Genomic DNA, 54,665 nt, shown 5'->3' with positions numbered 1-54,665 from the left:
ACCGCGGCGCGGTGCTGGTGTGGAACCCGGAGTTCCTGCGCGAGGGATGGGCCGTCCAGGACACCGTCGACCCCGACCGTCTCGTCGCGGGCGTCCCCTCCGAAGACGGCAAGCCCACCGCCGAGGGCGAGCGCACCGCCGAGGTTCTGCGCGAGGTGTACCACCCGTCGGTTGCGAAGGGCACGCCCTTCATCGTCACCGACTACGCCACCGCCGAACTCGTCAAGGTCTCCGCGAACGCGTTCCTCGCGACGAAGATCAGCTTCATCAACGCCATCGCCGAGATCGCCGAGGTCACCGGAGCCGACGTCACCACCCTCGCCGACGCGATCGGACACGACGCACGCATCGGCCGCCGCTTCCTCGGCGCCGGCATCGGCTTCGGGGGCGGGTGCCTCCCGAAGGACATCCGCGCCTTCTCCGCTCGCGCCGAGGAGCTGGGCCGGGGCGAGTCGGTCGCCTTCCTGCGCGAGATCGACGCGATCAACCTGCGCCGCCGCGACCGCGCCGTGGAGCTCACGACCGACGCCCTCGGCGGCAGCGTCTTCGAGAAGAAGGTCGCCGTCCTGGGCGCCGCCTTCAAGCCCCACAGCGACGACATCCGCGACTCCCCCGCCCTGGACGTCGCCGTGCGTCTGCACGGTCTCGGTGCGCACGTCACGCTCACCGACCCCGCCGCGATCGAGAACGCGCGCCGCATCCACCCCCAGCTCTCGTACGAGGCCGACCTCGACGAGACGCTCCGCGACGCCGACGCCGTCATCGTCGTGACGGAGTGGGACGAGTACCGCCGCGAACTGTCGCCCGAGCACGCGGCCTCGCTGGCCCGGGGACGCGTCGTCGTCGACGGACGCAACTGCCTCGACCCCGTCGCGTGGCGCGCCGCCGGCTGGTCGTACTTCGGCATGGGCCGCCCCTGACCGCACCCGCCCGCTCACGAACGCCCCGGCCCCACGGCCGGGGCGTTCGTCGCATGAAGGGGTGAGCGGCGTCAACGGTCGCGACGAACCGCGTTCGAACGACGTACACCGGGGTGACCTCCCCCGAGTGAAAGGCCCGCTATGTCTTCCCCCGCCACCGAACCGGACTCCCCCACCGACCTCCACACCCGCTCGTGGAAGTACGTGCTGCGCAAGAGCATCCGGGAGTTCGGCGCCGACCAGTGCACCGACATCGCGGCGAGCCTCGTCTACTACGGGGTGCTCGCCCTCTTCCCCGGTCTGATCGCGGTGTTCTCCCTCCTCGGCGTCGTCGGCCAGAGCGACGCCGCGGCCGACACGGTCCTCGACATCCTCGGCCGGGTGGCCCCCGGAGGAACCACCGATCTTCTCGCCGAGCCCATCCGCGGCCTCGCATCCTCGCCGGCGGCCGGCTTCGCGCTGGTCTCCGGGCTCGTGCTGGCCATCTGGTCGGCATCGGGGTACGTCCGCGCATTCAGCCGCGGGATGAACCGCATCTACGAGATCGACGAAGGCCGCCCTTTCCTGAAGCTCCTCCCCGCGCAGCTGCTGCTGACGATCGTCACGGTTGTCCTGGTGGCGTTCTCGGTGCTGCTGCTGGTGGTGTCGGGGCCCGTCGCCGACGCCATCGGCTCGGCCCTCGGTCTCGGCGATGCCGTGGTGACGACGTGGAACATCGTGAAGTGGCCCGTTCTCTTGGCCGTGGTGGTCCTCATCCTCGCCGTGCTCTACTACGGCGCCCCGAACGTCAAGCAGCCGAAGTTCCGCTGGATCAGCGTGGGAGCGATCGTCGCGATCGTGGTCCTCGGAGTCGCGACGCTGGGCTTCGGTCTCTACGTCACCAATTTCTCGTCGTACGACCGCACCTACGGCTCCCTCGCCGGAGTGATCGTGTTCCTGCTCTGGCTCTGGATCGCCAACATCGCCATCCTCTTCGGTGCCGAGGTGGACGCCGAACTCGAACGCGGGCGGGAGCTGCAGGCCGGCATCCCCGCGGAGCGTCGCGTGCAGCTGCCCCCGCGGGGCACGGCCAAGATCGAGAAGGCCCGGGAGAAGAAGGAGAAGGACATCGCCGAAGGCCGCCGCATCCGGCAGACCCACGGAGAAGGGCAGGAGTGACGCCGCACGAGCGCGAGCCGGGGATTCTGCCGCCGTCGGCGTGACGAATCACCCTCCCCACGCGTCTGCATGATGACGGTCCGGCGCGAACCGGCGCCGGACCCGTGCAGAAGGAGGATGCCATGCGCAACAAGATCATCCTGATCGGCGCCGTCGCGCTCATCGCTTACGCCGTGGGGGCCCGCACCCCGCGCGTGCAGGTGAAGAAGCGCGAATCCGTCGGGCACCAGATCGTCCGGCTGTGGGACAACCCCCGTGCCCGCCGCCGTCGGCACAAGGCGGCGAAGAAGGCCGCCCGCGCCGCGCGCAAGCGTGCCCGCAGGACGCTGCACGGCCTGCGCTCCTGAATCGCGCGGGACACCGTCCGAGCTGAGAAGGGATCCGAGATGTCGTCCGCCTCTTCGAGCGGGCTTCACATCCGCTCTCGACGCAGCGCAGCCGCCGCACTGACCGGCGGAGGCGTGATCGCGCTCATCGTGCTCCTGGGCTTCCTCCCTCTCGCGGGCGCGACGGCGACCACCGCGGGTCTGGTGCCGTTCCCGGCCGTGAGCGTCTCGGCGGTCACGCTCCTCGGTCTCTTGGTGATCGTCGCCCTGCTCGCGGCGTCGGCGACCCGCCGCCGTGCCGTCGTCGCGTGGACCCTCGCGGCGACGGCCGTCGTTGTCGCGATCGTGGCCACCGCGTTCCCCCTGATCGCCGTCGTCGCGGGCTCGGCCGACCGGGTGGGCGACCTCGGAAGCGTCATCGAGCATCTTTTGCAGCGATTCGGCGGTGCCAGTTGACGCGGCACCTGTGGATGACGCCCCCACAACCCGGCATGCGCATGCAAGAATGCTGCCCGCAAGGAGCAGCCATGATCCCATTCCTCTCGGACGAGTCGCCCGACGCGGGTCCCTTCGACGACGACCTCCTGTTCGGTTTCGCCCCGAAGTGCCCCGCCTGCGCGGCCACGATGCAACCGCATGCCTCCGACCGGCGGGCGTGGTGGCGCTGCCAGAAGTGCGCTCTTCCGCTGATCGGCTGACCGGGCGGCTACGCTGACCCCGTGGGAGCCACCATCCTGATCTCGATCTCCGCCGTCGTCTCGGCGGTGCTGGTCGGGTTCGTGTCCCGGCGGATCCTCGGCACCGCCGTCGGGTGGCCGCGCAGCATCGTCGTCGGTCTGCTCGTGTTCTTTCTGGGCGTCCCGTCCGCACAGTGGACGCTTCGCCAGACGGGCCTCGGCGACACCGCCGCACCCGTCCCCGCGAGTGACGTATGGCTGTGGATCGGGCTCATCGCTCTCTCGTTGGCGTGGGTCTTCGCGCTCGGCGTGGCGGCGCTGGTCGCGAGCGAGGCCATCTTCCCCACGCGCCCGCTCCCGAACCCCATCGATCTCGTCCGCGCCGCCCTCCGCCAGCGCAAGCGCACCCGCCGCTATTTCGAGATCCTGGCGATCGCTTCACGACACGGCGTCGGCTGGCTGTTCCATGGTGGCCGATCGCGGGTCGAGGAGCAGCTGAGCACGACGGAGGAGCGCGCGAACGCCATCGTCGCGACCATCAACGACGCCGGAGTGAGCTTCGTCAAGCTGGGCCAGGTCCTCTCCACCCGACGCGATCTCATTCCCGAGCCCTACCTCACGGCCCTGTCCTCCCTGCAGACCAACGCCACCACGCTAGCCTGGGAAACCGTTCGCGCCGTGATCGAGGACGATCTGGGCGTCCCCATCGACGACGTGTACGCGCAGGTCGACCCGGTTCCCCTCGCCGCCGCCTCCGTGGCGCAGGTGCACCGCGCCGTCCTGCGCGACGGGACACCCGTCGTGGTGAAGGTGCAGCGGCCGGCCGCCCGCGCGCAGGTCGAAGCGGATGCCGACATCATCGACCGCCTCGCCCACCGGGCCGAGATGCGCACCCGGGTGGGCCGCGACCTGAGGATCGAGTCGGTCGCCCGGGGCTTCACGAGCACGCTCGTGGAGGAACTCGACTACCGGATCGAGGCCCGCAACACGCGCATGATCCACTCCACGCTCGATCTCATCGATCGTGCCGAGCCCGATCGCCGCGGCGTCGTGACCGTCCCCCGGGTCTTCCCGGCCGCCTCGGGGCAACGCGTGCTGACGATGGACCTGATCGACGGCGCGGCGCTGAGCGACAGCGCCGACCGCCTCGCCACTTTCTCCCCCGAGGACCGGGACCGACTGGCCCAGACGCTGATGTCGACGGTCATCGAGCAGATCCTCGTCTACGGGGTCTTCCACGCCGACCTCCACCCCGGCAACGTGATCCTCAAAGAAGACGGCACTCTCGGATTGATCGACTTCGGCGCCGTCGGCATCATCGAACGCAGCCGTCGGCAGCACATGACCGCGCTGCTGCTTGCCGCCCTCAGCGAGAACGATGTCGCCGCAACCGACGCACTGCTGCTCATCGTCGACCCTCCCGACGATCTCGACATGGACGCATTCCGCCACGACGTGGGGATCGTCCTCACGACCGAACACCTGCGCACCGACGGCCAGGGGTCGATCTTCACCCGGATGGTCGACGTCATCCGTCAGCATCGCATCGCGCTACCGGGTGAGCTCGCCTCGGCTTTCCGCAGCTTTGCCACGCTCGAGGGCTGCCTCCGCGTCCTCGTCGACGACTTCGACATGGTCGGTCGTGCTCTGCCCCTGATGCCGATGCTGCTCCGCCGCACGCTGTCGATGAAGCGCGTGGCGACGGACTTGCAGGCGCAGGCCGTCATCTCGTTCGCACGTCTTGAACGAATGCCGCAGCGCCTCGACGCCCTGATCTCCGGCGTGGAGAAGGGATCGATCGGCGTCACTCTCCGCAGCGACGACGGGAACGACGTCAGCGGGATCCTCGGGCGGGTGACGGCCGAGGTGGCATCCACCCTCGTCTCGATCGCCGCCGTCGTCATCGCCGTCGTGCTCGTCATCGCGGGCGGGGGGCCGGTGCTCGGCGGGTCTGTGACCTTATTCGCCGTCCTGGGGGCCGTCATCGGCCTGTTCGGCTTCCTCGGGCTGCTCCGCATCGTGCGCAGGACCTTCTCCCGTCCTCGCTGAGGACACGGCGCGTCGTGCGTGTCGCCGATCGCTTCCCCGCAGTACCGTGAGCGCACCACCGAACGGTGGACGGACTCCAAAGGAGAAGTCCCATGATCGCTCTCGCCGTCGTCGTCATCATCGCCGCGTCCATTTGGGTGATCGCCGCCGTCGCCACCGGCATCGGGCTCGGCCGGGTTATCGCACGGGCCGATTCCGAGGAAGGCCTGGCCGAGCGGTCTGCTCGCCGGCCCCTTCCTGACCCCGTACGCGCATGAGCCCCGCGCCCCCGCTCCGGCCGTAGGAGGCTCGCCCTCCGCCGCGCCACCGTCCCGGCGTCAGGGCCCGTCCGGGGCCGGACCGCCGCGGGGCCCGCTCGCGCCGTTGGATGAGGCGGCATCCACCACGTTCGACGACGATCCGACGCCGGGCTCGCCCGCCGCTTGAGGCGAGGCGCCGATCGCCGCCTCCGGATCGGCCGCGTCGGCGGTCTCCCGGTGCGCCCAACCCCCTCCCGCGCCCTCCCGCATCCGCTCGTCCGCCGGCGCTGGCAGGGCGTCGGGGCTCTCCTCCGCCGCGCCAGGCAGATCTCCCGCTTCACCCGGTTCACCGCCCGATCTCATCTGGCCCGCCGATGTCGTCGACGACGCAGTGGCCGCCGCGTTGAGGTCCTGGAGGATCCGACGCGGATGCAATTGACGGGGGTCGTACTCGCGCCAATCCGGGGCGAGCTCGTTCAATTCGTCGACCACTTGCGCGCGACCTTGCAGGTAGAGCGCATGGATGCGCCCGACGTGGCGCGGAAGAGCACGGCGGAGCTCGCGCAGCCGCTCCGGCCCCATGATCAGACCGACCAGCACGGCGACCACGATGATCTTGTCGATCCCGAAATCGAACACGTCAGCTCCTCCGCGTCGAACGGCGGTCCGGCAGCGCGGCTTCCCGCGCGCGGCGATACTCGCGCCGACTCGCGGGCGACGTGGCGGGTCGCACCACCGGCGGCGGAGGGGGAAGAGCGGCGAGCGCCCCCAGGATCGCCGATACCGCCTGGGTGGACTGGCGTTCGAAGGCGAGCCATGCCGCGTCGGGTCCGCCGATCGGATCGAACAGGTCGTCATCGTCCGTCGTCGCGGGCGCTGCGAGCCGGGTCTGCGAGGCGACCCTCACGAGATCCGCCCAGCTCGTCGGGCGGCCGTGGGCCGCCTCGGCCAGGCGGGAGAACTCGCGAATGGTGAAGACGGAGGAAATGAGGTCCGGGCGCAGATCCAGCACCGCGCGCCGGTGCGCCCGTTCGGCGCAGAGCACGGTGTCGCCGGCGCGCAGGACACCGTCGTCGAGCCGCCGCGATCGGTGCGCATCGAGGTCGAGCCCGTAGGTGCGACCGAGGGAGACCACCCTTTCCTCAGCGGGAGTCGCCGGCCGCGCCGCCGTTCCCGCACTCTCGATACGCAGCTTCTCCGCGTGACTCGCCGGCAGACGCGACGACAGCAACGCGGCGACGAACGGCGATCTGACCACGTTCGCCGTACACACGATCACGATGCGGTCACCGCTCACGGTCACGCCTCACTGCCACGTCATCTCCTCGCACCGGGCCCCTCCAACAGCGCGCGGGATCGCGCGGGCCGAATCCCCAGTAAAACCCTGCGGCACGGATTCGCGGCGCAGATGGCCGATCAAGCGAGCCTCGGGCGCGGCTGGTGAAGTCTCGACAAAGACGGGGCGATTGTCGGCACTCGTCGCGGTGGGGCGCCACGGTCACCCCGAGCATGAGAAGAACGGTCCTCATTCGAAAGGTCATCTCATGGGCATCTTCGGCAACGCGTTCTCGGGGTGGCATCTTCTGCTGATCCTCGCCGTCGTCCTCCTCCTGTTCGGGGCGTCGAAGCTCCCGGGGCTGGCGAAGAGCGTGGGCGAATCCGTCCGCATCCTCCGCTCCGAGAGCACGGACGCCGCGGCAGCCGGCGGTGACGCCGCGTCTTCCGCTGCCCCGAGTCCGATCTCGGACCGTACCGAGAGCGGGCGCCCGGGCCCCTCAGCCTCGGCGTGACCCGCCCGGTTCGGCGACGCTTCAGGCCCGAGCGGGCCCCCGCAGATGGGAGGGGAGGGGCGATGTCCCTCCCCTCCCATCTGTCGGAGCTCCGGCGCCGGCTTGTCATCGCCGCCGTCGCCGTCCTGGTGGGCGGGGTGGCCGGGTTCCTGCTGTCGGATTCCGTGATCACCGCCGCTGCAGCGCCTCTCCTGGACCTCAGCGGCCCCTCCGCAGCCACTCTGAACTTCACGCGGCTGGGCGAAGCATTCGATCTCAGGTTCAAGATCGCGCTGACGTTGGGGATCGTCATCGCTGCGCCGGTATGGATCTGGCAGGTCTGGGCCTTCTTGGTGCCCGGCCTCACGTCGAGGGAACGCCGCATCGGGATCGGCTTCGTCTGCACGGCCGTTCCGCTGTTCCTCAGCGGCGTGGCTTTCGCATGGATCATCGTCCCCCAGGTGGTCAGTCTGCTCGCGGGCTTCGCGCCGGCGGCCTCGACCACGATGTTGACCGCGAGTCAGTACTTCGATTTCCTCCTGAAACTGCTCGTGGGGATCGGTGTCGCTTTCGTCTCCCCCCTGGCGCTGGTGGCTCTCAACGCCGCCGGAGTAGTGAGTGCCCGCTCGATCATCCGAGGGTGGCGGATCGCGCTGGTGACGATCGTGATCTTCTCGGCGGTCGTGACGCCGGCCTCCGACGTCATGAGCATGCTCTTCATCAGCCTGCCCCTCTGCCTGCTCTACCTGGGCGCGGCGGCCTGGACGTGGGCGCACGACCGACGAATCGCTCGCCGGACGCCGTCACCGGGCTGAGCCGCTCCCCCGCAGGAACGCCATCAGGTCGCGATCCGCACTCACGGCCTCGAGGAGGACCTTCGTGGCGTCGTGGGAGAGCGCGACGGCGGCGCCGTCCCCTGTCTCGACGACGAGCCACGTCTCCGCGTCGGTCGAACGGCGGAGTAGTCCGATCTCCCACTCTTCGAGGCGCCCCGAGCCGTGGTCGAAGCCTGCTCGTACTCTCACCGTGACACCGGTGCCCGCGCTACGGTGGTCTTCGTCGCTCGGATGCACAGTCCGACCATGCTCGGTCATACACCAGGCGTAGCCGCACCCCAGGGGGTCGGAATCGAAGACGTTCTCTCGGTTCATGCCACACACCTCTCTCGACGGTCCGCCCGACTGCGCGGACCCAACGTGGATGGGCACGAACCAAGTGAATCGCGAACCTCCGACACTGCCCTCAGCGGCCCGGAGCGATACCCTCCGGCGGTGTCGGGACGAGATCGCGCAGAGGGATCTCCAGGACCTCCGCGAGGAGAACCAGCGTGCGCAGCCGCGGGTTCGCCGCCGTTCCGGGGTTCGACTCGCCCTTCTCGAGCTTGCGATACGTGAAGGTGGCGAGTCCGGCCGCATGCGCCACCTGCTCCTGCGACAGCGCTTTGTCCGCCCGCGCGCGCAGGAGGCGCACTCCGAGCTCTCGCGCGAATTCGGTCCACGGGTCGGGCGCTTCGCTCATGCTTCCAGCTTGATCGGCGACCAACTCTCACATGAACATGTCAACATGCTGTACTGAGACCCGCGTCCCCGCGAGTACCGCCGTCCGACGGTGGTGAACCCCGCCCGGCCGAGGGTGATCGACGGAGCGATCAGCGCGGGACGAGCCCGGGCGGGGCCTACCTCCCGCCGAGCGGACCGAGTCGCTGTCGGCGCCCCGTGGCGCGCCGCCGACCGCGCATCACCCGTCTGGTGTCGCACCTGCGGCGGCGGCGGGAGCCCGCCGCGGGTGGGACAGTTCCCGCGCCCACCGTCGTAGCCACACCCGGGCGACGGTTTCCACCCGACCTCCGGGCGCGGTCCACGGAGCACAGATGAACCCTCCCTCCTCACTTGTCGACTCACCTCATGCACCGTCCATCGTCCCCCCCTCCGAGCCCTCGCGACGCGTGCCGTGGCAGCGCCGGTATGCACGCCTCGTTCTCACGACCGACATGCTGGTCGTCCTGCTCGCGGTCTTCGGCTCGCAGGTCTTCTGGCTCGGTCCGCATTCCGTCGATGTCGCATCGTCGCCGCTGGACTACACCACGCTTTCCCTCGTCCTGTCGGCCACCTGGCTCGGGGCGCTGACGGTCTGGGGCACCCGGCATCCCCGAGCGATCGGGTACGGGGTCACCGAGTACCGGCTCACCCTCGCCGCATCGTTCCAGGTCTTCGGCGCCCTGGCGATCGTGGCCTACCTGACCGGCGCCGACGTCTCGCGGGGATACTTCCTGCTCAGCCTCCCGGGCGGGACCATTGCCCTCCTCGGGGGCCGAGCCGCCTGTCGGTTCTGGCTGCGCAGACGACGCCGCCACGGCACGATGTGCGCCCGGGTGGTCCTGGTGGGGTCCGCCGACGAGAACGCGCGCGTCGCCGCCGAACTGGAACGACAGCCTGCTGCCGGGCTGCAGGTGGTCGGCATCCACGAGCTGTCCGCCGACGCGGCAACGGCGTGGGATGACGCTCAGACGGCGATCCTGCACCGCCGGATGGCCGACCGGCGCGCCGACAGCGTGCTCATCTCGGGCGGCGCCCTGCTCGAGGCGCGGGACATACGGCGGATCGGCTGGAGTCTCGACCCCGGACGACAGCACCTCATCGTCGCCGTGAACCTCACCGATGTCGCAGGCCCGCGCCTGCACACCCGACCCGTCGCGGGTCTCCCGCTCGTCCACATCGAGACTCCCCAGTTCTCGGCGACGCAGCGCATCCTTAAGCGGGCCTTCGACATCCTCGGGGCGGGGATACTCATCGTCGGGCTCGCACCCGTGCTGCTCGCCCTCGCCCTCCTGGTCCTCGGCTCCGGGCCCGGCCCGATCTTCTACCGGCAGGAACGCGTCGGCCAAGGCGGCAAGAGGTTCGGCATGCTGAAGTTCCGCTCGATGATCGACGGAGCCGACACGAAGCTGCACGACCTGCTGGCGGCGCAGGGGCGGGGCGATACCCCGTTGTTCAAAGTGGTCAACGACCCGCGCGTGACCCCCGTCGGTCGGTGGTTGCGGAAGTACTCGCTGGACGAACTGCCGCAGCTCTTCAACGTGCTGATGGGCCAGATGAGCCTCGTGGGGCCTCGACCGCAGCGCGACGCCGAGGTGGAGTTCTACGACGACGACGCTCACCGCCGCCTCATGGTGCGGCCCGGGATGAGCGGCCTCTGGCAGGTGAGCGGCCGGTCTGCTCTCGCGTGGGACGACGCGATCCGTCTCGATCTGTTCTACGTCGAGAACTGGTCGCTCGTGGGTGATCTGACGATCCTGGCCCGCACCTTCAAGGCGGTCCTCCTCCCAGGCGACACCGCCCACTGACCCCCGCGGACACGGAGAGGCGCCGGCCATCGGGCCGGCGCCTCTCCGTGTCCGCGGGGTCAGGACTATCGCTGCCGCCGACGGCCCACCGGGCTCGGCGCGGTGGTCACGGACGCGACGTTTTCACCCGACGAGTCATCTTGGTTCGACGCCGACGTCCTTCCATGTGACAGGGTGCGCAAACCTCTGACGTTCTCCGGCGGCGGGTCCGCGGACTGTCGGCGGGGACCGGTGTCCGTCGTGTTCTCGGAGTCCGCGGTCCGCGGTCGACGTCCGAATCGCCACCACGACCGCGTCGTACCCCGCGGCGCGCCGTAGCCGTAATAGCCGCCATAGCGACCGCCGTAGTACGTCGAGTCCACGCCGCGCAACGGCGCGCGGTTGAGGACGACGCCAAGAAGATGGCCGCGGGTCTTGCTGATGTTCTCGGTCGCGCGCGAGAGCATGTCGTCGGTCGTCCTCCCGGCGGTCACGACCAGGACTGCTCCGTCCGCCCAGCTCGCGATGACGGCGGCGTCGGCGACCGCGAGGGTCGGTGGGGAATCGATGATCACGACGAGCTCCTCGGCCAGCTTGCGTGTCAGCGCCTGCATGCGCTGAGAGCCGACCATCTCGCTCGGGTTGGGCGGCGTCCGCCCGGCGGCCACGACGAAGAGGCGGCCGTTCTCGTCCACCTGGTGCGCGACCTGCTCGATCTGGGCACGACCGGCGAGTACGTCGGACAGCCCCACGTCGTCGGAGAAGCCGAAGACGCCGCCCAGCACCGGTCGCCGGAGATCGGCGTCGATGAGGACCACGGCCTGGCCCGTCGCGGCGATGCTCACGGCGAGGTTCGCCGCCGTCGTGGATTTCCCGTCCCCGGGGAGAGGGCTCGTGATGACCATCACCCGCGCCGGCCTGTCGACATCGACGTACTGCAGGTTGGTCCGCAGCTCGCGCATCGCTTCCTTGTGCGCGAAGGAGCCTCTTCCGTCCCGGATGTCGTCGAAGGAGAAGACCGCACGGCCGGACGCCAGCTCCTTGTCGACGGGGAGAATGCCCACCACGGACGCCGCGATGGTGTCCGTGATGTCGGCCGCAGAGCGGATCCGGCGGTCGAAGGCCCGTCGGACCAGGGCGAACACGGTTCCCGCCATCGCTCCGACGAGCGCCCCGATCGCGATGTCGAGTCGGACGTTGGGCGACGACGGCGACGTGGGGAGGCGGGCGGAGTCCCCCGCGATCAGCCGGACGGCGCTCTCGCCGTTTCCTCCCGACTGAAGCTGATCGACCTCTGTGGTCATCCCGCGGATCCACGCCTCGGCGAGGTCGCGAGCGGACTCCGGCGTCGGACCGGTGGCATCCACTCGCACGTTCACGGTGTCTATGGGATTGGACACGTGCACCCGCTGGACCAGCGCTTCGGGACTGTCCGTGATGCCGAGCTCGGTCCGGGCGGTCTCGGCGACGCTGCGCCAGTACCCCATGTCGATGAAGGACTTCACTTTCGACAGCGCGAGCTGGTCTCCCGCGAGCGCCGCGCCCGTGGACCCGTCGGAGGCGACCGCGGCGACGTAACCGCTGGCATCCGCCGTGTACACGCGCGGTTGCACCGCGCTCCACGCCAGGCCGACGAGGCCGCCCGCGATGGTCAGGGCGACGATCGCCTTCCAATAGGCGCGCAGGATGCGCACCACTCGCTGCATGTCCACTCGAGTCCGCCTTTCACGACGCGACGGTGCCTCCCGTCGGCCGCCCGAAGCTTAGGCATGCCGACGCCTCTCTCCTGACCGGGCCGTCGGCCGCGCGCGGTGGGCGAGGCTGACGCCGGGTGCAGGGGGACCGACGGAAAGGGTGACGCCGCCGGGGTGAGAAGGGGATGACGAAGAGGATGAAAGAGCCCCATTCCGACCGCGTCCGCCGCCGCCTCACCCAGAAGATCATTCCTACGCGGACGGCATCTCGCCGCGTGGCCGAGCCGCCTCCCCGGCGGAGACGGTCGGTTCCCGAATTGGAGGTAACGATGCTCATCGATGTGGAAGCCACGCCCACGAATGCGCGCTCCGCCCGTCGCACGAGCCGCTTCTGGGCGCCGCGAGACGCCGCTCTCGCTCGCATGGAGGAGGCGCTCAGCGGCGACGTGGTGCTGGTGCGCGGCCCCGCCGGCGTCGGGAAGACCTCGTTGCTGCGTCAATTCGCAGCCTCGCTCGAGGACGATCACGCGCGCGGGGTACAGCTTCTCGACGGGGCGTCAGCCTCCGCCACCTCGCTCCCGCGCGTTCTCGAAGCCTTCGCCGAAGGACCGTCGGCGCACATCCTCCTCGTCGACAACTTCGCGGACGACACCGGCCTGTCGACGGAGAACCTGCTCGATATGCTGCGCAGCGATCCCTATCTGCGCATCATCGTCGCCACCCGCCTGTCGACGGGGCTGGAGAGTCCCCTCGTGGCGCTCGAGTTCGACGTGCAGGTGATCGCGGCCGAGAACCTCCGGATGACGAGGGAAGAGCTCGCGACCGTCCTCGCCCTGAACGGCGTCGAGTCGTCGGACGTCGCCATCGACGTCCTCGCCGAACACACCTACGGCTGGGCCGCTCTCGGCCAGCTCGCGAGCACCCGCCTTCGTCTGGAGGGGATGGCCCTGCGGACGCAGGATGACGCGGTGGCCGCCGCCCGGTACGCGGTAGCCGCCCTGACGAACGACATGGAGCAGCGGCTCGCTCTCCCCGTGACCGACGAGATGCGACTCCTCGCGGTGGCCCCCTACATCACCGCCCCGCTGGCCGAGGCGATCGGGATGGACACGACCGCCGTCCTCACCCGCGACCTCCTCGTCCGCATGCAGGCGGCGGGGCTCGTTTGGCCCGGGTCGTCGCGCGTCACCCTGGCCGAACCGATCCGTGATCAATGGCTCGCCGAGATCACCGCTCGCAGCCCCCAGCTCGTCTCCACGGCGCGCTTGAAACTGCTCGACCATCTCGTCGAAGGGGGCGAGCCGCTCCTGGCTGCGCAGCTCTCGGCGGATTCCGGTCAGTGGGACACCCTGGCGGGGGTCCTGCGTTCAGCGGGACCCGAGATCTGGGCGCGCGACCGCGAGGCGTTCGGTCGTCTCGTCGCCTCGTTGAGGAACGGAGCACCGGCGGAGGCCCGGGTCGTGGACGCCCTGCTGACCCTCGATGTCGAGACCGCCTCGTCGCCCGAGACGCCCACGCAGGTCGTCGGAGCCCTCGGTCGACTCCCGGATGCCAAGACCGCCGCCGCAGGCAATATCGAGGCGCTGATCCTGAGGGTGAGTCTGCTGCGCGCCGCCGGTCGCTTCGCGCTCGCCACGGAGGCGTCGAGCCTGCTTTCCGATGCGCTGCGGCGTCGACGGGACATCGAGGAGCACGCGGTGCACGAGGGCTGGTACCAGATCGGTATGACGGCGTTCGCAATGGGCAAGCTCCGCGACGCCGCACTCGCCCTGGGCCAGACCGAACGCGCGGCACCCCCCGCCCGACGGATGCGCGCTCGCGGAGCCCTCGCCGTCATCGCCCTCCTCGAAGGGGATGTGCGGGGCGCGCGCGTCATGGTCGAGGAGAACCGCGACGACGCCTGGTTCGCGTCTCCCTGGGGCGAAGGGATGCGCGTCGCGGACGCCTGGCTGCTGCTGGAGAACGGCGACGCCGCCGGCGCGCGTGCACGGTTCGACGCGATTCCCGCGACGGCGGGGGCACGCGAGCTGTGGCCGTTCGCCGCATCGGCGCACGCCCTGTCGTTCCTGCTGTCGGGTGCGGCATCCGACGCACTCGGCCTTCTGCGCGCCTGGACGGGACGAGCGAGAAGCACACCCCCCTCTCACTACCAATCGACGCAGCTCCTGACAGCCCGCGCGAAGGTGCTCATCGCGCTGCGCCAGGCGAGGAAGGCCCTGGCGCTGTTCGAGGGGCCGTTCGCACTGTCACCCGCTACGGCACCGGCGATCGCCCTGTCGCAGCTGTACGCCGGTCGGACGCACGAGGCCTACGTCATGAGCGTGAAGTGGGGTCTGCACTACGAACCGTCGCCACGCGCCGCCCTTGAGAGCCTCGTGGTGAGCGTGGTCGCCGACGTGCGGCTGAACGGCGTCGAGGCCCACCGCACCGCCGTCCAGAGGGCCGAAGCCCTCAGTACGCGGCACGACCTCTGGGGTCCGTGGAGCGCCGTCGCACCCGAGGACCGTCAGCTCGTGCTGCGGATGCTCTCGCCGGCTGCCCGCGCCGTCGTGTCCGAACGCCCATCGTTTTTCGCCTCATCAGTGAGCGTGCCGCATCTCACCAAGCGCGAGCAGGTCGTCCTCGCGCACCTTACGCCCACGCCCACGATCGCCGACATCGCGCGCGCTCTCGTGGTCTCGCCCAATACGGTCAAGACCCAGCTCCAGAGCCTTTATCGGAAGCTGGAGGTGTCGGACCGGTCGAGCGCGATCCGCGCGGCTCACGCCTGGGGTCTCATCGAGGGCGACGCAGAGGTCTGACCCGGTGGTCGCGCCGACGTCGGCGCGACCACCCCATCGCCAATCGGGCGGCGAAGAGCACGGCGAGGACGATCACGATGCCGGGGACGCTCAGGGGCACGCCCGCTCCCCGGAGGACCGCGAGCACCACGAAGAACGCAGCCACGGGCAGGAGCAGACCGATCACCCGTCGAGTGCGTCGGAAAGGCGTGAACGCTGCGGCCCGCGGCCGCGGCGCGCGTGTCGTCATCCGGAGAACCCCATTTCCCGTACGACGACCCGTTTCTCCATCGCCACCTGCGCACCGAAGATCCCGAACCAGGCGATCGCGAGTGTCGCCGCAGTGAACTCGAGATTGCCGCCGAGAACGGTGTCGCCCCGGAACAACGCGATCATGGCGCCGGTGAAAGACGTCGCCCCGACGGCCACGAGAGTGAGGACGCTCGCCGCCCTCATCCACGGTCGGCGCCGGACGACGGCGACCTGCCCCATGGCGACGATGGCGAGGACGAAACCGATGACCGCGAACGTGATGTGGATGAGGTCCTGGGGAAGAGCGCCTGGCGTGAAGGGAACAGGGCACCCCGGCGAGCAGGTGACGGCGGAGGCGACACCGAAGCACAGCCCGCATGCGAGCAGGGTCGTGGCGATGGGCCATCCGACGCGATAGACGTCCGCGTCCGAGTGGAGGGCACGGTCCACGAGCACAGCGGCGATCGCCAGCAGGAGCAGCGCGAGGTTGAACAGCGGCGCGGTCGGCATCCCCGTCGCCCCCAGCTGACTGACGTAGTGCACGCTCGGATCCCAGAAGCGGCACACCCAGATCAGCACGGCGCTCGAGAACGCGGCTGCAGCTCCCAGTCCGGCTTGCGCCACGGAACGGCGGGAGAAGGAGCGCGACAGGATGCCGGTCGGCCGGTCGACGGTCTCGGTCATCGGCTCCTCCTGGATCGGGCTTCGCCACACTATCGCCTGGAAGGCGCCGGACCCGTGGGCTCGGGGTGAGCTGGTGTGCGTCAGGGGTGATTTCGCCCCGTCCCGCCCTGATTCCCCCGCTCGCACGTCTCATGCTGGGCAGGCGGGCAGAGCGACCGCGTCGTCGTGCGAGCCGGGGGGCCGCGCGTCCGGACCCTCGCTCTGCCCGCACCCGCGACCCCTTGCCGGCTCTGCTGCTCCCATCCGCCGCGCTGGATTCCCCCGGCCAGGGGCGAACCGGGGGGTGAGAATTGGATGCTCCGAATGTCCGAGGCCGTCCCGCCCTGCGAGGGTGGAGACGAGCGGGCGCCGAGTGACTCTCCCCCAGATCTTCACTCTCGGGGCTTCTGCTCATCCTCGGATGCGCGGTCCCGGCTACGGCACCCACCCCCCGGGGCCGCGCATCCTTTTCGAACCTCCGTTTTGTCGTCGTCCGTCGGGCCGACGAGGGAAGCGGAGAGCGCCGGCGAGCGCGCACACTCAGGAAGAACCGTGACCGAGCGAGACACCTCCGATCCGACCCCTCACCGTGACGACCGCTCGTCGGATGCCGTGGAGCCCGACACCGCCCTCGACGCGTTGTTGAGGTCCGTCGAGACCGGGAACGACAACCCGGTCTTCCCCGTCGGCTTCCGGGGCTACGACCGCGACACGGTTGACGAAGCCGTCCGGGAGCTCGGCGAGCGTCTGCGGCGCACCGCAGAGGAAGCGCACGACGCCAAGCTGAGGGCGGAGGCCATGTTCGCGCAGCAGCGCGCGGAACACGACCAGGAACTCGAGGAGGCCGCCCGCCGGTACGCCGATGAGAACGACGCGCTTCGCGAGCGGTTACGCGAGGCCTCCGCCCGGGCGGCAGAGGCCGAGACGCAGGTCGCCGCACTGTCGAGCGACTTCGCCGCTCGACGAGACGACGATCCCGAGCACGGTCGGCAGCAGTTCGACGCGATCCTGCGCGTTGCGGAAGAACAGGCGTCCGTGCTCGTGCAGAACGCGGTCGGGCAGGCGGAGCGGCTGCTCGCCGGCGCTCAGGACGAGGCCGCGACGATCAGGGAGGAAGCCCGGGCCGAGCAGGCGCGCCTCCGTGCGGAGGCACAGCATGACGCCGACCAGGTGCGTCTGCGGATCGAGACGGAGGCGACGGCGCACGAGACGCGCCTGGACCGCGAAGCCGCCCACGCCGCTGAACGAGTCGCGCAGGCGGAGCGCGAGGCCGTGGCGATCCGCACCGAATCGGAGAAGGGCGCGGCAGCGTTGCGGTCGCTGGTGTCCCGAGAGACCGCCGACCTGCGCGCCAAGGCCGAACGCGACGTGCGCGAGATGACGGCTCGCGTGCTGGAGTTCGAGGAATCCCTCACCCGCCGCCAGGACGAAGCCCAGCAGGAGTTCCTCGTCCTCCACAACCAGGCTGTCGCCCACGCCGAGCGCATCACGTCCGATGCGAGCGAGCAGGTCGCCGCGGCTCTCGAACACGCCCGACGCATCGCCGCACGCGCCGACGGTTACGAACGACTCGCCCGCGCACAGGCGCAACAGGCCGAAGCCGACGCTCACGTACGCGCACGGGAGATCGTGGATGCGTCTCGTGACCGGGCGCAGAGGATCGCCGACACCATCACGCAGCATGCGACCTCCGTGCTGCGCGACGCCGAGGACCGCACGCGCGACCTGCGCTGGCAACAGCAGCAGCTCGGCAGCTTCATGGCCGAGATGAACGAGCTCCTGCGCGCCGCCCCGCGCGAATCGACCGGGCACGAGCTGGAGGGGACGGAAACGGGCGGCCCCGACATCGTCGACCTCGCAGACCACCACGTCGAGGATCAGGGCGACGAGCACGAGCGGCCAGGGAGCGTCGGCACCTCCCCCGAGGCGGAGCAGTGAGCGGCGGTCCCGAGTTCCTCCGGGCCCGCTAACGTGGGGTGATGCGCACAGTCGCCCTCGGCTCCTCCGGTCTCTCCGTCCCGAACGTCGTGGCGGGGATGATGCGGATCGACGACAAGAGCGATGCGGAGGTCCGCGCGTTGTATCAGGCGTCGCGCGACGCCGGGATCGACTTCTTCGACCACGCCGACATCTATGCCCGGTCGCTTCACTCCGCCGAGGAACGGTTCGCACAAGCCCTGTCTCTGAGCGACACGGAGCGCGCGGAGATCCGTTTGCAGACCAAGGCGGGCATCGTTCGCGAGGGGCCGTACTTCGATTTCTCCTACGAACACCTCGTCTCATCCGTCGACAGCTCTTTGCGAGCCCTGCGCACCGACTACGTGGATGTGCTGCTCCTGCATCGACCCGACGCCTTGGTCGAACCGGACGAGGTGGCACGAGCGTTCGACCACCTCGAGGAGACCGGGAAGGTACGCGCGTTCGGCGTGTCGAATCACACCCCCCGCCAGATCGATCTGCTCCGCACGGCGGTGCGTCAGCCCATCGTGGCCAATCAGATCCAGCTGTCGATCGCGCACGCGCCTGTCGTCGCACAGGGCCTGGCGGCGAACATGGAAGCCGCCGCGCAATCCGCCGTGCTCGACGGCGGCGGGCTCATCGAGTACTGCCGCATCGAGAACATCACCGTCCAGGCGTGGTCCCCCCTGCAGGGAACGCGCGGCGGCGGCGGGGTGTTCCTCGGTCACCCCGAGTACGCCGAGCTGAACGCGCTGATCGACGAGCTGGCGGACCGCTACGGCGTCACGCCGCTTGCGATCGCGGTGGCGTGGATCACGCGGCATCCTGCAGGGATGCAGGTCGTGCTGGGCACCACCACGCCCGAGCGGGTCAGGGCCGCCGCAGAGGGGTCGGACCTCCGACTCACCCGAGCCGAGTGGTACGCGCTCGTCCGCGCCGCGGGCTACATCGTTCCCTGAGGCCGAGTCGGCTCAATCGCCTCGACGCCGACGGCGACCCCGGGAGATCACGACGATCGCGCCCACGACCACCACGGCGGCGCCCACGAGCGGTATGAGGACGAAGGCCAGACGCCCCGCCTCGGCCTCGGAGTCGGGTTCCGCCTGCTCGGCAGTCGCGGCCGAAGCGACGGCGGTGGAGAGCATCGACGTGTTGTCGGCTCCCGGAGCGCCGGTCACGGCGAAAGCAGGGGCTGGCGCCAGCGCGAGGCCGACGGCGAGCAAGGCGGTGGCGAGCAGGGGTTTTCTTCCGGTGCGCACAGCGCTCCTTCCAGTCGTCCGCTCACGCTACGGATGCACGGTCGAAATGTCCGGACGGTAGACGGCGAGCGGGGTGCGCGCTATGACGGTGGGAACGGCCCTCGCCTAGGCTGAGGTCGACCGCCGGCGGAAGGAGACGGGGCATGACGCGACGACAGCGCCCGGTCGGCGCCATCCTGAGCGCGACCGCCGCCGTGATCCTTGCAGCGCCGACTCTGATGTTCCCCGCGGATTCGCCGACGGAGCCCAAGCTTCTCTTCCTCGGGGTGGGCACGCTCGTCTTCATCGGTGCCGTCGTCCGGGTTCGGACGGAGAAGACGGACCATCGCACCGCGCCGCCGACGGAGACCATCACTGAGGAGTGAGAGCCTCCAACTCCTCCGCGGTGATGATCGAGATCGGTTCGGTGGGGAGTTCCCACGACGCGAGGGGTTGCATGCGGTTCTTCCGTTCGTGGGTGATGCAGTGAGGGCGGATCATCGATCCACCGTCCGGGGCCACTGCCCTCGCTGACGACAGACCGGTCGTGCGGGATCAGGCCGCGCGAGCGAGGCTGCGCGCAGCCTTGGAGGCCTGCGGCGCCGGACGCGCCGGCGCTGACGCTGCGGCGGGCTCGTCGACGGCGATGTCGAGGCTCAGGCCCCGCGAGGAGTTGGCGTCGTTGGCCATGCGCTTGAGCAGGTTCTGGTCGAGCGCCTCCGGCTGCTCGGAGTCGAAGACGAAACGCAGCGGAATGGACGGCTGGAGCCAGATGGTCGACCGGCCGACCGGCTGGTCGGGCCCGTGCACCCACGAGAGCGTGAAGCTCTCGCCGCGGCGGAGCTTGGTGGCGACCACCACTTTCACGTGCGCCAGCATGCGGTCGTCGACGGTGATCGGCTCCGTCGTGGTGCCGTAGAAGAGCTTCGCCATGATGTAACCCCTTTTGCTCGTTGCTCACGAATGAACTTACTAGTTAGACTAGCGAATAGGCAAGCGAGATATTAGGAGACCGATGTCGACCGACACCCCCGCTCCTCCGTCGTACTGGTACAGCGACAGCACCGACGACGAGCGAGGCGCGCGCATCATGGAGGCGATGCGCGCCTACCGATCCGCCGAGATGGCCATGCGTCGTCGTACCCAGGAATCCATGGCGATGGGCGAGAACGAGCTTCTGATCCTTCGTTATCTCGCGCGCGCCGCCGCCGCGGGGGCCACCGTGACGCCCATCGACCTGTCTCGACACCTCGGCGTCTCCACGGCATCCATGACCGCCCTTCTCGACCGGCTGGAGAAGTCCGAACATCTGCAGCGGCGACCGCACCCGACCGATCGACGGAAGGTGCTGGTGGTGAGCACGACGCACGCCGACGATGAGATCCGCGACACCCTCACCGCCATGCACGCGCGCATGATGCAGGCCACCCGTGGGATGAGCGAGGTCGAAACGGTGGCCGTGACGGATTTCCTGAAGCGGATGCGCTGCGCGGTCGCCGACCTCTGCGGCGTCGGCGGGACGTGCTGTCCACGCGCGAGCACCCCGCAACCCTCGCCGCTCGCGTCGGACGCCGCCGCGTGAGGGCCTCGGTCGCCGTCGAGCTGTCGCTTCAGACGGAGGCGGACGCCGAGGTGGTGCTCTCGATCGTCCCCGCGGAGGGATGGGCCCACGACGAGACCCTCTCGATCAGCTCGAACGGGCGCGCGCTCCCGGTCGCGGAGTTCGCGGATGCACACGGCACCCGCGCCCACCGCGTCCCCCTGCCGGCGGGGAAGAGCGTCGTGTCCTATCGGGGTTCCGTCTCCGCACCCTCTACGCCGGCGCCGTCCGACGATTTCGATCCGGTGCGCTATCTCCGGCCCAGCCGATACGCGCCGTCGGATGATCCGCGGGTACTTGAGGCCGTGACCCTCGACTCCATTTCCACCCGCGACCGCGTCCGCGAGATCGCGCACTGGGTCGCCGAGAACCTCGACTACGTCTCCGGCGTGAGCGGCCCCACCGACACCGCCCTCGACACCCTGCGCGAGCGCGCGGGTGTCTGCCGCGACTACGCGCACGTCACAATCGCCCTCCTTCGCGCCCGCGGAGTTCCGGCGCGACTCGTGTCGGTCTTCGCACCCGGGCTCGATCCGATGGACTTCCACGCGGTGGTGGAGGCGTTCGTCGAGGGCAGGTGGGAGGTCGTGGATGCCACCCGCCTCGCGCCCCGCGCGCACTTCGTCCGCATCGCCACCGGCCGCGACGCCGCCGACACCGCGTTCCTCACGACGCTGTCGGGTTCGGTGGCACTGGAGTCCGTCGAGGTCACGGCCGTGGCCGTCGGCGACCTCCGCCCGGACGATCCGGACACGGCGATCCTGTTGCGCTGACTCCCCCTCATGACGGAGTCGCCGACGCTCGTGGCCCGATAGCGTCGGGGAATGGCCGCCATTCCACCCGCATCCCGCACCGTCCCCCGCCTGTTGGTCGGGCTGGTGGCGGTCGGTCTCGTGCTGCTGGGCGGCGTCTTCAGCCCCGCGCCGGCCCGCGCCGACGTGAGCGACTTCACCTTCGATTCCTTCGCCGCCGACATGGTGCTCTCGCGGGCCGACGACGGCCATGCGGAGCTCGCCGTGGTCGAGACGCTCGTCGCACGGTTCCCGGACGCGGACCAGAACCGCGGCATCATCCGCTCGATCCCCGACGACTACGACGGCGTGCCTCTGCACACGCGCGTGCTCTCGGTCACCGATTCCGCCGGCGCCCCCGTCCCCTTCGAAGTGGAGACCGACCGCCGAGAGGTGCGCGTCCTCACGGGTGACGACTCCTTCGTGCGCGGCGTGCAGACCTACGTCATCTCCTACACGCAACGCGACGCCATCCGCTCCTTCGCCGACACGGATGCCGACGAGTTCTACCGCGACGTCAACGGCACGCAGTGGGAGCAGCCGTTCGGGGCGGTGAGCGCCCGGCTCCGCGTCGACCCCGCGTTGACGGATGCGGTCCTGGACGGCGCCGCGGCCTGCTACGTCGGCGAGCAAGGCTCCTCCCGCACGTGCGACATCGCCCGCACGGACGGTGACGGTGGAGTCGTCTTCGACGCGGGCGCCCGGGATCTCGGCCCGGGAGAGAACGTCACGATCGCCGTCGGCTTCACCCGCGGAACCTTCGTCCCCGGCGAGGTCGTGCGCACGCCGCTCGAGCAGTTCTCGGTGGATGCCGCCCCGGTCCTGGCCGGCTCCTCCGTCGGCGCCGTCGGCCTCGGCCTCGCCGGTGTCGGCGCCGCCCTCGTCGCACGGCGCCGCGGGCGCGACGCGGCGGGTCGCGGCGTCATCGTGGCGGAATACGACCCGCCGCCCGGTGTCGACGTGCTGCAGGGCGCCGAGCTCGTCGGGCGGCGCGGGGCCGGCATCCCGGCTGCTCTGGTCGACACCGCGGTCGCCGGCCACCTCCGCATCATCGACACGGGTGACGCCCGGAGCCTTTCCCTCGAACGGGTGTCCGCCGAGAGCGCCGACGCCCTTCACGGCGCGGTCCTCCGCTCGCTGTTCGGGGAGCACGCGCGCCCCGGGGCCCGCGTGACGCTCGGTCCCGACCGCCAGGACATCGCCAAGGCCCTGCAGAAGTTGCCGACCGCTGCCGCTGCCGACCTACGGGGCCGCGGATGGACCGAGAAGCGACGGGTCGGCCCCTCGATCGCCGCGGGGGGCATCGCCGTCGGCGCATTCATCGTCGCGGTGCTCGTCCTGATCCTGGCGGCGATGGGGACGGCCCCCGCCTGGTGGCAGATCGTCGCCATCCCGGCGACGGTGGGGCTCGGCATCCTGAGTTTCGCGCTGCTGCGCTACCGCGATCGGATCACCGATGCCGGGGCACCGGCACGCGACCACCTGCGCGGACTCCGCGACTACCTGCAGCTCGCCGAAGCCGACCGCCTCCGCGTCCTGCAGAGCCCCGAAGGGGCCGAGCGGCGTGCGATCGATGCCGGCGACCCGCGCCAGGTCCTCCACCTCTACGAACGCCTCCTGCCGTGGGCCATCGTGTGGGGGGTGGAGAAGGAGTGGGCGGAGGCTCTCGACACGCGGGTCCGCGAGAGCGGTGACGACCTGCACTGGTACCGGGGCGGCGGTGGGTTCTCGTCCGCCGCGCTGCTGTCGACGGTGGGCACGCTGCGGACGGCGAGCACCCCGGTCACGGCGACCACGAGCGGGGCGGGCAGCTTCTCGGGCGGGTCGTTCGGGGGCGGTTTCTCCGGTGGCGGCTCGGGCGGAGGCGGAGGCGGAGGACGCTGATCCGCGGAGTCACTCCGCGACGCGCACGACCTCGGCGATGACCCGCGGGTCGGCGAGGACGCGGAAGTGCCCCCCGCTCGCCAGCCGCACGTTGCGCGCCCCGGCGAGCTCGCTACCCTCGGGGATGTGCGGGTCGAAGGGGCCGTACACCGACACGATCCGGGCGTTCGCGTCCGCGGCGGCCGCGAGCGCCCGCATGGTGGCATCACCCGACGCGAATGCGCGCAGCGAGGGCGTGGGCATCAGGCGGCTGTACCGCGAGCCGCCGAACGGGGTCGCCACGGCGACCATCGCCCGCACCCGCTCCCCCTCGGGGGCGAAGGCCATGAGGTGCTTGCCGATCAGACCACCCTTGCTGTGGGCCACGAGCACCACGTCGTGCAGGTCGCGGGACACCAGCAGGGCGGCCACGCGCTCGGCCGACTCCGCGATGGGGCGGCGATTGCCCCCCAGCTCGGTGACGACGTGGACCGGGTGCCCCCGATCGTGCAGAGCGCGGGCGAGCGGCTCCATGAACCGCCAGGTCTCGTAGATCCCCGGCAGCAGCACGATGGGTCGCCCCTCCCCCTGTCTCAGGTCGTCGGAGGTGTCGCGGCCCCGGGCGGCGCGCGCCTGCGCCCGCACGGCGTAGGCGTAATCCCTCACCCACCAGGAGAGATCGCGCGCTCCGGTCCGCAGTGCGGTCACGGCATCCATCGGCATGCTCCCATCCTGCGGGTCGACGACAGGTCCGCCGTCGGGGTTGCGGTGGGGCCGCCGCACACCCGCGCATCGGGCGCAACCCCGGGATCACGGCGATCGGCGCCGTCCTAGGCTCGCTCCATGGACATCTCGGACATCCGTTGGAACGAACCCGCACGCCAGAAGATCCTCGACGACGCCGACGCCGTGCTGCGGGAAGCCGTCGTCGCGATCGCCCGCGAGAGCGACGGCATCTCATCTGATGACGCCTTCGCGCAGATCAACGCGCGGATCAAGGACCGCTTCATCGATTACGAGCCGGGCCCCGACATCCGCACCTACGCCGACGCGATCGCCGCCGGGGAGATCCCGACCGACGACGCCGGATGACCCGCGGGTCGATCCTGCCCGCGGGGCGCCAGTTCGTCCTCACGTGGGGCGTCCCGCGCGAGTACGGCGGCCTGACCGCCGCGCTCCTGCAACGGTCCCGCCTGTTCGCGGGCCGGGGCGCGACGCCGGTCCACGTGCTGACGTGCGACGACCGCGACGACCGAGCCGCGGTCGCTGCGGAGTTGGCCCGCCGCGACGGCCTCACCGAGGGTGTCACGCTCACGAACCTGTGGGATTGGCTCCGTGAGAACGACCTGCGCGGGCGGCCGGTCGCCGGCGGCGCGGGGTTCGCCCCGCTCCCCGCGGGCGCGGACGAGGAGTTCTCAGGAGGGGTGCTCGTCCGCCGCGTCCGGGTGGATGCCGACGGCTCGGTGCGCCAGATCGACCACCTCCGCGCGGACGGGACCCTTGCCGCAAGCGATCGCCGCGACGTCCCGCACTCGTCCGGACGTCCGCGGCGGGTCATCGTGACATGCGATGAGAGCGGAGCGCCGCGCGCCGCGTGGCGCGGGGTGCGAGAGCTGTACGCCGCGTGGCTCGACCGTCTGACGGCCGGCGGGAGATCCTTCCTGCTCGTGGACAGCAAGGCGATGGCCCGCTTCGCCTCGGGATACCGCCGTCCGGGAGTGGTCGTCCTGCACGTCGTGCACGGCTCGCACCTCACCGACGACGGCACGGCGATCCGCCCGTCGCGCGCCGAGGTGTTCTCGCGCTTGAGCGCGTTCGACGCCGTGGTGTTCTGCACCGCGCGTCAAGCTGGAGACGTACGACGCGAGGTCGGCCCCGCACCGCTGCTGGCCGTGGTCCCCCACCCCGTCGCCGTGGGAGACGTCGACACGCGCAGCCCCCGCGAGGGCGCGGTCGTGATCGCGCGGCTGGAGCCCATCAAGCGCGTGGAGCACGCGGTGGATGCCGTCACCCGCGCCCGGCGTCGCGCGCCGTCGCTGACGCTCGACGTCTACGGCGACGGTCCCGTCCGTTCCCGGCTCGAGGAGACCGCAACCGACGGCATCCGCTTCCACGGCTTCGATCCCGCCGCGCGCGACGCCCTGAGCCGCGCATCCGTGCTGCTGCTGACGAGCCGATCGGAGGCGTTCTCCCTCGTCGTCGCCGAGGCGATGGCCGCGGGGTGCCTTCCCATCGCCTACGACGTCCCGTACGGTCCGCGCGAACTCATCGTCGACGGCCGCACGGGCTGGCTCGTACCGGCCGGCGATGTCGACGCCCTCGCCGACGCGCTCGTGCGGGCGGCATCCCTCGATCCGGCGGCGCTCGCGCGCATGCGGCGGCAGGCGGTCGAGCGGGCGCGCCTCTACGACGAGTCGAGGGTGCTCACGCGATGGGCGCTGACGCTGTCCCGCGCCGCACGTCGACACCGCCTGCGCCGGGCGACCTGGCGAATCCGCGAGGTGGTTCGGCGTCGGCTTCGGATCGGCTGAGACCCCTGCCGCACGTGCCCGCGCGGGCGTACGCTGCCTCTACCCGGCCCCGGCATCGCCGGCGCGGATGACGCCGACCCGGCGTCCCCGACGACTCCCGCCCGTCGAGCCCGTCCCCCACACGGCTCCGGACGGGAGTCGTCGTCCGGGTCAGCGGTCCTCGCCGTACCCGCGGATGCTGCGGAGGTCGTCCTTCAGGTCTTCCTTCGAGGCGTCGCCGGGGACGATGTCGTTCTGCGACGCGTCGTCCTGCACCGCCGCGTCGGCCGCCTGCTGCTCCTCGGCGCCGTCCTTCTTCTCGTCGACGCCGGCCTCGGTGGCACCGTCCATGACGGGTGCGTCCTGGGTCTCTTCGCGATCGGTCATCGTCGTCCTCCTCGGGATGGGTCGTTGTCAGCATCCTGCGGGGTGCGCCCCCCGGTCGACCGGGGCTTGCGCTGTCCGGACGGGGGTGCTCAGACGCCGTGATGGCCGGGGTGCCGTCGCTCGAGCGCCGACCCCTCCACGTCGACGTTCGGCACGATGCGCTCGAGCCACCTCGGCAGCCACCACGCCGACCCGCCCAGAAGGTGCATGAGCGCGGGCATGAGCAGCATCCGCACGACGAACGCGTCGAACAACACGCCGAGGGCCAGCCCGAGACCGAACGACTTGATGATCACCGCCTCCGACGTGATGAAGCCCGAGAAGACCGAGATCATGATCACCGCCGCGGCGATGACGACCGTGCGACCGGCGCGGAAACCCTGCGCCACGGCGAGCCGCGGCGCGGCTCCGTGCGCCCACGCCTCGCGCATGCCCGTGGTGAGGAACAGCTGGTAGTCCATCGCGAGACCGAACAGGATGCCGACGAGGATCACCGGCAGGAAGCTCAGGATCGGGCCGGGATTGTGCACACCGAACACGCCGCCCAGCCAGCCCCACTGGAACACCGCGGTGACGGCTCCGTAGGTCGCGAACAGCGACAGCACGAAACCGAGGGTCGCGATCAAGGGCACGAGGAGCGAGCGGAACACCATCACCATGATGAGGAACGACAGACCCACCACCACGACGAGGTAGATGGGCAGCACGTCGGCCAGGCCCTCCGAGATGTCGATGTTGATCGCGGCCGCCCCGGCCACCCCGAGGGCCATGACGCCGTCGACGGGAGGCAGGGCGCGGAGGTCGCGCACGAGCTGGTCGGTCGACACCGCATTGGGTCCTTCCGCGGGGATGACCTGGAAGGCCGCGATGGTCCGGTCGTCCGAGACGGCCACGGGCGCCACGGCGACCACGTCGTCCTGCGCGAACAACTCGCGCGCCACGTCGAGTTGGAGACCCTGCACGTCGCCCTCGGCGGTGCCGTCGGGCAATGCCGCCGTGACGAGGAGGGGCGCGTTCGAGCCGGCACCGAAAGCCTCCTCGCTCCAGGTGAAGGCCTTGTACCCGGTGGAATCCGCGGCCTCGGATCCGCCGTCGGGCAGGCCCAGGCGCATCGAGAGCGCGGGGATGGCGACGACCAGCAGAGCCGCCGTCGCGACGATCATCGTGACGACCGCCCGCAGCGTCGACATCGGACGCGCGGGACGACCGGTCGTGGCGACCGGGCCGGTCTCGGTGCGCGCGGCCCGGCGGGGGTGCTCATCCGCATCGACGGGCGCCGTGCGCGCCGCGCGACGGGGGTGCTCGGCACCGTCGGCCGCGGAGGCCGCGCGGGCACGCGCCCTCCGACTGAGGATGCGCATCCCCGCCAAACCTAGGAGCGCCGGCGTCAGAGACACCGCGATGAGCACCGCGACGAGGACGCTCACCGCACCCGCGGTGCCCATCAGGCCCAGGAACGGGATTCCGGTGATGTTGAGCGCGAGCAGGGCGACGATCACCGTCGACCCGGCGAAGACGACGGCGTTGCCGGCGGTGCCGTTCGCGAGGCCGATCGACTCGCGGACGTCGGCGCCCGCCAGCAGCTGCCGCCGGTGGCGGTAGAGGATGAAGAGCGCGTAGTCGATCCCGACCGCGAGTCCCAGCATCACGCCGAGGAACGGCGTCACGGATGCCATCTGGATGAGCCCCGAGAACGACAGCGTCGCCATGGCGCCGATGGCCACTCCGATGATGGCGGTGACGATCGGGAACGAGGCCGCCAGGAGCGACCCGAGGACGACGACGAGGACGATCCCGGCGACCGCGACGCCCACGACCTCGCCCACGCCGAAGATCTCCGGGACGCCCTGCGAGATCTCGGTGTTGAAGGCGACCTCGACGCCGGCGACGGGGTCGGAGAAGTGCTCGACGACCCCTTCCTTCGAAGCCTCGGTGAGCTCGAGGCGGGGCTTGTCGAACGACACGTTGACGATCGCCGTCGAGCCGTCCTCCGACACCAGGCGGATGGCATCCGCGAAGCCGAGCAGCTCGGCACCGTCGTCGAGCTGTGTCTGCTGGGCGTCGATCTGGGCGAGACCCTCGGTCAGCTGCGCCTGCTGTTGCTCGAGGACCGAGCGCTGCTGGTCGATCTGCTGCTGCTGGGCGTCGAGCGCGGCGAGCTGCGTCTGCTTCTGCGCGTCGGGCAGGGGCGCGGCCTCGATGCGGGCGCGCCCCTCGTCGAGCTGCTGCTGGCCGGCCGCGAGCTGCGCCAAGCCGTCGTCCAACTGCTGCTGCCCCGATTCGGCCTGGGCGCGGGCCTGATCGAGCTGCACCCGACCGTCGACGACCTGCTGTCGCTGATCGTCGAGCTCCTGCTGGGAGGCGAAGGGATCGACGACTCGCGCGACGTCGGGCAGACCATCCGCCGACGAGACGAGGTCGGAGATCTCGTGGCGCTGCTCGTCGGTGAGGGCGGAGCCGTCGTCGGTGCGGAAGACCACCGCCCCGGAGGCGCCTGCGAAATCGGGGAGTTCGTCCTGCAACTCGGCGATGACGTCGCCGGATGCGGTACCGGGGATGTCGAAGCTCGAGCTCAGTCCCTTGAAGCCAACGAGGAAGCCCGCGAGGACGATGCCGAGGATCACCACCCAGGCGATGATCACGGTCCAGGCACGGCGGGCGGCGAAGCTCCCGAGACGATGCAGCAGTTCGGCCATGCGGAAGTTCCTCTCGTGCGGTGCACGCACGGGAGCACCGTCGGCGCCGACAAGTCGGGGCAAAGATAACACGCACCGTCTCGTCTCGTTTTCGCACCCCTCGCGGTCGGCGTCCCTCAGAATGTGTGGCATGACTCTTCCGCGCAGTGGCCCCGTCCGCAGCGAAGCGGCGCGCCGCGCGATCCTCGACGCGGCGGTGACGCTGTTCGCCGAGCGCGGTTACGACCACCTCACCATCGAGGGCATCGCCCGCCTCGCCGGGGTCGGCAAGCAGACCATCTACCGCTGGTGGTCGAGCAAGGGCGACGTCATCGCCGAGGCGATCCTCGAGGGACGCCTGCTCGGGCCGCAGCGCGATCTCCCCGACACCGGGGACGCGCGCTCCGACCTGGCGCAGTGGTTGAGTGATCTGTTCGTCCTGCGCGCGAGCGCTGACGGCGAGGCCCTCCTGCGCTCGCTCGTCGCGGCCGCCGCGGGCAGCGCGGAGACCGGTCGGCGGCTGCGCGCCGAGATCCTCGCCGCGCCGCTGATGGGCCGACTGTCGGACGCGACCGGAGGGGCGACCGGGGCCCGGTTGGAGGCGGCCGCCGACGCCCTCGTCGGAGCCGTCATCCTGCGTGCCCTGAGCCGGGAGGAATTCGACGCCCACGACATGCGGATGCTCGTCGATGCCGTGGTCGGGGGCTTCACGCCCCCGGCGTGAGACGGATGCCGCGCTCTCACGCTGACGTCGTCCTGGAGAGGTCATGGCGTCCTGCGTCGGCTACCACACCGGCATCCGGCCCGTCCAGACCGCTCGCGCACAGCAACGTCGCGTACACTTGCGGGAAGCAAGGGGAGTACTCCCACCGCGACGATCTCGTCAATACGGTCCACGTCATCGTGAACCCGGGACGTCGGCCCGACTCGCCGGGTGGAGGAGACCTTGGTGTCTTGTCGTACACCTCGTTCCCTTGGAGGCCGTCTTGGGCGTCACCCCCCTCATCTGGATCATCACGATCGCGATCACCGTCGCGTTCTTCGTGTTCGAGTTCTTCGCGCACGTGCGCAAGCCGCACGAACCGTCGATCGCGGAGTCCGCCCGCTGGTCGGCGTTCTACATCGGCCTTGCGCTGCTGTTCGGCGTCGGCATCGGCGTCGTATCGGGCTGGACCTACGGCGGGGAGTATTTCGCCGGTTATCTGACCGAGAAGGCCCTGTCCATCGACAACCTCTTCGTGTTCCTGATCATCATGACCGGGTTCGCGGTGCCCAAGATCTACCAGCAGAAGGTGCTGATGATCGGCATTGTCATCGCGCTCATCATGCGCGGTGCGTTCATCGCGGTGGGTGCCGCGCTGATCGAGAACTTCTCGTGGATCTTCTACATCTTCGGCGCCCTCCTGCTGTTCCTCGCGTACCGTCAGGCGTTCTCGCACGGCGAGAGCGACCCCGCGAACGGCAAGTTCATGCGCTTCGTCCGCCGCGTGCTCCCCGTCTCCGAGGAGTACAACGACGACAAGCTCACGGTGCGCAAGGACGGCAAGCGCTTCGTCACCCCGATGCTGCTGGTGATCATCGCGATCGGCTTCATCGACCTCGTCTTCGCGGTGGACTCGATCCCCGCGATCTACGGCCTGACGAACGAGGCCTACATCGTCTTCACCGCCAACGCCTTCGCGCTCATGGGTCTGCGTCAGCTGTACTTCCTCATCGGCGGGCTGCTCGAGCGTCTCGTCTACCTCGCGCAGGGGCTGGCCGTCATCCTCGCCTTCATCGGCGTCAAGCTGGTGTTCCACGCCCTCCACGTCAACGAGCTGCCCTTCATCAACGGCGGCGAGCCGCTGCTGTGGGTGCCCGAGATCCCCATCTGGTTCTCACTGCTGTTCATCGCCGCCACCGTCGCCGTCGCGACGATCGCGAGCCTGCGCAAGACCCGCAACGACGACAAGAAGAAGGAGCGCGAGACCTTCGACGGCGAGAAGGTCATCCACGCGCCCGAGGACTGATCCCGGAACGGTGGCGGGCTCGCGGCTTCGGCTGCGGGCCCGCTGTCGTCTGCCGCATCCCGTCGGCGAGCGCAACCCCGGCGGACCGCCTCGGTCGTCGTCCTACCGTGGCCGACATGACGCGATTCGGCTACACCCTCATGACCGAGCAGAGCGGCCCCCGGGCGCTCGTCGACTACGCTGTGGGCGCCGAGCGCGCCGGCTACGACTTCCTCGTCTCGAGCGATCACTACTCGCCGTGGCTGACCAGCCAGGGGCACGCGCCCTACGCCTGGACGGTGCTCGGCGCGGTCGCTCACGCGACCACCGACGTCGAGCTCATGACCTACGTCACCTGCCCCACCGTGCGGTACCACCCCGCTGTGGTGGCGCAGAAGGCGGCGACCCTGCAGCTGCTGTCGGAGGGCCGCTTCACGCTCGGACTGGGATCCGGCGAGAACCTCAACGAGCACGTCGTCGGGGAGGGCTGGCCCGCGGTGCACGCCCGCCAGGACATGCTCGTCGAAGCCATCGAGATCATCCGTGCTCTGCACACCGGCGACCTCGTCACCTACGACGGCGAATACTTCCGGGTCGACTCCGCGCGCGTGTGGGACGCTCCCGACGGCGGCGTGCCGATCGGCGTGGCGGTGTCCGGCGAACACTCCATCGAGCGATTCGCCCCCCTCGGCGACCACCTGATCACCACGGAGCCCGACGGCGACCTGATCAGTGGCTGGGACGCCCACCACGACGGCGAGTCGCGCAAGATCGGTCAGATCCCGATCAGCTGGGATCCCGACAAGGATGCCGCGATCGCGCGTGCCCACGATCAGTTCCGGTGGTTCGCGGGGGGCTGGGCCGTCAACGCCGACCTCCCGACGCCGGCAGGTTTCGCGGGCGCCTCGCAGTTCGTCCGCCCGGAGGACGTGGCCGACTCGATCGCGTGCGGACCGGACCTCGACGAGCTGGCCGAGAGCGTGCGCCCCTTCATCGACGCCGGCTTCACCGACATCGCCATCGTGCAGGTGGGCGACGATCAGCAGCAGCGGTTCGTCGACGAGATCGCCGCTCCCCTGCTCGAAAAGCTGCGCGCGCTGTGACGGTCAGCGGGGCGCGCCGGTGGGCGCGTCCCGCTCCTCAGCGGCGCACCTGCCGCGCCTCCGCGACCCACTGCTCCAGCCGCCAGGACGGTAGGCGGAAAACGCCCGCGACAGCGACCGCGGAGAACCGCCCCTCCATGACCGCCGCGATCGCGAACTCCCGCAGCGACGCGAACTCTCGGCCGGCGAGGGCGCCCTCCCGCAGATCCGAGAAGGTGCGAGGTCGTCGCGACATGGCGGAACCCGACGACGCCATGACGTAGGACGATGCGGCATCCACCGGATGCCGGTGCGGGTGCCCCTCCCCCCGCGGAGCCGCCGGAAGAGTCGGCTCCACGGGCGTGGGCACGACGGCGTCAGGGGACGACGGGGTCGACCACGGCGCCGGCGGGAGCTCTCCGCCCCACGTGACCTCCGTCGCCCGCACGACGGCCTGCGACGCCGCTCCCGTCGGGGACGAACGCCGCAGTGCGACGAGCGCGGGCTCGCGGAGTGGTTCCGGCATATGCCGAGCCGCCCTCGCGGAGGTCCACGGCGCGGCGGGCAGCTCTCCGCCCCAGACCACGTCGCTCGGCACAACGTAGGGACTCACGGCGGGGGTGGGCGTGGCGGCGGACAGCCAGGGCGCCGGTGGGAGTTCTCCGCCCCACACCACTTCGCTCGGCACCACGAAGCTGCTGTGCGAGGGCTCGGGAGTCGGTTCGTGACGCGCGCGCGCTTCACCGAACAATGCGCCGATCTCGACGTCGAAAGTCTCGGCCAGCGCGACCAACGTGGCCAGCGACGCCGTCGTGCGTCCGGCTTCGATCGCTCGCACGCGCGACTCCGAGAGACCGGCCTCGAACGCCAGAGCGAGCGCCGTGAGCCCGCGTTCTTCGCGTAGACGGCGCACACTTGCCGCGAGGGTGCGGAGCACGTGGTTCAGGTGTCCATCAAGGGCAGCCGGCGTCATCCGATGCCCTCCGTCACCGCTTGGAGGCCGGACGCTGCTCGGTCGATGCGAGCCGAGGGCCACGTGGGGGAATCCCGGTCGGGCGGAACTGCCGCTGATCGCCGACTCACTGGTCCGACACCGATTTCTCTCCAACCGACGATGAGCACACTCTCGTCCGGGGGAGACAGTGAACGATATCGCGTCCGCGCGTCCTGCTCGTCACGGACGAACGGCGAGGCGTCGATCGGAACCGATCAGGCCCGCAGGCTCGCCGAGCCCAGGACGCGCTCGACCGTCATCTCGAGGACGACCCGCTCGGGGTTCACGCGGGGCTGGCGGTATCGGGCGGCGTACAGCTCGACGGCGTGGGCCACGGCATCCGGGTCATCGCTCACGCGTGCGGCGCCCTCGAAACTGAGCCAGCGCGCACCGTCGACCGAACAGACCGAGGCCCGGCCCGACCGGACGGCGTTGACGAACTTCTGCGTCCCCCGCGACCCGATGACGCGCACGACACCGTCCTCGTAGGTGAATCCGACCGGAACGGCATGGACTCGCCCCGACCGTCCGATCGTCGAGAGGGTGGCCAGGTGGTATTCGCGCACGAAGGCGAGGGCGTCATCGGTCAGCACCCCTCCAGCGTGCCACGGGCGACGACCTCCGTGACCGTCTTCGTGGCCGTCTCCCACCGACGGATGCCGACCGCCTCGACGCGCCGTTCGAGAGGCGCGGCGTCGGCGAGCACGCGCAGGGCGTCGCCGACGCGATCGAGGGGAACCCGCCGGGCGAGCGTCACGTGGGGCGTCCAGGCCCCGGGACGCGTGTGGTCCGCATCGTCCCCCTCCCCCGCGAGGTCGTGGACGCGCGCGTGCAGGTGCAGCAAGGCCGCGGACGGCACCACGGACCGCGCGATCACGCGGGAGCGCCCCGCACCGAACAGCACGGGTGCACCGAGGGTCATCGTCACGGGGAGAGCGTCGGCGAGGAGCGCCCCGTCGAGGACGGGCAGAACGCGGCGGACCAGCAGCGTGGTGTGCGGCCGGTTGCTCTCACCGGTGTGATGCGCCTGACTCGGGAGGTCTGCGGCGGCGAGCGCATCCCATTCGGCGCGGATCGCCGCATCGGCGTCGTCGTCGTAGACGAGCTCGAGACTGACGATGTCGCTCACGGACGCCTCACCGGGTCGACCACCACGCCGCCGCCACCAGAGCCGGCTGGAAGAAGAGCCGCCCGAACCGCTTCCGGTCCGTGTCGAGTCCGAACGCCGAACGGCCCTTGCGCCATTGATCGATGTTGCCGGGGAAGATCGCGACGAAGAAGGCGGCCAGCGCGGCGCCGATGCGCCGACGGTCCCGGGGCAAGGCGAGGAGGGCGAGTCCGAACGCCGCCTCCACCACCCCGGATGCCACGACCACCGCGTCGCGATCGAGCGGTCCCCGTTCGACGAGCGCGTCGGGCACCTGCCCCTGGAAGTCCCGTCGCGCGAAGGTGAGGTGGGAGATTCCGGCGAACATCATCGCCAGGGCCAAAGCCCAGCGCACGACTGTTTTCATACGAGCACGCTAAGGGGCGTGTCATCACGCCCGGGCGGGCTTGACGATCCTCGGGGAACCCTCCCGATCGCGCCCAAGCGAGTGCTACGGCACCCGTCCGCATCGCGCAACCCCCGGCCGCCGACGACCCATCGCGCTTGACTGTGAGGACGTCCCCGAAGGAGGTGCCCCGTGACGATGACAGATGCCGAATCCCCCGCGACTCGCCAAGAGGATCTAGACGAGTTGCTCGTGCGCGCGGCCTCCGGCGACTGCGATGCGTTCGTGGCCTTCTACGACGCGACGGCTCCGCGCATCTACGCCATCCTGCTCTCCCTCACCGGTGTGGCAGCGAAAGCCGACCTCCTGCTGGAGGGCATCTACGTCGAGGCGTGGGAGCGGATGCGCGGGCGAAACACTCCCCCGTGCCCGGGCATGCAGTGGATGTCGTCCATTGCGCACCGGCACGCGTCCGGCCGGGCCTGACGCCCGGCGCAGTTCTTCCCCCGCGGGTCGGTCAGGACGCGTCGACCGGTGCCGCGATCACGTCGTGCGTCTCGAGATCGACCGTCAGGCCGCTCGAGGAGTTCGAGGAGTTCGCGTACGTCTGCAGCAGAGCGGGGTCGAGCATCTCGGGCTCGACGGAACCGAACACGAACCGCAGCGGGATCGACGGCTGGATCCAGATCGTGCTCCGGCCGGCTGACTCACCCGACGGATGCCGCCACGACATCGTGAAGCTCTCACCGCGGCGGAGTTTGGTGGCGATGACGACTTTCACGTGCGCCAGGATCCGGTCCGGGATCTCGATCGCGCGCTCCGAAGAACCGTAGAACAGCGAGCCCATCAGCTCCTCCTTCCGAGGATGCCATCTGGCCCGATTTTACTAAATTGCCTAACTATCGCCAAGTGAATTCGCCAAGAACTCAGGGGAGACAACGCGAGGGCCGCGGCAGGAATTAGCTCGGCTCTCTGGAATCTCGAAGACCGAACTAGACTGGCGCGACGGGGGCCCGACCCGGAGGAGACGCATGACGATCGAGACCGAGAACGACCCCGCCACGACCGCCGCACGGGCGGTCGAACGTCTGCGTCTCGCCGAGGCGCGCTTGGCCCGACGGCGGCAGTCCGAGTGCGGTCCGAGCGAGAACGCCCGGGCCGCGATGCGGCTCATCCTCGAACGGGCCGACGCCGGCGCCACGGTCACTCCCACCGAGATCGCCCAGTCGCTCGCCATCTCCACGGCATCCGTCACGGGCATGCTCGACCGCCTGCACGCCGGCGGGCTCATCGCATTCGTGGCGAATCCGGCCGACCGGCGCAGCAAGTTCGTGGTCCCCTTCGATCGCGACACCGATCCCGACGCCATCGACCCCGTCACGGCGCGCATCCGCGAATTCGCCCTCCACCTGCCCACCGACACGGCCGGTCAGCTCGCGACCTTCCTCGACCGGGTCCGCGAAGTCGTGGATGCGGAATGCCGCTGAGACCCTCAGGGAGCGGCGACCACCTCGGGGTCCGGCTCGTTCGTGATGCTCAGCCCCCCGGGCGAGCTCGCCTCGTTCATGAGGTCGTCGATCCATCGCCGATTCAGCTGCGGCGCGCGACTGCCGTAGAAGTGGAAGACCAACGGGATGGACGGCGAGATCCACAGGCTCCGCGTGCCGCTTCCGTCGCCGAGCGGGAAGTGGAACATGAAGGGCTCGCCGCGACGCAGCTTGTTCATGAACACCATGCGCAGGTGGGAGAGGGTGCGGTCCTCGATGTCGAACGAGTGGCCGAGGGTGTTGTAAACCAGTTTTCCCACGGAGACAGACTACAACGCCGCACTCGATTAACTACTGGCCCGCAGCTTCTTTCGCACCTCAACTAGAGTGCTCAGCGTGCCCCGACTCCCGCGTCCTCGCCGCACCCGGCGTCGGATCCCCCGCGCCCTGCTGGTGGCGCTCGCCGTGCTGGCGGCGGTCGCCGTCATCGCCGTGATCGCTGTGGTCGGCAACCTCGTGAGCACTCTCTTCCAGACCCTCGCCGCCCGCCCGCCCGCCGTCGACACCCGCATCGTCGTGCCCGACGAATCGAAGGCCGCACAGGCGGCACGCGCCACCGACGGCGACACCGACGAGCAGGCCGCAGCCCAGTGGCTCGCCTCCCAGCCCACCACCTACTGGCTCACGCCGGAGATCGACCCCATCGACGAGGTGTGGGACCGCGTGGCCCACCTCGCCGCCGAGGCCCGCGACCAGGATGCCGCCCTGTCCGTCGCGGTCTACGGCCTCCCCGACCGCGACTGCGGGAACCACTCGGCCGGCGGCCTCGACCCGGAGTCGTACCGCGCGTGGACCGAGCGGATCGGCGACGCCCTCGGCAACGCCTCCGACATCCAGAAGATCGTCGTGCTCGAGCCCGACAGCATCGCGCTGTCGTCCACCTGCGGCACGCCCTCCGACCGCGCCGGCTACCTCAAGGAGGCCGTCGACAACATCCGCGGGACCAACACGTGGATCTACATCGACGGCGGGCACTCGTCCTGGCATCCGGTGCAGGAGATGGCGGACCTGATCCGCGCCACGGGCCTCCTGTCGGACGTGCGCGGCGTCGCGCTGAACGTCTCCAACTACCAGGACACGGCCGCCGAGTTCGCGTACGCGCACGCGCTCTCCGACGAACTGGGCGGAACGCACGCCGTGATCGACACCTCCCGCAACGGCGCCGGCCCCGCCGGCTCCGAGTGGTGCAACCCGTCGGACCGCCTCGTGGGCAGTCCCGGCGGCTCGTTCGGCGACGGCGTCGTCGACACCAACCTCTGGATCAAGCCGCCCGGCGAGAGCGACGGCGAATGCAACGGCGGACCCTCCGCCGGCACCTGGTGGCCCTCCGCCGCGGTCGAGCTGACCCGCGAACAGCGCTGACCGCGGATCACAGATCCACGGCGCACGGGACCCCGGGGGCCTCATCGGCGCGAAGTGTGTCAAGATTGCGCACGTCGCTGTGCGACGCGACGCCGTGTCTCGGGGGAGAACGCGGGCACGACCTCGTGCGAAGCCGGAAGAGTGGGTGAAATGAGCGACAGCTCCGAGTTGCTGAAGACCGCGGTCATCGTCGAAGACGATCCCGACATCCGTCACCTGCTCGTCGAGGTGCTCGAGTCCGCTGGGTTCTCGACGGTCTCGGTCGGCAACGGCATCGATGGAGTCCGGGCGGTCATCGCCTATCAGCCGCTGATCACCACGCTCGACGTGAACATGCCCGGCATCGACGGATTCGAGGCGGCCCGCCGCATCCGTCAGCAGAGCGACACGTACATCATCATGCTCACCGGCCTGGAGGAAGAGGCCGACGTGGTGCTCGGTCTCGGTGCCGGCGCCGACGAGTACGTGGTCAAGCCGTTCCGCCCGCGTGAGCTGCGTGCGCGCATCGAGGCGCTCCTCCGACGCCCCCGGGCCGGCGAGAGCAACGGGCCCGCGGCACCCCGGCAGGACAGCGTCGGCCCCTCGTTCCCGAACAGCCGCCCCGAAGCGGCAGCTTCCCCGGCCACCGCCCCCGCGCAGAGCGCAGCGGTCATCGTTCCGTCTTCTCAGGGACCGGAGTCCCGCGCCGAGGCGCCCTCCGCCCCGGCACCGAGCACGGAGCTGGTGCCACGCGCCACCGCCGGCGACCTCACCCCCGCGGGAGGGTCCTGGGTGGCCCACCGCGACCTCCAACTCGACCCCGACAGCCGCCTCGTGCGCGTCGGCGGCGAGGAGCTGGATCTCACTCGTACCGAATTCGATCTGCTGGCGACGCTCATGGAGTCCAAGCGGCGCGTGCGCAGCAAGGCCGACCTCACGCTCGTCCTGCGCGGGGAGTCTTACGTCACGAGCTACTTCGTCGGCGAGGCCGACAAGCGGGCGATCGAGGCGCACATGACGAACCTGCGTCGCAAGCTCGGCGACAATCCGGCCAACCCGCGCTACATCGAGACCGTGCGCGGTGTCGGCTACCGACTGACCTCGGAGCTGCTGGCCGCTCCCTGATCCCCGCACGAATAACGGATGCCTCGACCCTCCCCAGGGCCGAGGCATCCGTGTTTCTGATGCGTTCGGGCGCGATCAGATCGTGTGTCCGTCAGACCTTGAAGCCGTGCTGGCGACGGACGAGCTTGGAGAACATGAGGAGGGTCTGCAGGACGGTGACCACGCCGACGATGGGCCACCCGATCCACAGGATCGAGGACTGCACCATCGGTCCGACCATGACCCAGATGACGGCGAGGGCGATCGCCACGGCGACCAGGACCACCATCGGCGTCCAGTGCCCCAGCCCCCCACCACGCTCGGCCTTGGCCTGCATGGCCCAGTTGTCGACTTTCTTGCGCGAGAGGAAACGGGTCCATGACCGCACGAAGTGGCTGATGCGGATCCACATGAACAGCTCGGCGGGGAAGAACAGCACCGCGAACAGCACGTCGCTGCGGTTGCAGTTCTTCATCGTGCGGGCGATGCGCAGGTTCAACAGCATGGCGATCACCGGCGGGATCAACCACAGGGGCGAGAACACGAACGCACCGATCGACAGCGAGCCCGCGAGCAGCGTCAGGAACGCGACGCGCACGAAGAGGTTGGTCAGCATGCCGAAGTTCTCGAACCAGCGCAGACGCAGGTTGGGGTGGAACGGCTGACCCTTGGTGTCGCCGCGCTGGCCGGGCCACATGAGCTCGATCGCGCCGTAGGTCCACTTCACCTGCTGGGCGTCGTAGCCGGAGAGGGTGGTCATGCCGCCCACGTCGGCCCGGGCGTAGGGGCTGATCTTGGTGAGGTAGCCGGCGCTCTTGATCTGCAGCGAGAGGAGCGAGTCCTCCACCTCGGAGTCCTTGACCCAGGGGGTGGACTGGTGATTCTGCTTCATGGCGTCGCGCAAGGCGTTCGTGGAGAAGATCGAGAACTGCCCGCCCAGCACCGCCATGTTGCGGCCGCGCAGCATGTTCTGCAGGTTGAACGCGGCGAACTGCGTGCGCTGCCCGGCCGTGAGGAAGCGGGCGATCATGCCCTTGATGGGCTTGTCGTCGATCGTGTAGATCGCCGAGATGCCGCCGATGCGGGAGTCGGACACGGCCTCGGTCTCGAGGTACTCCACCGCCTTGGAGTCGGCGATGGTGTCGCCGTCGACACCGAGGAGGTAGTCGTAGCCCTCGACGAGCGAGTAGCCGTAGTTGAGGGCGCCGACCTTCTTGTCGGGGTTCTTGCCGATGTCGTGCACGAAGACCTCGGTGAACTGCTCCCCCAGTTCGGTGTGCAACTCGTGGGGCCCGCTGTACTCGGAGGCGATCTTGACGGTCGCATCCGAGGTGTTGTTGACGACGACGTGGATGACGTCGGGCACGCGGGTCTGGGCGAGCAGCGCCTCGATCACGTCGGCGATCGACTCCTCCTCGTTGTACGCGGGGATGACGCAGCCGATCGTCGAGCGGTGCACCGAGGTGTTCTCGAGCACGGCGGCGAAGTCGTCCGCGAACCCGTGCTCCTCCGTCGTCGACGACGCCCCAAACTCGCCCTGGTGGAGGTTGATTTCCCGGGCGGTGGAGGTGAAGCTTCGCGCATCAGTCACGGCGGTGTCTTCCTGTCGGTGTAACGGCGGATCGGCCATGACTCACTCTGGTAGGTTCGCCGCAAGGCGACCACCGCACACGAACACCGTCCCCGCAAGATTTCCTCAAGATTTTCGAGGGGCACCCCGAAGGAGACGCGCCTCGTGATCTTGCTCGCTCTGCTGGCATCCATCGCCGCGGCGGGCGTGGCTCTGACCATGCTGTTCCTCACGCACGGTCGACCCGATGACGACCGGGGTGGCCAACGCGCCGACATGGTTCGGTACTTCGGCGTGGCAGCCATCGCGGCCCTGCTCTGCGGCGCGATGAACGTCCTCGAGGCTGCCGGCGGCGGCGAAACGGCAGCGGCGGTGGGCAACGCCATGAACCTCGTCGCCGTGGGCCTCATGTGGGCGGGCGCACGGCGCTTGAATAACCGCCGCGCGATCGGCGCCGTCAGCATCGCGGCCGGGGCGGTGCTGATGCTGGGGTTCACCTTCCTCATCCCGCTCGAGGACGCGACGCTGCTGAAGACCACCGGCCTGGCCGTCTTCGCAGCCCTCGGCGCGCTCGAATTGGCGCGGCATCCCCTCGGTGCGCTCTCGGGGGCACGCGTGCTGTCGGGGACGCTGGGGGTGTACGCCGCCTACAACCTCTTCCGGCTCGCGGTCTTCGCCCTCTTCGGGATCGAACCGCTCACCGGTCGCGGGCCCGTCTCCCCCGAGACGACCGCCGCCGTCAGCGCCGTGGCCATCGCCCTGGTGTCCTTCGCCGTCGTCCGCCTGGGTCGCCAACTCGACGACGCTCCGGCGCCCGGTACGCGCGCCCACGACCGCGGCTCCCTCCGCCGCGAAGCGGCGAGGATGCTGACCGGCCCCTCGCTCGTCCGCGCCACTCTCGTCCGCGTGCCCGAGATCGATCTGATCCGAGCGGCTCACAGCGCCGAGCGCGGGGAGACGATGCTGCGCACGGTGACGGCGGCCCTGGGGGACGCCATCGAGGATGCCGCGTGCGGGATGCCGGCACGCGACACGGTCTTCGCCGTCGCACCCGCCGCCCTCGACACGGTCGAGCTCGAGCTCGGGGTGCGCCGCGCCTTCGCCCGACGCATGCCCGGGATCCGCTACGACGACGTCCCCGATCTGTCCTTCGAGCACCACCTCATCGACGACGTCGACGACCTCTCCCTCCTCATGGAGAGCCGCCGTCAGCGTCCCCGGCAGGAGCAGCCCGACGACTGAGACCGGCCGACCGCTGGCCGACCGACGTCAGTTCGAGCCGGTGGTCTGCCCCCACCCGGGCGCGCGACCGGTTCCCGAGGTCGCTCCGGTCGTGTCGGCGGTCGTGGTCTGCCCCTGGTCGGCGAAGATCGCGATCGGAAGGTACTGGTACACCGTCTGCTGCGAGAACGACGAATCGGTGTTCGCGGTGCCCTCGACCGCGACGTTCAGCGCGAATTCGAGCGTGATGCCGTAGGTGTCGTTGGGCAGCTGCCGGATCGAGGTCGTGGGGACCAGCAGACCGCCCTGGAAGCTGTTCAGGAGCAGACCGCGGTCCGAGCGCAGTGTGTCCGACGGGACGAGGGTGCGGGGATCGGCGCTGAACTGGAAGGGGTTCGAGACCTGGCCGCCCGTCTGCGCCGTCTGCGAGGTGATCGACACGGATGACAGGTACACGCGGCGCTTCTGCGTGAGCACCGCCTTCTCGTCGACGCGCGTGTCGACCACGTTGATGGCGAAGCCGAACTGCTTCTCGTTGGTCGAGGTCCACTCCATCGTGCGCTTGGGGTTGTCGGCCCAGACGTCCAGGCGCACCTCGAGACCGTCGGCGACCTCGGAGGTGAGGGAGACCGACCCGTCGTACGTGAACTGCGAGTCGAACGGCTTGGACGAAGACGATACGGCCGGTTCCGGGGTGGCGACCACGACGGACTGGCCGGCGGCCCCGCCCACCTGGCCGGGAAGCGCGTTTAACAGGTCGGAGACCTGGGTGCAACCGGTCAGCGCGGCGGTGATGACGACGGCGAGGGCGAGGGCCGAAGCGGTCACGCGGGCGCGACGGCGAAAGGGCATGCTCACGGGGTACTCCTGAGGATCAGCGCGGACGCGCAGAGGTCGACGAACGACCATCACGCTGCGGGATGCAGGCCTCAGGGGGAGTCTGACCGGGCGTCGTGACGCATGTTCACGCGCGGCGAGCAGAGACAGGATGGCGCGCTGAAGACTACACCACTCTCTATACACTCGATGACATGGCATCCGTGAGGAGCGTCCCGCCGGCGGTCGCCGCCGAAGCTGGGCACGATGAGGACGGTGCGAGCCCGAGCGGCCGTACCCGTTCCGTGTGGCTGCTGCAGCTCGTTCTCGGCGCCAGTGTCGTCATCACCGTCCTCCTGGTGCAAGCGCTCGAACCCTCCCTCTTCTCGTTCTGGTCGTTCTCGTCGGGCGTGGGAGTCGTCATCGCCCTCACCGCCATCGCGATCGTCGTGCCGTGGCATCGCCTCCCCCGCGCTGCCGTGGCCGTCATCCCCTTCGGCGATATCGTCGGCATCGGGTTGCTCAGCTTCGGCACCGACCTTCGCTTCGGGTTCTTCTGGGTCTTCCCGATCATCTGGATCGCGACCCATTTCGCCCTCGCCTATCTGATCTCCGCGCTCAGCGCCGTCGGCATCCTGATCGTGGTGGATGCAACGGTCAACGCCAGCGGGCCCGTCACCGCCCTCCGCTTGATCGTCGTCCTGCTGTCGCTCACGTTCATCGCCATCACCTCGTTCCTGTCGGCCCGGCAGACGCGCGCGTTCAAGCAATTGCTCCGCCGCCAAGCGAGCCGTCTGCAGGGCACCCTGCAACGTGTGTCCGGACAGGAGAGACGCGTCTCGCAGATGCTGAACGGCCTCGACACCGGTATCGCGCGCCTGTCGGCCGACGGCGAGGTGCTCGCCCTCAATGACACCTATGTCGACCTCTACGGCGTCGAGCGCGACGAGCCCCAGAGGCCGGGTGGAGCCGTCGAATATGCCAATCTCCGAGGCGAGCCGCTCCCGGAATCCGAGCGGCCGTTCGCCCGCGCCGCACGCGGCGAACAGTTCGACGACGAGCGGCTCTGGCTCTTCGACACTCACGGCGTCTGGCACGCCCTCTCGGTGTCGACGCGCCGTCTCATCTCCTCTGACGAGCCCGAGAGCACTCTGCTCATCGTGCACGACATCACGGCGCTGATCGAGTCCGAGCGCGCTCGAGAGCGCCTGGCCGCCACGGTGTCGCACGAGCTGCGCAACCCTCTCACCGCGATCATCGGGCACGCGGACCTCGCCCTCGACGACGACGACCTCTCCCCCAAGGTGCGGGAGCAGTTGGAGGTCATTGCGGGCGCAGGCGAGCGGATGCAGAAGCTCATCTCCGAGATCCTGGCCAACTCCCGTGGCGTGTTCCGCGACCAGAACGCCCCGGCCACCGCGGATGCGAGCCGCATCATCGCCTCCTCGCTCGCATCGTTCCGCCCAGCCGCAACGGCGCGTCGGGTCAACGTCATCGACGAGCTGCCGACCTCCGCGGAGGTCAAGGGCGACGCTTTCCGGCTGCGGCAGGCCTTCGACAACATCCTCAGCAACGCCATCAAGTACACGCCCGCCGGCGGCTCGATCCGCATCTCCGGCGAGGTGTCACCGGATGACGTCATCCTCCGCTTCGCCGACACCGGCATCGGCATCAAACCCGACGATCTCGCGCGCGTGTTCGACCCCTACTTCCGCGCGCAGAGCGTGCGCGACAGCTCCACCCCGGGTACCGGGCTCGGGATGGGGATCATCCGCTCCATCGTCGAGGACCAGGGCGGTTCGCTCTTCCTCGACAGCGAGTTGGGCAGCGGCACCACTGTCACGGTCGTCCTGCCCGTCCGCACCGACGGCGAGGTCGCATGATCCCCGACCAGGTCCTGTCGAATCTCGGTCTCGCTCAAGCCACGGTGGCGACCCTCGGCACGATCATGATCATCGGGCTGGGCTTCCTGCACCGGCCGTCCCGTTCCGCACTCCTGTGGTCGCTCGCCTTCCTCCTCGCCATGACCAGCACGTGGGTCTCGGTGACCGGTGCCATTGTGGACGAAGAGCCCGTCCGGCGTGCGGGCCTCGGCCTCATGCTCGGCGCACCGGCGCTGATCTGGTCGGGATTCCGCGCACGTCGTGGCGCACGCGCGCTCGCCTGGGTCGGGGTGCTCCAGGCGACCGTCACGGCGGTGGCCTTCGTCTGCGTGACCGAGGTGAGCGCTTACGGCCTCGTCTTCCGGTTCGCCTTCGTCGGGGCGGCGGTCTTCGCCGGACTCACCCTCTTGGAGATGCGTCATGCGGCGGACCGGCTGGAGCGGATGGCCCTCCCGCTCGCCGTCGTCTCCGCCGCGTTCGTCGCCCTCGGAGTCGCGATCCTCATCTCGGGATTGTCCGCACCGGCCGGCATCGGCGACCTCGCCCTCCCGCGCATCCTGAACTCCCTGGCGATGCTGGTGTTCCTCGTCTGCGCCACGGTCTCGCTGCTCTACTTCACCTCCGTGTCGCCCAGCGGACGGCGTGCCGCGTCGTCATGGCCGCACTTCGTCGTCACGGCGACCGACCGGCTGCGTCGCGCCGCGCGAGGTCGAGAAGAGTCGTGGGCCGTGCTCACCGTCCGCCTCGACGACCCCCAGCACCTGCGCAGCGCCGCGGGAGAGAACGGGTGGATCCGGCTCGTCGCCGACTTCGAGAACGCCGTCGCCGAATCGTTCCCCGCTGAGGCGGACCTCGGTCGGGAGACGCGCGGACGAGTCGTGGTGGTCCTGGCGCGCCCGGAATCCGTGCTGCGCCAGCACGTGCGGACGGTGCTGCAGCGCATCACCGAACTCGATGCGTCGTCGCACATCGGCGTCCAGCTGTCGGCGAGCGTGGGCTGGGTGCCCGCCGAAGCGGCGGGCTACGATCTCCCGGCCCTGATCGCCGAGGCGGACCGCGCCGCCGGCGAGGCGACCCGGCAGGGGGGCGACCGCTGGGAACGCGTGCGTCGGTGATCAGCCCTCGGTGTCGGCCCCGCCGCCGCCGGCGATCGCGACGGTGAGGGAATCGCTCGCCGTCTGCTTCGCGAACTCGTTCGACGTCGGGGTGGTCTGCACCAAGAACTCGAAGGTGAACTGCAGGGTGACGAAGGTGGCCCCCGCGGGCACCTCGCCGACGTTGAACGTCTGCGAGTAGCTGTACGGCGCCAGCACCAGGTAGCCGGGTGCGTCGGTCTGATCGGTCTGCGCGGCCAACGGCGAGAACGACTGCGCCGCGTTGCCGGGAACCGCCGTCATCGTCGCGCGTTGGAGGTACACCTTCTGCCCGTCGTCGGGCGAGACCGTGGTGACCATCGACAGGCTCACGGGCTTCAGCGCGGTCGGGGTCCAGCGATCCATCGAGAGCGTCGACCAGTAGTCGACCGTTGCGCTGACGGCGCCGGCCGTCAGCGGGCGCTGCGTGGAACCGCTCGAGAGATCGTTCCGGACGGGCTGCGGCGCGGCGCTCGTGGTGGCGGTCGGCGACGGCGAGGCCGACGCCTGACCACCCCCCTGGGCCCATGGAGGGGCACCGCACCCGGCGAGGGCGAGCGCGCCCGTCACCGCCAGCGCCGCAGCACCGACGAGCCTGCCACGCCTCGTTGCGAGCCCCATTCGTCCTCCCCCGGATCGTTCCCTTCAGTGTAGGTGCCCGGCAACGGCACGCTGCCGCCGAGCGCCTATGGTGTGCGCGTGATCCGCTCATCTTCCTCACAGGCCCTTCGTCGCGTCCCCGCGGTGTTCGCGACGGCGACGCTCCTGCTGTTCCTGCTGGGAGTCGGGGGCGCCGTCTGGATCGGCGTGCGGGGGTCCGCGGCGATCCAGCACCTGCGCTCCGCCCGAGCGACCGTCGAACCGGCGACGGCGGACGTCCAGAACCCGGATGCCGCGCTCGCGCGCCTCGCCGACGCCGCTGTCGACACGTCCGCCGCGCACGCTCTCACGGACGACCCGATCTGGGCGGCCGCGGAGTCGTTGCCGTGGATCGGACCGCAGCTCGCCGCCGTCTCCACGACTGCCGCGGCCGTGGACGATGCGGCATCCTCCGCCGCGCCCCCGCTCCGCGCGGCGGCCGCGATCATGGCACCCGGGGCCTTGCGCGCGTCGGACGGCGCCATCGACATCGACGGCGTGGCATCCGCCGCCCCTGCAGCCGCCGACGCCGCGGCACGCTTGCGCGCGGCGGCCGACCGCATGTCCGCGATCGACCGGAGACCCCTGCTGGGGTCCCTCGCGACGGCCGTCTCCTCCACCGCCGCGGTGCTCGATCGGGCCGCGAGCGCCGCGGATGCGCTTCACCGGACGACGGTCCTCCTGCCCCGCATGCTGGGCGCAGAAGGCCCCCGCTCCACTCTGCTGCTGTTCCAGAACAATGCGGAATGGCGTTCGCTCGGGGGTGTGGTCGGCGCCGTCGCGCAGGTCGACACGACCGGGGGACGCCTGGCACTGCGGGCCCAGGCGTCCAGCGCCGACGTCACCGCGTTCGCCGACGACCCCGTCCTGCCGCTCCACGATGACATCCGAGGCGTCTTCGACACCCGCCCGGCCCGCTACCTGCAGAACACCACCCAGATTCCCGACTTCGCCGTGGGCGCCGCGATCGCTCGCGAGATGTGGCGACGCACCACCGGCACCGAGGTCGACGCGGTCGTCGCCCTCGATCCCGTGGCGCTGTCGTATCTGTTGCGGGCGACGGGACCGGTGACCCTTCCCTCCGGCGAGCAGCTCGACGCCGACCGGGCCGTGCCGCTCCTTCTCGACGAGGTGTACCGCCGCTTCTCCGACCCGCGGGAACAGGACGCATTCTTCCAAGGCGCCGCCGCCGCGGTCTTCCAGGCTCTGGCCGACGGGCGGGGCGACGCCGCCGCTCTCGTGCAGGCCCTCACGCGTGCCGGAACCGAACGCCGTCTGCTCGTCTGGAACGCGGATGCCGCCGACCAGGCGGTCCTGGACGGAACGACGCTGCAGGGCGCCCTGCCCGTCTCCGATGAGACTCGCAGCACGATCGGCGTCTACCTAAACGACGGCACGGGCTCGAAGATGGACTACTACCTGCACCCCCGCATCAGGGCCGGTTGGTGCGAACTCGGCCTGGCGACCGTCCACGTGGATATCCGCAACGATGCGCCCGACCCATCGACGTTGCCCCCCTACGTGACGGGCGGCGGCGACTACGGCGTACCCGTCGGAGACGCGCTGACAGGCGTCTACGTCTACCTCCCGGCGGGTGCCGAGGTCGTCGATCGACGGACGTCGTCGAACGGCGCCACGGCCCCGGGGTTCGCCGTGGGCACCCACGACGGGCGGAACGTCGTGAAATGGTCGGTGCAGCTGGCCCCCGGTCAGACCGGCGTCCTGGATCTGGACGTGCGGATCCCGCCCACGCCGCACCTGGACCTCGTCGCCACCCCGACCCGGGACCCCGCCGAAGCTCCGCAGACGGGAGTGTGCCCGTCGAGCGGATGAGCCGTCCGGCCGCGCCGACTGCGGGTGAACTCCGACGCCGCCCCGCGTGAAAGCGACCTCCCCTCCCGGCGCTCCACGCCCCGTCCCCGGAAGACTCGTGCGAGGAGCGGCGCCGACCGCTTCGATCACCGGCTCGAACACGCCAAGCAGATGGGGCAAACCATGAAGACCACGATCATCCGGGCCGTCGCCGCGCTGTCGCTCGCCGCGGCCGCGCTGATGGCGCCCACGGCGGCCAACGCCTACACCGACCCCGCCGTCATCACGGTGTCGCCGTCGGTCCTCACCGTGGGCGACACCGCGACGTTCACGACGTCCGGCGCACCGTTCCAGGGAGACGAGCAGATCCTGATCTCGATCACGGGTGCCGCCGCGAACAGCGTCACGCTGGCGTCGGTCGCCACCGAGACGAACAACTCGCTGCGGACGCAGGCGGTCGCCGGCGCCCTCCGCACGCGGATCACGTTCCCCGCCCCGACGAAAGGCGTCTACTCCCTCACCTTCACGGGAGCGGAGAGCGGCGTCGTCCTCCACTCGAGCGTGACGGTCAACCCCGTGGGCGCTCCGAGCTCTCCCGCCAAGGGCGGTCTCGCGGTCACCGGTTTCGACGCGGGCAGCACGACCGGCCTGTGGCTGACCGGTGCGGCCCTCCTCGTCGGCGGCGCGGCGGTCGGCATCGGCACGGTGGCCCGTCGACGCCGCACGTCGAATCGCTGACACCGCTACAGCCGAAGAGGGGGCCGTCACACGGCGGCCCCCTCTTCGTCATTCCCGTTCCGTCAGCCCAGAGCTCCCGCGCGTGACGGCGTGACCTCCGCGGTGATGAGGATGGGCAGATGGTCGCTCTGCCCCTGGGGCAGCGTCTTGATGTGGGCGATGTCGAAGCCCATCGACGTCGCGAAGTCGTAGTGCCCCTTGAAGAACCGGTAGCGGGTGTAGGTCCGCGTGTCGCTCAACGTCAGCTCGTACCCCTGGTCCCGTACCTTCTGACCGAGGTTCTCCTTGAAGACGGGGTAGTTGTAATCGCCGACCATGAGGGTGGGCAGACCGGGGCCGAGATTCTGCAGCTCCGTCAGTGCCGTGCGGATCTGGTGGCGGCGAAGCGAGTTGAGCGCCGTGAGCGGCGCCGCGTGGAACGAGGCGACGATGACGTCGCGACCGTGGTCGATGTCGCGAAGCCGGACGCCGAGCATGCGTTCCTCCGCCGGCTTCAGCACGTAATCGTGCAGCGACTTCTTCAGGCCGATGGCGCGCACTTCTTCGGCACGGAAGGTGTTCTCCCGGTAGTACAGCGCCAGGCCCAGGCGGTTGCGCTGAGTAGCATCCGCCAGCAGGAGCCCGCCGATGCGTTCCGGAATGTCCGTGGAGTCGCATTCCTGCAGACAGAGCACGTCGATCTCGTGCGTCTCGACGAGCGCGACGAGCTCGCCCGCGGCACGGTGCTTGTTGAGGTTGTACGAGATGACCTTCATGGCGAAGTCAGCCTACGACCACCGCCGATGCCCTCCCGGAGGGGTTGCACTTGCGCGCCGCGGTCGATTCAGGATGCCGACTCGTCGGCATCCCGTCGGTTCCGCGTCTGCTCGGCACGGGCCGCCAGGAGGTCGTCGGCGGGGTACCCCACCTCGGCGAGGACGAGGCCGCGGGCGGCCAGGACCTTCGTCTCGGGGATGCGCATCCGCGCGTCACGGATGGCGACCACGTCGTCGATCTCGATGCGCCCCTCCCCCACCGCGACGCATGCGCCGACGAGAGCACGCACCATGCTGTGGCAGAAGGCGTCCGCCCGCACGTTCGCCACCAGGACGCCGTCGTCGCCGCGGTGCCAGTCGTACTCGAGCAGGGTGCGGATGGTCGTCGCCTCCTCGCGCGCCTTGCAGTACGCGGCGAAGTCGTGCAGCCCGATGAGACGGCCGGCGGCGGCATCCATCGACTCCACGTCGAGGGCGCTGCGCACCGTCGTCGTCCTCGACCGGTCGAGTGGGTCGTACCCCGTGGCCGCGTCGGCGAGCCGATAGGTGTAGCGACGCCACACCGCGGAGAAGCGCGCGTCGAAGCCCTCCGGCGCGCGGGAGGTGCGACGCACCGTCACGTCCGGATAGGTGCCCAGCACCCCGCGGACGCGACCCGCCAGCGCGGCGATTGCGTCGACCTCGTCGCTGTCGCGTCGGCGCCTCGGCAGTCGTGCGACCTGGTCGGGATCGAGGTCGAGGTGGGCCACCTGTCCGGAGGCGTGCACGCCCGCGTCGGTGCGTCCGGCCACGATCAGGCGGGGGGATCCTCCGACGATCCGCGCGAGGGCCGCCTCGAGGTCGCCCTGCACGGTCCTCAGCCCGGGTTGGCGCGCCCACCCGCGGAAGTGTGTGCCGTCGTAGGCGATGTCGAGACGTATGCGCACCCTCCCAGCCTACGAGCGCGGTGGACGCGGAAACGACGGAGCCCCCACCCTGAGGGGTGGGGGCTCCGTTCGAGCGGGAGGATCAGGCCTTGGCGTCATCCTGGACGGCGTCGTCGGCGGCTGCCTCGGCGGCCGCGCCTTCCTCGGGCGACTCGGCGCCGGCGGCGGCGGCCTCGTCGGTCGAGGTCTCCTCGGCGGCGGGCTCTTCCGCGGCGGGCTCCTCGGCAGCCGGGGCGGCAGCGGCGGGGGCCGCAGCAGCCTTGTTCGACGCCTTCTTGGCGACGGGCTCGAGGACGAGCTCGATCACGGCCATGGGGGCGTTGTCGCCCTTGCGGTTGCCGACCTTGGTGATGCGGGTGTATCCGCCGTCACGCTCGGCCACCAGCGGCGCGATCTCGGTGAAGAGCGTGTGCACGACGTCCTTGTCACCGATCACGCTCAGCACGCGACGACGCGCGTGCAGGTCGCCGCGCTTGGCGAAGGTGATGAGGCGCTCGGCGAGCGGACGAAGGCGCTTGGCCTTGGTCTCGGTCGTCTTGATGGACTTGTGCGTGTAGAGAGCTGCCGCGAGGTTCGCGAGAAGCAGACGCTCGTGGGCCGGGCCGCCTCCGAGGCGGGGACCCTTCGTGGGCTTGGGCATGTCGTGTTACTCCAGTGAAAGGTTCGGTCGGGTCCGACGGTGTCAGACGGTCTCTTCGTCGTAGCCGCTGTAGAACTGGGCGCCGTCGAAACCGGGCACCGAGTCCTTCAGCGAAAGGCCGAGGGAGGTGAGCTTGTCGCGCACCTCGTCGACCGACTTCTGACCGAAGTTGCGGATGTTCATCAGCTGCGTCTCGGAAAGGGCGACCAGCTCCGAAACGGTGTTGATGCCCTCGCGCTTGAGGCAGTTGTACGAGCGGACGGAGAGGTCGAGGTCTTCGATCGGCATCGACAGCTCGTTCGAGAGGACGGTCTCGACCGGCGCGGGGCCGATCTCGATACCCTCGGCCTCGACGTTCAGCTCGCGGGCGAGACCGAACAGCTCGGTGAGGGTGCGGCCGGCCGAGGCGACGGCGTCGCGCGGGGCGATGGACGCCTTGGACTCGACGTCGAGGACGAGCTTGTCGAAGTCGGTGCGCTCACCGGCACGGGTGGCGTCGACGCGGTAGCTGACCTTGAGCACGGGCGAGTAGATCGAGTCGATCGGGATCTGACCGGCCTCGGCGTACTCGTTGCGGTTCTGCGTCGCCGAGACGTAGCCGCGGCCACGCTCGATCGTCAGCTCGAGCTCGAACTTCGCCGTGTCGTTGAGCGTCGCGATGACCAGCTCGGGGTTGTGCACCTCGACACCCGCCGGGGCGGAGATGTCGGCGGCGGTGACCTCACCGGCGCCGGTCTTGCGCAGGTACGCCGTGATGGGCTCGTCGCGCTCGCTCGAGACGACCAGCTGCTTGATGTTCAGGATGATCTCGGTGACGTCTTCCTTCACGCCCGGGATGGTGCTGAACTCGTGCAGGACGCCGTCGATGCGGATGCTCGTGACGGCCGCGCCGGGGATCGACGACAGGAGGCTGCGGCGCAGCGCGTTGCCGATCGTGTAACCGAAACCGGGCTCCAGCGGCTCGATGATGAAACGGCTGCGGAACTCCCCGATCTTCTCCTCGGTCAGAGTGGGACGCTGTGCGATGAGCACTATGTGTTCCTTTCGATCACGTGCCCGCTATATGACACGTGTAATGGGGTGAGGTGTTGAGTTGTACTCGCGGGATGCCACGGGACTCTTCGACGGCGACCCGGGAAGGGCCCCGGCATCCGGAAGTCTGAATCGCGCGTGAGCGCGGCGTTCCCGGGGAGCGACGAGCACTCCCCGGGAACGAACGCGTCAGACGCGGCGACGCTTGGGCGGACGGCAGCCGTTGTGAGCCTGCGGCGTCACGTCCTGGATCGAGCCGACCTCGAGACCCGCAGCGGTGAGCGAGCGGATCGCGGTCTCACGACCCGAACCCGGACCCTTCACGAAGACGTCGACCTTCTTGACGCCGTGCTCCTGAGCCTGGCGAGCGGCCGACTCCGCCGCCATGCCGGCGGCGTACGGCGTCGACTTGCGCGAGCCCTTGAACCCGACACCGCCGGACGAAGCCCAGCTGATGACGGCACCCGAGGGGTCGGTGATCGAAACGATGGTGTTGTTGAACGTCGACTTGATGTGGGCCTGACCCACGGCGATGTTCTTCTTCTCTTTGCGGCGCGGCTTGCGCGCGGCGGACTTGGCCTGTGCCATGTGCGTTCTCCTGAATCCTGACGCTCAGCCCGCGGCTTAGCGCGCCTTCTTCTTGCCGGCGACGGTGCGCTTGGGGCCCTTGCGGGTACGCGCGTTCGTCTTCGTGCGCTGACCGCGCACCGGGAGGCCGCGGCGGTGGCGCAGGCCCTCGTAGGAACCGATCTCGACCTTGCGGCGGATGTCGGCGGCGACCTCGCGACGGAGGTCACCCTCCACCTTGTAGGTGCCTTCGATGTGGTCGCGGAGCGCGACCAGCTGGTCGTCGGTGAGGTCCTTGACGCGGATCTCCTGGCTGATGCCAGTGGCGTTCAGGATCTCGACGGAGCGGGTGCGACCCACGCCGTAGATGTAAGTAAGTGCGATCACCACGCGCTTGTCGCGCGGGATGTCGACGCCGGCGAGACGTGCCATGCGGCTCTCCTCAGAGTGTCGTGGAGGTGTGGAGCAGGATCGGTGCTCGGGCCTCCGCCCCGAGGTGTCCCCCGCCCGCTCGCGCGGACGGGATCTGATCCTGCCGGTGTGTATTCAGTTGGAGAGAGTCGAGAGCTCGGAAGGAGCTCAGCCCTGGCGCTGCTTGTGGCGCGGGTTGCTCTTGCAGATCACCATCACGCGCCCGTGGCGACGGATCACCTTGCAGTGGTCGCAGATGGGCTTGACGGAGGGGTTGACCTTCATGATGTTCCTGTTTCGCTGTCTTCGAATCCGCGGGTGCGGCTCGTTACTTCTCGGCCGGACTCAGCGGTAGCGGTAGACGATACGACCGCGGGTGAGGTCGTACGGGCTCAGCTCGACGACGACGCGGTCCTCGGGGATGATGCGGATGTAGTTCTGTCGCATCTTGCCCGAGATGGTGGCGAGCACCTTGTGACCGTTCGTCAGTTCGACACGGAACATCGCGTTGGGCAGTGCCTCGGACACCGTGCCCTCGATCTCGATGACACCGTCTTTCTTCGCCATAAACTCGCTCACGCTCAGTTGCAGACCGGCCGGTCTGCGGTGGATGGGGATTCGGTGCTTCGACACGCCAATGAAGGCGCAACGCACCAAAGATCAAGCATACGTGGTAATACCCGCCCCGGCAACTCGCGGGGCGCCGCGTCAGCCGTTCAGCCGGGCGACGATGTCCTTCTGCGGGTCACCGGACAGGTCGGTCTGGTTGTTCAGGACCGTTTCGTTCACCGCGATCGTCGGCGTCGCAATGCCCGACTGACCGGGCTGGACCGGCGTCTTCTGCGTCATCGCCGTGACGAACTTCGAGTACGTCCCGTCGTCGATGCACGAGGTCACGGCATCCGAGGCCCCTGCCGATGTCGCGATCGCGGCCAGCGTGGCGTTGTCGAGACCCGAGGTGTTCTCCGTGGGCTGCTGCGCGTACATCGCCTTCACGAACGCCGGGATGTTGGAGGCGTCATCGACGGCGACGCAGTAGGCGGCATTCGCCGACCTAGTCGAGTACTGCGTCCCCTGCGACGCGCGGTCGAGGATTGAGATCGGGTGGATGTTGAGGGTGATCTCGTTGTCGGCGACAAGCTGGTCGAGGGTCGGGCCGTAGCTCTGCTCGAACTGGTTGCAGATCGGGCACATGAAGTCGACGTACGTGTCGACCGTCTCCGGTCCGGTGCCGACGGCGATCGCTCCGGTGTCCGTGTTCACGGCCGACGACTCGGGAAGGGTCCCGGGAGAAGTGGACTGACTGTTGGCGAACCAGACCACGCCGCCCACAACCAGCACGATGACCACGACGGCCGCCGTGATGCCGATCGCGAACCAGTTCCTGGACGTGCGAGCTGCGGCCATCATCATCAGTCGATCTCCTTCGGCACCACACCGAACGGCGCCAGTTTCTCGGCACCGCCGTCGTGAGCGGTGAGGACCCAGATGCCCCCATCATGCACGGCGACGCTATGTTCCCAGTGGGAGCCGTCGGTGCCGTCGGCGGTCGAGACGGTCCACCCGTCGTCTTCGACGACGGTCTCCTGGTCGCCGATGACGACCATGGGCTCGATCGCCACCGCGAGCCCCGGACGCACCTCGGGCCCGCGGTCGGCGACGGCGTAGTTGAAGATGCTGGGCGACTCGTGCATCTTGCGGCCGATGCCGTGACCCACGTAGTCGCGCAGGATGCCGTACCCGCCCTCGGGGGAATGCTCTTCGATGTACGCCTGGATGGCGGCGCCGACCTCACCGAGGTGGCTGGCCCGGCTCAGGGAGGCGATCCCCGCCCAGAGCGATCCTTCCGTCACCTCGGACAGGCGGCGACGCGGCGCCACGATCTCCTCGGGTGCATCGCCCGGCACGATCACCGTGAAGGCCGAGTCGCCGTTCCAGCCCTGGAACTCGGCCCCGGCGTCGATCGAGAGGATGTCGCCGGCGCGCAGCGGCCGATCGTTCGGGATGCCGTGCACCACCTGCTCGTTCACCGAGGCGCAGATGGTGTGCCGGTACCCGCGCACCATCTGAAAGTTCGACTTCGCGCCGCGCGCGCCGATCA

63 protein-coding genes (2 of these 63 cut by a window edge) are annotated in these 54,665 nt (G+C 69.9%); 31 read left to right on the top strand and 32 right to left on the bottom strand.

Annotation, left to right across the window (positions count from 1 at the left end; all coding sequences use genetic code 11):
- The 7 genes from B0B15_RS05185 to B0B15_RS16450 form a co-directional block, all read left to right on the top strand.
- Window positions 1-920 carry the 3' portion of a UDP-glucose dehydrogenase family protein gene (locus B0B15_RS05185; protein ID WP_076673818.1) on the top strand. Its footprint begins 406 nt before the window's first position, so 920 of the gene's 1,326 nt are visible here — the last part of the coding sequence; its start codon lies beyond the left edge, outside the window; the stop codon is at window positions 918-920.
- 141 nt (window positions 921-1,061) lie between these two features.
- Window positions 1,062-2,078 carry a YihY/virulence factor BrkB family protein gene (locus B0B15_RS05180; RefSeq protein ID WP_076673816.1) on the top strand — a complete coding sequence of 339 codons (1,017 nt, stop codon included), beginning with the start codon at window positions 1,062-1,064 and terminating at the stop codon, window positions 2,076-2,078.
- Between the two features lie 122 nt (window positions 2,079-2,200).
- On the top strand, window positions 2,201-2,425 hold the full coding sequence (locus B0B15_RS05175) for a hypothetical protein (RefSeq protein ID WP_076673813.1): 225 nt from the start codon (window positions 2,201-2,203) through the stop codon (window positions 2,423-2,425).
- 39 nt (window positions 2,426-2,464) lie between these two features.
- The gene (locus tag B0B15_RS05170; RefSeq protein WP_076673810.1) at window positions 2,465-2,860 is read left to right on the top strand and encodes a hypothetical protein; all 396 of its coding nucleotides are present in this window, start codon (window positions 2,465-2,467) and stop codon (window positions 2,858-2,860) included.
- 71 nt (window positions 2,861-2,931) lie between these two features.
- Window positions 2,932-3,102: a hypothetical protein gene (locus B0B15_RS16455; protein WP_176776575.1), complete on the top strand. Its 171-nt coding sequence runs from the start codon at window positions 2,932-2,934 to the stop codon at window positions 3,100-3,102.
- A gap of 21 nt (window positions 3,103-3,123) precedes the next feature.
- The gene (locus tag B0B15_RS05165; protein ID WP_076673807.1) at window positions 3,124-5,130 is read left to right on the top strand and encodes an ABC1 kinase family protein; all 2,007 of its coding nucleotides are present in this window, start codon (window positions 3,124-3,126) and stop codon (window positions 5,128-5,130) included.
- Between the two features lie 92 nt (window positions 5,131-5,222).
- Complete coding sequence (locus B0B15_RS16450; RefSeq protein WP_176776574.1) at window positions 5,223-5,387, top strand: hypothetical protein; 165 nt, start codon at window positions 5,223-5,225, stop codon at window positions 5,385-5,387.
- Window positions 5,388-5,447: 60 nt separating this feature from the next.
- Here the strand turns inward: B0B15_RS16450 and B0B15_RS05160 are convergent, their stop codons facing one another.
- Entirely contained in the window at window positions 5,448-6,008 is a 561-nt protein-coding gene (locus tag B0B15_RS05160) for a Sec-independent protein translocase subunit TatA/TatB (RefSeq protein ID WP_076673805.1), read from the bottom strand.
- A 1-nt stretch (window position 6,009) separates the two neighbouring features.
- On the bottom strand, window positions 6,010-6,666 hold the full coding sequence (locus tag B0B15_RS05155) for an arsenate reductase/protein-tyrosine-phosphatase family protein (protein ID WP_176776573.1): 657 nt from the start codon (window positions 6,664-6,666) through the stop codon (window positions 6,010-6,012).
- Window positions 6,667-6,913: 247 nt separating this feature from the next.
- Here B0B15_RS05155 and tatA point away from each other — a divergent pair, with 247 nt between their 5' ends.
- Both tatA and tatC read left to right on the top strand, forming a co-directional pair.
- Window positions 6,914-7,159, top strand: coding sequence for a twin-arginine translocase TatA/TatE family subunit (tatA, locus tag B0B15_RS05150; RefSeq protein WP_076673801.1), 246 nt, complete (start codon window positions 6,914-6,916; stop codon window positions 7,157-7,159).
- Between the two features lie 62 nt (window positions 7,160-7,221).
- Window positions 7,222-7,953 carry a twin-arginine translocase subunit TatC gene (gene tatC / locus B0B15_RS05145; protein ID WP_076673799.1) on the top strand — a complete coding sequence of 244 codons (732 nt, stop codon included), beginning with the start codon at window positions 7,222-7,224 and terminating at the stop codon, window positions 7,951-7,953.
- On the opposite strand, the gene B0B15_RS05140 is transcribed toward tatC, so the two are convergent.
- Together B0B15_RS05140 and B0B15_RS05135 are read right to left on the bottom strand one after the other, a co-directional pair.
- A complete protein-coding gene (locus tag B0B15_RS05140; protein ID WP_076673796.1) occupies window positions 7,942-8,289 on the bottom strand; it encodes a hypothetical protein in 348 nt (115 codons plus the stop codon). The two genes, tatC and B0B15_RS05140, sit on opposite strands and share 12 nt — an antisense overlap.
- Before the next feature lie 91 nt (window positions 8,290-8,380).
- Window positions 8,381-8,656, bottom strand: a complete 276-nt coding sequence (locus B0B15_RS05135) for a helix-turn-helix domain-containing protein (protein ID WP_076673794.1) — start codon at window positions 8,654-8,656, stop codon at window positions 8,381-8,383.
- A gap of 427 nt (window positions 8,657-9,083) precedes the next feature.
- Between B0B15_RS05135 and B0B15_RS05130 the strand changes: the two genes are divergently transcribed.
- Window positions 9,084-10,481 carry a sugar transferase gene (locus tag B0B15_RS05130; protein WP_256334181.1) on the top strand — a complete coding sequence of 466 codons (1,398 nt, stop codon included), beginning with the start codon at window positions 9,084-9,086 and terminating at the stop codon, window positions 10,479-10,481.
- 65 nt (window positions 10,482-10,546) lie between these two features.
- On the opposite strand, the gene B0B15_RS05125 is transcribed toward B0B15_RS05130, so the two are convergent.
- Window positions 10,547-12,166 (bottom strand): tyrosine-protein kinase domain-containing protein, encoded by a 1,620-nt coding sequence (locus tag B0B15_RS05125; protein ID WP_076673790.1) that lies wholly within the window; start codon window positions 12,164-12,166, stop codon window positions 10,547-10,549.
- Between the two features lie 317 nt (window positions 12,167-12,483).
- On the opposite strand from B0B15_RS05125, the gene B0B15_RS16760 reads away from it, so the two are divergent.
- The gene (locus B0B15_RS16760; RefSeq protein WP_076673788.1) at window positions 12,484-14,955 is read left to right on the top strand and encodes a LuxR C-terminal-related transcriptional regulator; all 2,472 of its coding nucleotides are present in this window, start codon (window positions 12,484-12,486) and stop codon (window positions 14,953-14,955) included.
- Here the strand turns inward: B0B15_RS16760 and B0B15_RS05115 are convergent.
- The gene (locus B0B15_RS05115) at window positions 14,930-15,121 is read right to left on the bottom strand and encodes a hypothetical protein (RefSeq protein WP_076673787.1); all 192 of its coding nucleotides are present in this window, start codon (window positions 15,119-15,121) and stop codon (window positions 14,930-14,932) included. The two genes, B0B15_RS16760 and B0B15_RS05115, sit on opposite strands and share 26 nt — an antisense overlap.
- Before the next feature lie 59 nt (window positions 15,122-15,180).
- Window positions 15,181-15,870 (bottom strand): DUF998 domain-containing protein, encoded by a 690-nt coding sequence (locus B0B15_RS05110; RefSeq protein ID WP_083708870.1) that lies wholly within the window; start codon window positions 15,868-15,870, stop codon window positions 15,181-15,183.
- 531 nt (window positions 15,871-16,401) lie between these two features.
- Between B0B15_RS05110 and B0B15_RS05105 the strand changes: the two genes are divergently transcribed.
- A complete protein-coding gene (locus B0B15_RS05105; RefSeq protein WP_176776572.1) occupies window positions 16,402-17,787 on the top strand; it encodes a coiled-coil domain-containing protein in 1,386 nt (461 codons plus the stop codon).
- Between the two features lie 41 nt (window positions 17,788-17,828).
- Window positions 17,829-18,767 carry an aldo/keto reductase gene (locus tag B0B15_RS05100; protein WP_076673785.1) on the top strand — a complete coding sequence of 313 codons (939 nt, stop codon included), beginning with the start codon at window positions 17,829-17,831 and terminating at the stop codon, window positions 18,765-18,767.
- 12 nt (window positions 18,768-18,779) lie between these two features.
- Here the strand turns inward: B0B15_RS05100 and B0B15_RS05095 are convergent, their stop codons facing one another.
- Window positions 18,780-19,067: a hypothetical protein gene (locus B0B15_RS05095; protein WP_076673783.1), complete on the bottom strand. Its 288-nt coding sequence runs from the start codon at window positions 19,065-19,067 to the stop codon at window positions 18,780-18,782.
- 143 nt (window positions 19,068-19,210) lie between these two features.
- Between B0B15_RS05095 and B0B15_RS05090 the strand changes: the two genes are divergently transcribed.
- Window positions 19,211-19,432, top strand: coding sequence for a hypothetical protein (locus B0B15_RS05090; RefSeq protein WP_076673781.1), 222 nt, complete (start codon window positions 19,211-19,213; stop codon window positions 19,430-19,432).
- Here the strand turns inward: B0B15_RS05090 and B0B15_RS16755 are convergent.
- Both B0B15_RS16755 and B0B15_RS05085 read right to left on the bottom strand, forming a co-directional pair.
- Window positions 19,419-19,547, bottom strand: a complete 129-nt coding sequence (locus B0B15_RS16755) for a hypothetical protein (protein WP_256334180.1) — start codon at window positions 19,545-19,547, stop codon at window positions 19,419-19,421. The genes B0B15_RS05090 and B0B15_RS16755 overlap by 14 nt on opposite strands.
- 54 nt (window positions 19,548-19,601) lie before the next feature.
- A complete protein-coding gene (locus B0B15_RS05085) occupies window positions 19,602-19,979 on the bottom strand; it encodes a DUF7882 family protein (protein WP_076673778.1) in 378 nt (125 codons plus the stop codon).
- 82 nt (window positions 19,980-20,061) lie between these two features.
- On the opposite strand from B0B15_RS05085, the gene B0B15_RS05080 reads away from it, so the two are divergent.
- From B0B15_RS05080 to B0B15_RS05070, 3 genes are read left to right on the top strand one after another with little or no spacing between them, the layout of a single operon-like run.
- Window positions 20,062-20,628: a MarR family winged helix-turn-helix transcriptional regulator gene (locus B0B15_RS05080; protein WP_076673776.1), complete on the top strand. Its 567-nt coding sequence runs from the start codon at window positions 20,062-20,064 to the stop codon at window positions 20,626-20,628.
- Window positions 20,568-21,419, top strand: a complete 852-nt coding sequence (locus tag B0B15_RS05075) for a transglutaminase-like domain-containing protein (RefSeq protein ID WP_256334179.1) — start codon at window positions 20,568-20,570, stop codon at window positions 21,417-21,419. The genes B0B15_RS05080 and B0B15_RS05075 overlap by 61 nt, the downstream gene beginning before the upstream one ends.
- Window positions 21,420-21,470: 51 nt before the next feature.
- Complete coding sequence (locus B0B15_RS05070; protein WP_076673773.1) at window positions 21,471-23,321, top strand: DUF2207 domain-containing protein; 1,851 nt, start codon at window positions 21,471-21,473, stop codon at window positions 23,319-23,321.
- A gap of 9 nt (window positions 23,322-23,330) precedes the next feature.
- Here the strand turns inward: B0B15_RS05070 and B0B15_RS05065 are convergent, their stop codons facing one another.
- A complete protein-coding gene (locus B0B15_RS05065) occupies window positions 23,331-24,017 on the bottom strand; it encodes an esterase/lipase family protein (protein WP_371113246.1) in 687 nt (228 codons plus the stop codon).
- 126 nt (window positions 24,018-24,143) lie between these two features.
- On the opposite strand from B0B15_RS05065, the gene B0B15_RS05060 reads away from it, so the two are divergent.
- Window positions 24,144-24,392 (top strand): hypothetical protein, encoded by a 249-nt coding sequence (locus B0B15_RS05060; protein WP_076673771.1) that lies wholly within the window; start codon window positions 24,144-24,146, stop codon window positions 24,390-24,392.
- Window positions 24,389-25,831, top strand: a complete 1,443-nt coding sequence (locus B0B15_RS05055; RefSeq protein WP_076673768.1) for a glycosyltransferase — start codon at window positions 24,389-24,391, stop codon at window positions 25,829-25,831. The genes B0B15_RS05060 and B0B15_RS05055 overlap by 4 nt, the downstream gene beginning before the upstream one ends.
- A gap of 150 nt (window positions 25,832-25,981) precedes the next feature.
- On the opposite strand, the gene B0B15_RS05050 is transcribed toward B0B15_RS05055, so the two are convergent.
- Together B0B15_RS05050 and B0B15_RS05045 are read right to left on the bottom strand one after the other, a co-directional pair.
- Window positions 25,982-26,197 carry a hypothetical protein gene (locus B0B15_RS05050; protein WP_076673766.1) on the bottom strand — a complete coding sequence of 72 codons (216 nt, stop codon included), beginning with the start codon at window positions 26,195-26,197 and terminating at the stop codon, window positions 25,982-25,984.
- A gap of 89 nt (window positions 26,198-26,286) precedes the next feature.
- Window positions 26,287-28,893, bottom strand: coding sequence for an MMPL family transporter (locus tag B0B15_RS05045; RefSeq protein WP_076673764.1), 2,607 nt, complete (start codon window positions 28,891-28,893; stop codon window positions 26,287-26,289).
- 130 nt (window positions 28,894-29,023) lie between these two features.
- On the opposite strand from B0B15_RS05045, the gene B0B15_RS05040 reads away from it, so the two are divergent.
- The 3 genes from B0B15_RS05040 to B0B15_RS05030 all read left to right on the top strand — a co-directional run bounded on the left by B0B15_RS05040 (window position 29,024) and on the right by B0B15_RS05030 (window position 31,963).
- Entirely contained in the window at window positions 29,024-29,596 is a 573-nt protein-coding gene (locus tag B0B15_RS05040; RefSeq protein WP_076673762.1) for a TetR/AcrR family transcriptional regulator, read from the top strand.
- A 262-nt stretch (window positions 29,597-29,858) separates the two neighbouring features.
- Window positions 29,859-30,881: a TerC family protein gene (locus B0B15_RS05035; protein WP_076675187.1), complete on the top strand. Its 1,023-nt coding sequence runs from the start codon at window positions 29,859-29,861 to the stop codon at window positions 30,879-30,881.
- A 116-nt stretch (window positions 30,882-30,997) separates the two neighbouring features.
- Entirely contained in the window at window positions 30,998-31,963 is a 966-nt protein-coding gene (locus B0B15_RS05030) for an LLM class F420-dependent oxidoreductase (protein WP_076675186.1), read from the top strand.
- Window positions 31,964-32,000: 37 nt separating this feature from the next.
- On the opposite strand, the gene B0B15_RS16915 is transcribed toward B0B15_RS05030, so the two are convergent.
- The 4 genes from B0B15_RS16915 to B0B15_RS05005 all read right to left on the bottom strand — a co-directional run bounded on the left by B0B15_RS16915 (window position 32,001) and on the right by B0B15_RS05005 (window position 34,450).
- Window positions 32,001-32,915 (bottom strand): helix-turn-helix domain-containing protein, encoded by a 915-nt coding sequence (locus tag B0B15_RS16915; protein ID WP_083708869.1) that lies wholly within the window; start codon window positions 32,913-32,915, stop codon window positions 32,001-32,003.
- Between the two features lie 236 nt (window positions 32,916-33,151).
- On the bottom strand, window positions 33,152-33,529 hold the full coding sequence (locus tag B0B15_RS05015; protein WP_076673760.1) for a PPOX class F420-dependent oxidoreductase: 378 nt from the start codon (window positions 33,527-33,529) through the stop codon (window positions 33,152-33,154).
- Complete coding sequence (locus B0B15_RS05010; protein WP_076673758.1) at window positions 33,523-34,065, bottom strand: 2'-5' RNA ligase family protein; 543 nt, start codon at window positions 34,063-34,065, stop codon at window positions 33,523-33,525. Before B0B15_RS05010 ends, B0B15_RS05015 begins: the two co-directional genes overlap by 7 nt.
- Before the next feature lie 7 nt (window positions 34,066-34,072).
- Entirely contained in the window at window positions 34,073-34,450 is a 378-nt protein-coding gene (locus B0B15_RS05005) for a DoxX family protein (protein ID WP_076673756.1), read from the bottom strand.
- 171 nt (window positions 34,451-34,621) lie between these two features.
- Between B0B15_RS05005 and B0B15_RS05000 the strand changes: the two genes are divergently transcribed.
- Window positions 34,622-34,915, top strand: a complete 294-nt coding sequence (locus tag B0B15_RS05000) for a sigma-70 family RNA polymerase sigma factor (RefSeq protein ID WP_076673753.1) — start codon at window positions 34,622-34,624, stop codon at window positions 34,913-34,915.
- A gap of 31 nt (window positions 34,916-34,946) precedes the next feature.
- Here B0B15_RS05000 and B0B15_RS04995 read toward each other — a convergent pair whose 3' ends face one another.
- A complete protein-coding gene (locus B0B15_RS04995; RefSeq protein ID WP_076673751.1) occupies window positions 34,947-35,276 on the bottom strand; it encodes a DUF7882 family protein in 330 nt (109 codons plus the stop codon).
- Between the two features lie 184 nt (window positions 35,277-35,460).
- Between B0B15_RS04995 and B0B15_RS04990 the strand changes: the two genes are divergently transcribed.
- On the top strand, window positions 35,461-35,916 hold the full coding sequence (locus B0B15_RS04990; RefSeq protein WP_076673749.1) for a MarR family winged helix-turn-helix transcriptional regulator: 456 nt from the start codon (window positions 35,461-35,463) through the stop codon (window positions 35,914-35,916).
- A 5-nt stretch (window positions 35,917-35,921) separates the two neighbouring features.
- Here the strand turns inward: B0B15_RS04990 and B0B15_RS04985 are convergent, their stop codons facing one another.
- Window positions 35,922-36,236: a DUF7882 family protein gene (locus tag B0B15_RS04985; RefSeq protein ID WP_076673747.1), complete on the bottom strand. Its 315-nt coding sequence runs from the start codon at window positions 36,234-36,236 to the stop codon at window positions 35,922-35,924.
- A gap of 76 nt (window positions 36,237-36,312) precedes the next feature.
- On the opposite strand from B0B15_RS04985, the gene B0B15_RS04980 reads away from it, so the two are divergent.
- Complete coding sequence (locus B0B15_RS04980; protein WP_256334178.1) at window positions 36,313-37,338, top strand: glycoside hydrolase family 6 protein; 1,026 nt, start codon at window positions 36,313-36,315, stop codon at window positions 37,336-37,338.
- A gap of 150 nt (window positions 37,339-37,488) precedes the next feature.
- Window positions 37,489-38,442 carry a response regulator transcription factor gene (locus tag B0B15_RS04975; protein ID WP_176776570.1) on the top strand — a complete coding sequence of 318 codons (954 nt, stop codon included), beginning with the start codon at window positions 37,489-37,491 and terminating at the stop codon, window positions 38,440-38,442.
- Between the two features lie 91 nt (window positions 38,443-38,533).
- Here B0B15_RS04975 and B0B15_RS04970 read toward each other — a convergent pair whose 3' ends face one another.
- Window positions 38,534-40,012 carry a glycosyltransferase family 2 protein gene (locus B0B15_RS04970; protein ID WP_076673743.1) on the bottom strand — a complete coding sequence of 493 codons (1,479 nt, stop codon included), beginning with the start codon at window positions 40,010-40,012 and terminating at the stop codon, window positions 38,534-38,536.
- Between the two features lie 144 nt (window positions 40,013-40,156).
- Between B0B15_RS04970 and B0B15_RS04965 the strand changes: the two genes are divergently transcribed.
- A complete protein-coding gene (locus B0B15_RS04965; protein ID WP_076673741.1) occupies window positions 40,157-41,233 on the top strand; it encodes a hypothetical protein in 1,077 nt (358 codons plus the stop codon).
- Between the two features lie 27 nt (window positions 41,234-41,260).
- Here the strand turns inward: B0B15_RS04965 and B0B15_RS04960 are convergent, their stop codons facing one another.
- Window positions 41,261-42,064 carry a fructose 1,6-bisphosphatase gene (locus B0B15_RS04960; RefSeq protein WP_083708943.1) on the bottom strand — a complete coding sequence of 268 codons (804 nt, stop codon included), beginning with the start codon at window positions 42,062-42,064 and terminating at the stop codon, window positions 41,261-41,263.
- A 179-nt stretch (window positions 42,065-42,243) separates the two neighbouring features.
- On the opposite strand from B0B15_RS04960, the gene B0B15_RS04955 reads away from it, so the two are divergent.
- A complete protein-coding gene (locus B0B15_RS04955; RefSeq protein WP_083708868.1) occupies window positions 42,244-43,911 on the top strand; it encodes a sensor histidine kinase in 1,668 nt (555 codons plus the stop codon).
- Window positions 43,908-45,026 carry a nucleotidyl cyclase domain-containing protein gene (locus B0B15_RS04950; RefSeq protein WP_076673737.1) on the top strand — a complete coding sequence of 373 codons (1,119 nt, stop codon included), beginning with the start codon at window positions 43,908-43,910 and terminating at the stop codon, window positions 45,024-45,026. The genes B0B15_RS04955 and B0B15_RS04950 overlap by 4 nt, the downstream gene beginning before the upstream one ends.
- Here B0B15_RS04950 and B0B15_RS04945 read toward each other — a convergent pair whose 3' ends face one another.
- Window positions 45,027-45,665 carry a hypothetical protein gene (locus tag B0B15_RS04945; RefSeq protein ID WP_076673735.1) on the bottom strand — a complete coding sequence of 213 codons (639 nt, stop codon included), beginning with the start codon at window positions 45,663-45,665 and terminating at the stop codon, window positions 45,027-45,029.
- 78 nt (window positions 45,666-45,743) lie between these two features.
- Here B0B15_RS04945 and B0B15_RS04940 point away from each other — a divergent pair, with 78 nt between their 5' ends.
- Window positions 45,744-47,516 carry a DUF4012 domain-containing protein gene (locus tag B0B15_RS04940; RefSeq protein WP_143016333.1) on the top strand — a complete coding sequence of 591 codons (1,773 nt, stop codon included), beginning with the start codon at window positions 45,744-45,746 and terminating at the stop codon, window positions 47,514-47,516.
- Window positions 47,517-47,678: 162 nt separating this feature from the next.
- Window positions 47,679-48,233, top strand: coding sequence for a cytochrome c-type biogenesis protein (locus B0B15_RS04935; RefSeq protein WP_076673733.1), 555 nt, complete (start codon window positions 47,679-47,681; stop codon window positions 48,231-48,233).
- Window positions 48,234-48,295: 62 nt separating this feature from the next.
- Here B0B15_RS04935 and B0B15_RS04930 read toward each other — a convergent pair whose 3' ends face one another.
- From B0B15_RS04930 to map, 10 genes are all read right to left on the bottom strand, one after another.
- Window positions 48,296-48,988, bottom strand: a complete 693-nt coding sequence (locus tag B0B15_RS04930) for an endonuclease/exonuclease/phosphatase family protein (protein WP_076673731.1) — start codon at window positions 48,986-48,988, stop codon at window positions 48,296-48,298.
- 68 nt (window positions 48,989-49,056) lie between these two features.
- Window positions 49,057-49,914, bottom strand: coding sequence for a tRNA pseudouridine(38-40) synthase TruA (gene truA, locus B0B15_RS04925; RefSeq protein ID WP_076673729.1), 858 nt, complete (start codon window positions 49,912-49,914; stop codon window positions 49,057-49,059).
- 82 nt (window positions 49,915-49,996) lie between these two features.
- Complete coding sequence (gene rplQ / locus B0B15_RS04920) at window positions 49,997-50,554, bottom strand: 50S ribosomal protein L17 (protein WP_076673727.1); 558 nt, start codon at window positions 50,552-50,554, stop codon at window positions 49,997-49,999.
- A 42-nt stretch (window positions 50,555-50,596) separates the two neighbouring features.
- Complete coding sequence (locus B0B15_RS04915) at window positions 50,597-51,586, bottom strand: DNA-directed RNA polymerase subunit alpha (protein WP_076673725.1); 990 nt, start codon at window positions 51,584-51,586, stop codon at window positions 50,597-50,599.
- 189 nt (window positions 51,587-51,775) lie between these two features.
- Entirely contained in the window at window positions 51,776-52,174 is a 399-nt protein-coding gene (gene rpsK / locus B0B15_RS04910; RefSeq protein WP_013583990.1) for a 30S ribosomal protein S11, read from the bottom strand.
- A gap of 36 nt (window positions 52,175-52,210) precedes the next feature.
- The gene (gene rpsM / locus B0B15_RS04905; RefSeq protein ID WP_076673723.1) at window positions 52,211-52,585 is read right to left on the bottom strand and encodes a 30S ribosomal protein S13; all 375 of its coding nucleotides are present in this window, start codon (window positions 52,583-52,585) and stop codon (window positions 52,211-52,213) included.
- Between the two features lie 147 nt (window positions 52,586-52,732).
- On the bottom strand, window positions 52,733-52,849 hold the full coding sequence (gene rpmJ, locus B0B15_RS04900; protein ID WP_005050492.1) for a 50S ribosomal protein L36: 117 nt from the start codon (window positions 52,847-52,849) through the stop codon (window positions 52,733-52,735).
- A gap of 60 nt (window positions 52,850-52,909) precedes the next feature.
- Complete coding sequence (gene infA, locus B0B15_RS04895) at window positions 52,910-53,131, bottom strand: translation initiation factor IF-1 (RefSeq protein WP_013583992.1); 222 nt, start codon at window positions 53,129-53,131, stop codon at window positions 52,910-52,912.
- Window positions 53,132-53,272: 141 nt separating this feature from the next.
- Complete coding sequence (locus B0B15_RS04890; RefSeq protein ID WP_176776569.1) at window positions 53,273-53,977, bottom strand: DsbA family protein; 705 nt, start codon at window positions 53,975-53,977, stop codon at window positions 53,273-53,275.
- A protein-coding gene (gene map / locus B0B15_RS04885; RefSeq protein ID WP_076673721.1) for a type I methionyl aminopeptidase crosses the window boundary here: on the bottom strand, window positions 53,977-54,665 show its 3' portion. The gene runs 151 nt beyond the window's last position; only the last 689 of its 840 coding nucleotides appear in the window; its start codon lies off the right edge, out of view; the stop codon is at window positions 53,977-53,979. The genes B0B15_RS04890 and map overlap by 1 nt, the downstream gene beginning before the upstream one ends.

Source organism: Microbacterium sp. RU1D (genome assembly GCF_900156435.1).
Lineage (GTDB): Bacteria > Actinomycetota > Actinomycetes > Actinomycetales > Microbacteriaceae > Microbacterium.
The sequence above is the reverse complement of the archived record's forward strand: the minus strand, read 5'-3'. Positions and strand labels throughout refer to the sequence as shown.

Coding starts and splice junctions, on each gene's coding strand:
- B0B15_RS05180 (WP_076673816.1), top strand. CDS start 1,062: ATGTCTTCCCCCGCCACCGAACCGGACTCCCCCACCGACCTCCACACC.
- B0B15_RS05175 (WP_076673813.1), top strand. CDS start 2,201: ATGCGCAACAAGATCATCCTGATCGGCGCCGTCGCGCTCATCGCTTAC.
- B0B15_RS05170 (WP_076673810.1), top strand. CDS start 2,465: ATGTCGTCCGCCTCTTCGAGCGGGCTTCACATCCGCTCTCGACGCAGC.
- B0B15_RS16455 (WP_176776575.1), top strand. CDS start 2,932: ATGATCCCATTCCTCTCGGACGAGTCGCCCGACGCGGGTCCCTTCGAC.
- B0B15_RS16450 (WP_176776574.1), top strand. CDS start 5,223: ATGATCGCTCTCGCCGTCGTCGTCATCATCGCCGCGTCCATTTGGGTG.
- tatA (WP_076673801.1), top strand. CDS start 6,914: ATGGGCATCTTCGGCAACGCGTTCTCGGGGTGGCATCTTCTGCTGATC.
- tatC (WP_076673799.1), top strand. CDS start 7,222: ATGTCCCTCCCCTCCCATCTGTCGGAGCTCCGGCGCCGGCTTGTCATC.
- B0B15_RS05140 (WP_076673796.1), bottom strand. CDS start 8,289: ATGAACCGAGAGAACGTCTTCGATTCCGACCCCCTGGGGTGCGGCTAC.
- B0B15_RS05135 (WP_076673794.1), bottom strand. CDS start 8,656: ATGAGCGAAGCGCCCGACCCGTGGACCGAATTCGCGCGAGAGCTCGGA.
- B0B15_RS05125 (WP_076673790.1), bottom strand. CDS start 12,166: ATGCAGCGAGTGGTGCGCATCCTGCGCGCCTATTGGAAGGCGATCGTC.
- B0B15_RS16760 (WP_076673788.1), top strand. CDS start 12,484: ATGCTCATCGATGTGGAAGCCACGCCCACGAATGCGCGCTCCGCCCGT.
- B0B15_RS05110 (WP_083708870.1), bottom strand. CDS start 15,870: ATGACCGAGACCGTCGACCGGCCGACCGGCATCCTGTCGCGCTCCTTC.
- B0B15_RS05100 (WP_076673785.1), top strand. CDS start 17,829: ATGCGCACAGTCGCCCTCGGCTCCTCCGGTCTCTCCGTCCCGAACGTC.
- B0B15_RS05090 (WP_076673781.1), top strand. CDS start 19,211: ATGACGCGACGACAGCGCCCGGTCGGCGCCATCCTGAGCGCGACCGCC.
- B0B15_RS16755 (WP_256334180.1), bottom strand. CDS start 19,547: ATGATCCGCCCTCACTGCATCACCCACGAACGGAAGAACCGCATGCAA.
- B0B15_RS05085 (WP_076673778.1), bottom strand. CDS start 19,979: ATGGCGAAGCTCTTCTACGGCACCACGACGGAGCCGATCACCGTCGAC.
- B0B15_RS05080 (WP_076673776.1), top strand. CDS start 20,062: ATGTCGACCGACACCCCCGCTCCTCCGTCGTACTGGTACAGCGACAGC.
- B0B15_RS05070 (WP_076673773.1), top strand. CDS start 21,471: ATGGCCGCCATTCCACCCGCATCCCGCACCGTCCCCCGCCTGTTGGTC.
- B0B15_RS05065 (WP_371113246.1), bottom strand. CDS start 24,017: ATGGATGCCGTGACCGCACTGCGGACCGGAGCGCGCGATCTCTCCTGG.
- B0B15_RS05060 (WP_076673771.1), top strand. CDS start 24,144: ATGGACATCTCGGACATCCGTTGGAACGAACCCGCACGCCAGAAGATC.
- B0B15_RS05055 (WP_076673768.1), top strand. CDS start 24,389: ATGACCCGCGGGTCGATCCTGCCCGCGGGGCGCCAGTTCGTCCTCACG.
- B0B15_RS05050 (WP_076673766.1), bottom strand. CDS start 26,197: ATGACCGATCGCGAAGAGACCCAGGACGCACCCGTCATGGACGGTGCC.
- B0B15_RS05045 (WP_076673764.1), bottom strand. CDS start 28,893: ATGGCCGAACTGCTGCATCGTCTCGGGAGCTTCGCCGCCCGCCGTGCC.
- B0B15_RS05040 (WP_076673762.1), top strand. CDS start 29,024: ATGACTCTTCCGCGCAGTGGCCCCGTCCGCAGCGAAGCGGCGCGCCGC.
- B0B15_RS05030 (WP_076675186.1), top strand. CDS start 30,998: ATGACGCGATTCGGCTACACCCTCATGACCGAGCAGAGCGGCCCCCGG.
- B0B15_RS16915 (WP_083708869.1), bottom strand. CDS start 32,915: ATGACGCCGGCTGCCCTTGATGGACACCTGAACCACGTGCTCCGCACC.
- B0B15_RS05005 (WP_076673756.1), bottom strand. CDS start 34,450: ATGAAAACAGTCGTGCGCTGGGCTTTGGCCCTGGCGATGATGTTCGCC.
- B0B15_RS04995 (WP_076673751.1), bottom strand. CDS start 35,276: ATGGGCTCGCTGTTCTACGGTTCTTCGGAGCGCGCGATCGAGATCCCG.
- B0B15_RS04990 (WP_076673749.1), top strand. CDS start 35,461: ATGACGATCGAGACCGAGAACGACCCCGCCACGACCGCCGCACGGGCG.
- B0B15_RS04975 (WP_176776570.1), top strand. CDS start 37,489: ATGAGCGACAGCTCCGAGTTGCTGAAGACCGCGGTCATCGTCGAAGAC.
- B0B15_RS04960 (WP_083708943.1), bottom strand. CDS start 42,064: ATGCCCTTTCGCCGTCGCGCCCGCGTGACCGCTTCGGCCCTCGCCCTC.
- B0B15_RS04955 (WP_083708868.1), top strand. CDS start 42,244: ATGGCATCCGTGAGGAGCGTCCCGCCGGCGGTCGCCGCCGAAGCTGGG.
- B0B15_RS04950 (WP_076673737.1), top strand. CDS start 43,908: ATGATCCCCGACCAGGTCCTGTCGAATCTCGGTCTCGCTCAAGCCACG.
- B0B15_RS04945 (WP_076673735.1), bottom strand. CDS start 45,665: ATGGGGCTCGCAACGAGGCGTGGCAGGCTCGTCGGTGCTGCGGCGCTG.
- B0B15_RS04935 (WP_076673733.1), top strand. CDS start 47,679: ATGAAGACCACGATCATCCGGGCCGTCGCCGCGCTGTCGCTCGCCGCG.
- B0B15_RS04930 (WP_076673731.1), bottom strand. CDS start 48,988: ATGAAGGTCATCTCGTACAACCTCAACAAGCACCGTGCCGCGGGCGAG.
- rplQ (WP_076673727.1), bottom strand. CDS start 50,554: ATGCCCAAGCCCACGAAGGGTCCCCGCCTCGGAGGCGGCCCGGCCCAC.
- rpsK (WP_013583990.1), bottom strand. CDS start 52,174: ATGGCACAGGCCAAGTCCGCCGCGCGCAAGCCGCGCCGCAAAGAGAAG.
- rpsM (WP_076673723.1), bottom strand. CDS start 52,585: ATGGCACGTCTCGCCGGCGTCGACATCCCGCGCGACAAGCGCGTGGTG.
- rpmJ (WP_005050492.1), bottom strand. CDS start 52,849: ATGAAGGTCAACCCCTCCGTCAAGCCCATCTGCGACCACTGCAAGGTG.
- infA (WP_013583992.1), bottom strand. CDS start 53,131: ATGGCGAAGAAAGACGGTGTCATCGAGATCGAGGGCACGGTGTCCGAG.
- B0B15_RS04890 (WP_176776569.1), bottom strand. CDS start 53,977: ATGATGATGGCCGCAGCTCGCACGTCCAGGAACTGGTTCGCGATCGGC.